Source organism: Dyadobacter sp. CY326 (assembly GCF_021390515.1).
In the GTDB taxonomy this organism is placed as follows: Bacteria; Bacteroidota; Bacteroidia; order Cytophagales; family Spirosomataceae; genus Dyadobacter.
On the sequence record NZ_JAJUXI010000010.1, the window covers coordinates 173,014 to 230,684 of the forward strand.

At 44.6% G+C, this 57,671-nt stretch carries 52 protein-coding genes and 1 pseudogene (2 of these 53 only partly in view); 29 read left to right on the forward strand and 24 right to left on the reverse strand.

Going from position 1 to position 57,671, the window contains the following annotated elements:
* From LZG73_RS20260 to LZG73_RS20285, 6 genes are all read left to right on the forward strand, one after another.
* Positions 1 to 1,681, forward strand: partial view of a TonB-dependent receptor gene (locus tag LZG73_RS20260; RefSeq protein ID WP_233854031.1) — the 3' portion only. It extends 689 nt beyond the left edge of the window; only the last 1,681 of its 2,370 coding nucleotides appear in the window; the start codon falls outside the window, past its left edge; it ends in the stop codon at positions 1,679 to 1,681.
* Positions 1,682 to 1,718: 37 nt separating this feature from the next.
* Positions 1,719 to 2,657 (forward strand): DUF4249 domain-containing protein, encoded by a 939-nt coding sequence (locus tag LZG73_RS20265; RefSeq protein WP_233854033.1) that lies wholly within the window; start codon positions 1,719 to 1,721, stop codon positions 2,655 to 2,657.
* 83 nt (positions 2,658 to 2,740) lie between these two features.
* Positions 2,741 to 3,862 carry a P1 family peptidase gene (locus LZG73_RS20270; protein WP_233854034.1) on the forward strand — a complete coding sequence of 374 codons (1,122 nt, stop codon included), beginning with the start codon at positions 2,741 to 2,743 and terminating at the stop codon, positions 3,860 to 3,862.
* 149 nt (positions 3,863 to 4,011) lie between these two features.
* The gene (locus tag LZG73_RS20275) at positions 4,012 to 4,413 is read left to right on the forward strand and encodes a hypothetical protein (protein WP_233854035.1); all 402 of its coding nucleotides are present in this window, start codon (positions 4,012 to 4,014) and stop codon (positions 4,411 to 4,413) included.
* 168 nt (positions 4,414 to 4,581) lie between these two features.
* Positions 4,582 to 7,560, forward strand: coding sequence for a protein translocase subunit SecDF (gene secDF, locus LZG73_RS20280; RefSeq protein WP_233854036.1), 2,979 nt, complete (start codon positions 4,582 to 4,584; stop codon positions 7,558 to 7,560).
* Between the two features lie 126 nt (positions 7,561 to 7,686).
* Entirely contained in the window at positions 7,687 to 9,144 is a 1,458-nt protein-coding gene (locus LZG73_RS20285) for an amino acid permease (protein ID WP_233854037.1), read from the forward strand.
* 76 nt (positions 9,145 to 9,220) lie between these two features.
* On the opposite strand, the gene lhgO is transcribed toward LZG73_RS20285, so the two are convergent.
* The 5 genes from lhgO to recQ all read right to left on the reverse strand — a co-directional run bounded on the left by lhgO (position 9,221) and on the right by recQ (position 16,503).
* A complete protein-coding gene (gene lhgO / locus LZG73_RS20290) occupies positions 9,221 to 10,420 on the reverse strand; it encodes an L-2-hydroxyglutarate oxidase (protein ID WP_233854039.1) in 1,200 nt (399 codons plus the stop codon).
* A 30-nt stretch (positions 10,421 to 10,450) separates the two neighbouring features.
* Complete coding sequence (locus LZG73_RS20295) at positions 10,451 to 11,644, reverse strand: anhydro-N-acetylmuramic acid kinase (RefSeq protein ID WP_233854041.1); 1,194 nt, start codon at positions 11,642 to 11,644, stop codon at positions 10,451 to 10,453.
* A 99-nt stretch (positions 11,645 to 11,743) separates the two neighbouring features.
* Positions 11,744 to 12,835: a regulatory iron-sulfur-containing complex subunit RicT gene (locus LZG73_RS20300; RefSeq protein WP_233854043.1), complete on the reverse strand. Its 1,092-nt coding sequence runs from the start codon at positions 12,833 to 12,835 to the stop codon at positions 11,744 to 11,746.
* A 116-nt stretch (positions 12,836 to 12,951) separates the two neighbouring features.
* A complete protein-coding gene (gene purD / locus LZG73_RS20305; protein WP_233854046.1) occupies positions 12,952 to 14,241 on the reverse strand; it encodes a phosphoribosylamine--glycine ligase in 1,290 nt (429 codons plus the stop codon).
* A gap of 48 nt (positions 14,242 to 14,289) precedes the next feature.
* The gene (gene recQ, locus LZG73_RS20310; RefSeq protein WP_233854048.1) at positions 14,290 to 16,503 is read right to left on the reverse strand and encodes a DNA helicase RecQ; all 2,214 of its coding nucleotides are present in this window, start codon (positions 16,501 to 16,503) and stop codon (positions 14,290 to 14,292) included.
* 91 nt (positions 16,504 to 16,594) lie between these two features.
* On the opposite strand from recQ, the gene LZG73_RS20315 reads away from it, so the two are divergent.
* Complete coding sequence (locus tag LZG73_RS20315; RefSeq protein WP_233854050.1) at positions 16,595 to 17,569, forward strand: SIS domain-containing protein; 975 nt, start codon at positions 16,595 to 16,597, stop codon at positions 17,567 to 17,569.
* A gap of 119 nt (positions 17,570 to 17,688) precedes the next feature.
* Here the strand turns inward: LZG73_RS20315 and LZG73_RS20320 are convergent, their stop codons facing one another.
* From LZG73_RS20320 to rpmG, 6 genes and pseudogenes are all read right to left on the reverse strand, one after another.
* Positions 17,689 to 18,165, reverse strand: coding sequence for a DUF4293 domain-containing protein (locus LZG73_RS20320; protein WP_233854052.1), 477 nt, complete (start codon positions 18,163 to 18,165; stop codon positions 17,689 to 17,691).
* 71 nt (positions 18,166 to 18,236) lie between these two features.
* Positions 18,237 to 19,547, reverse strand: coding sequence for a 30S ribosomal protein S12 methylthiotransferase RimO (gene rimO, locus LZG73_RS20325; RefSeq protein ID WP_233854055.1), 1,311 nt, complete (start codon positions 19,545 to 19,547; stop codon positions 18,237 to 18,239).
* Positions 19,548 to 19,592: 45 nt separating this feature from the next.
* Positions 19,593 to 19,823: pseudogene (locus tag LZG73_RS25700) on the reverse strand (type II toxin-antitoxin system RelE/ParE family toxin); the annotation flags it as partial.
* A gap of 276 nt (positions 19,824 to 20,099) precedes the next feature.
* Positions 20,100 to 21,062, reverse strand: a complete 963-nt coding sequence (gene ftsY / locus LZG73_RS20330) for a signal recognition particle-docking protein FtsY (protein ID WP_233854061.1) — start codon at positions 21,060 to 21,062, stop codon at positions 20,100 to 20,102.
* 110 nt (positions 21,063 to 21,172) lie between these two features.
* Positions 21,173 to 21,325: a DUF4295 domain-containing protein gene (locus tag LZG73_RS20335; RefSeq protein WP_015813059.1), complete on the reverse strand. Its 153-nt coding sequence runs from the start codon at positions 21,323 to 21,325 to the stop codon at positions 21,173 to 21,175.
* 28 nt (positions 21,326 to 21,353) lie between these two features.
* The gene (gene rpmG, locus LZG73_RS20340) at positions 21,354 to 21,536 is read right to left on the reverse strand and encodes a 50S ribosomal protein L33 (RefSeq protein WP_026632037.1); all 183 of its coding nucleotides are present in this window, start codon (positions 21,534 to 21,536) and stop codon (positions 21,354 to 21,356) included.
* Between the two features lie 273 nt (positions 21,537 to 21,809).
* Between rpmG and LZG73_RS20345 the strand changes: the two genes are divergently transcribed.
* The 3 genes from LZG73_RS20345 to LZG73_RS20355 all read left to right on the forward strand — a co-directional run bounded on the left by LZG73_RS20345 (position 21,810) and on the right by LZG73_RS20355 (position 25,156).
* Positions 21,810 to 22,397: a hypothetical protein gene (locus LZG73_RS20345; RefSeq protein WP_233854062.1), complete on the forward strand. Its 588-nt coding sequence runs from the start codon at positions 21,810 to 21,812 to the stop codon at positions 22,395 to 22,397.
* A gap of 88 nt (positions 22,398 to 22,485) precedes the next feature.
* Complete coding sequence (gene gatB / locus LZG73_RS20350) at positions 22,486 to 23,982, forward strand: Asp-tRNA(Asn)/Glu-tRNA(Gln) amidotransferase subunit GatB (protein ID WP_233854063.1); 1,497 nt, start codon at positions 22,486 to 22,488, stop codon at positions 23,980 to 23,982.
* Between the two features lie 19 nt (positions 23,983 to 24,001).
* The gene (locus LZG73_RS20355; protein WP_233854068.1) at positions 24,002 to 25,156 is read left to right on the forward strand and encodes a peroxiredoxin; all 1,155 of its coding nucleotides are present in this window, start codon (positions 24,002 to 24,004) and stop codon (positions 25,154 to 25,156) included.
* Positions 25,157 to 25,206: 50 nt separating this feature from the next.
* On the opposite strand, the gene LZG73_RS20360 is transcribed toward LZG73_RS20355, so the two are convergent.
* Complete coding sequence (locus LZG73_RS20360) at positions 25,207 to 26,088, reverse strand: NAD-dependent dehydratase (protein ID WP_233854070.1); 882 nt, start codon at positions 26,086 to 26,088, stop codon at positions 25,207 to 25,209.
* Between the two features lie 15 nt (positions 26,089 to 26,103).
* On the opposite strand from LZG73_RS20360, the gene LZG73_RS20365 reads away from it, so the two are divergent.
* Together LZG73_RS20365 and LZG73_RS20370 are read left to right on the forward strand one after the other, a co-directional pair.
* Positions 26,104 to 27,105 (forward strand): gliding motility protein, encoded by a 1,002-nt coding sequence (locus LZG73_RS20365; protein ID WP_233854071.1) that lies wholly within the window; start codon positions 26,104 to 26,106, stop codon positions 27,103 to 27,105.
* Between the two features lie 48 nt (positions 27,106 to 27,153).
* Positions 27,154 to 28,239: a complex I subunit 1 family protein gene (locus tag LZG73_RS20370; RefSeq protein ID WP_233854225.1), complete on the forward strand. Its 1,086-nt coding sequence runs from the start codon at positions 27,154 to 27,156 to the stop codon at positions 28,237 to 28,239.
* 6 nt (positions 28,240 to 28,245) lie between these two features.
* Here LZG73_RS20370 and LZG73_RS20375 read toward each other — a convergent pair whose 3' ends face one another.
* The 3 genes from LZG73_RS20375 to LZG73_RS20385 are packed head-to-tail and all read right to left on the reverse strand — an operon-like array spanning position 28,246 to position 30,599.
* Positions 28,246 to 28,698 (reverse strand): DUF3299 domain-containing protein, encoded by a 453-nt coding sequence (locus tag LZG73_RS20375; protein WP_233854072.1) that lies wholly within the window; start codon positions 28,696 to 28,698, stop codon positions 28,246 to 28,248.
* Positions 28,699 to 28,755: 57 nt separating this feature from the next.
* Positions 28,756 to 29,949, reverse strand: coding sequence for an FtsX-like permease family protein (locus LZG73_RS20380; protein ID WP_233854073.1), 1,194 nt, complete (start codon positions 29,947 to 29,949; stop codon positions 28,756 to 28,758).
* A 23-nt stretch (positions 29,950 to 29,972) separates the two neighbouring features.
* Positions 29,973 to 30,599 (reverse strand): ABC transporter ATP-binding protein, encoded by a 627-nt coding sequence (locus LZG73_RS20385; protein WP_233854074.1) that lies wholly within the window; start codon positions 30,597 to 30,599, stop codon positions 29,973 to 29,975.
* Between the two features lie 243 nt (positions 30,600 to 30,842).
* On the opposite strand from LZG73_RS20385, the gene LZG73_RS20390 reads away from it, so the two are divergent.
* The 4 genes from LZG73_RS20390 (at position 30,843) to LZG73_RS20405 (ending at position 34,026) form a co-directional block, all read left to right on the forward strand.
* Positions 30,843 to 31,853, forward strand: a complete 1,011-nt coding sequence (locus tag LZG73_RS20390; protein WP_233854075.1) for a DUF6089 family protein — start codon at positions 30,843 to 30,845, stop codon at positions 31,851 to 31,853.
* Between the two features lie 61 nt (positions 31,854 to 31,914).
* Positions 31,915 to 32,568 carry a DUF6089 family protein gene (locus LZG73_RS20395; protein ID WP_233854076.1) on the forward strand — a complete coding sequence of 218 codons (654 nt, stop codon included), beginning with the start codon at positions 31,915 to 31,917 and terminating at the stop codon, positions 32,566 to 32,568.
* Between the two features lie 4 nt (positions 32,569 to 32,572).
* A complete protein-coding gene (locus tag LZG73_RS20400) occupies positions 32,573 to 33,112 on the forward strand; it encodes a DUF2911 domain-containing protein (protein WP_233854077.1) in 540 nt (179 codons plus the stop codon).
* Between the two features lie 23 nt (positions 33,113 to 33,135).
* Entirely contained in the window at positions 33,136 to 34,026 is an 891-nt protein-coding gene (locus tag LZG73_RS20405; RefSeq protein ID WP_233854078.1) for a trypsin-like peptidase domain-containing protein, read from the forward strand.
* A gap of 1 nt (position 34,027) precedes the next feature.
* Here the strand turns inward: LZG73_RS20405 and LZG73_RS20410 are convergent, their stop codons facing one another.
* Positions 34,028 to 34,723, reverse strand: a complete 696-nt coding sequence (locus LZG73_RS20410; protein WP_233854079.1) for a YjjG family noncanonical pyrimidine nucleotidase — start codon at positions 34,721 to 34,723, stop codon at positions 34,028 to 34,030.
* A gap of 381 nt (positions 34,724 to 35,104) precedes the next feature.
* Between LZG73_RS20410 and LZG73_RS20415 the strand changes: the two genes are divergently transcribed.
* The 4 genes from LZG73_RS20415 to LZG73_RS20430 all read left to right on the forward strand — a co-directional run bounded on the left by LZG73_RS20415 (position 35,105) and on the right by LZG73_RS20430 (position 37,591).
* Positions 35,105 to 35,704 (forward strand): RNA polymerase sigma factor, encoded by a 600-nt coding sequence (locus LZG73_RS20415; protein WP_138368148.1) that lies wholly within the window; start codon positions 35,105 to 35,107, stop codon positions 35,702 to 35,704.
* Positions 35,679 to 35,927 (forward strand): hypothetical protein, encoded by a 249-nt coding sequence (locus tag LZG73_RS20420; protein ID WP_233854080.1) that lies wholly within the window; start codon positions 35,679 to 35,681, stop codon positions 35,925 to 35,927. Before LZG73_RS20415 ends, LZG73_RS20420 begins: the two co-directional genes overlap by 26 nt.
* A 61-nt stretch (positions 35,928 to 35,988) precedes the next feature.
* Positions 35,989 to 36,651, forward strand: a complete 663-nt coding sequence (gene nth / locus LZG73_RS20425; RefSeq protein ID WP_233854081.1) for an endonuclease III — start codon at positions 35,989 to 35,991, stop codon at positions 36,649 to 36,651.
* A 76-nt stretch (positions 36,652 to 36,727) separates the two neighbouring features.
* Entirely contained in the window at positions 36,728 to 37,591 is an 864-nt protein-coding gene (locus LZG73_RS20430) for an FKBP-type peptidyl-prolyl cis-trans isomerase (RefSeq protein ID WP_233854082.1), read from the forward strand.
* A gap of 57 nt (positions 37,592 to 37,648) precedes the next feature.
* On the opposite strand, the gene LZG73_RS20435 is transcribed toward LZG73_RS20430, so the two are convergent.
* The 4 genes from LZG73_RS20435 to LZG73_RS20450 are packed head-to-tail and all read right to left on the reverse strand — an operon-like array spanning position 37,649 to position 42,402.
* The gene (locus LZG73_RS20435) at positions 37,649 to 38,776 is read right to left on the reverse strand and encodes a DegT/DnrJ/EryC1/StrS aminotransferase family protein (RefSeq protein ID WP_233854087.1); all 1,128 of its coding nucleotides are present in this window, start codon (positions 38,774 to 38,776) and stop codon (positions 37,649 to 37,651) included.
* Positions 38,769 to 39,371 (reverse strand): acetyltransferase, encoded by a 603-nt coding sequence (locus tag LZG73_RS20440; protein WP_233854088.1) that lies wholly within the window; start codon positions 39,369 to 39,371, stop codon positions 38,769 to 38,771. The genes LZG73_RS20435 and LZG73_RS20440 overlap by 8 nt, the downstream gene beginning before the upstream one ends.
* Positions 39,372 to 39,398: 27 nt before the next feature.
* Positions 39,399 to 40,064, reverse strand: a complete 666-nt coding sequence (locus LZG73_RS20445) for a sugar transferase (RefSeq protein WP_233854089.1) — start codon at positions 40,062 to 40,064, stop codon at positions 39,399 to 39,401.
* Positions 39,994 to 42,402, reverse strand: coding sequence for a thiamine pyrophosphate-dependent enzyme (locus LZG73_RS20450; RefSeq protein ID WP_233854090.1), 2,409 nt, complete (start codon positions 42,400 to 42,402; stop codon positions 39,994 to 39,996). Before LZG73_RS20450 ends, LZG73_RS20445 begins: the two co-directional genes overlap by 71 nt.
* Before the next feature lie 208 nt (positions 42,403 to 42,610).
* On the opposite strand from LZG73_RS20450, the gene LZG73_RS20455 reads away from it, so the two are divergent.
* Positions 42,611 to 43,006 (forward strand): DUF1573 domain-containing protein, encoded by a 396-nt coding sequence (locus tag LZG73_RS20455; protein WP_233854091.1) that lies wholly within the window; start codon positions 42,611 to 42,613, stop codon positions 43,004 to 43,006.
* A gap of 74 nt (positions 43,007 to 43,080) precedes the next feature.
* On the opposite strand, the gene LZG73_RS20460 is transcribed toward LZG73_RS20455, so the two are convergent.
* Entirely contained in the window at positions 43,081 to 45,978 is a 2,898-nt protein-coding gene (locus tag LZG73_RS20460; RefSeq protein WP_233854092.1) for a putative LPS assembly protein LptD, read from the reverse strand.
* Positions 45,979 to 46,053: 75 nt separating this feature from the next.
* Here LZG73_RS20460 and LZG73_RS20465 point away from each other — a divergent pair, with 75 nt between their 5' ends.
* The 4 genes from LZG73_RS20465 (at position 46,054) to LZG73_RS20480 (ending at position 50,585) form a co-directional block, all read left to right on the forward strand.
* Complete coding sequence (locus tag LZG73_RS20465; protein WP_233854094.1) at positions 46,054 to 46,848, forward strand: N-acetylmuramoyl-L-alanine amidase; 795 nt, start codon at positions 46,054 to 46,056, stop codon at positions 46,846 to 46,848.
* A gap of 145 nt (positions 46,849 to 46,993) precedes the next feature.
* Positions 46,994 to 47,959, forward strand: coding sequence for an MlaD family protein (locus LZG73_RS20470; RefSeq protein WP_233854096.1), 966 nt, complete (start codon positions 46,994 to 46,996; stop codon positions 47,957 to 47,959).
* A gap of 113 nt (positions 47,960 to 48,072) precedes the next feature.
* Entirely contained in the window at positions 48,073 to 49,686 is a 1,614-nt protein-coding gene (locus tag LZG73_RS20475; protein WP_233854226.1) for an acyl-CoA carboxylase subunit beta, read from the forward strand.
* Positions 49,687 to 49,706: 20 nt separating this feature from the next.
* The gene (locus tag LZG73_RS20480) at positions 49,707 to 50,585 is read left to right on the forward strand and encodes an NAD(P)-dependent oxidoreductase (protein ID WP_233854098.1); all 879 of its coding nucleotides are present in this window, start codon (positions 49,707 to 49,709) and stop codon (positions 50,583 to 50,585) included.
* Between the two features lie 50 nt (positions 50,586 to 50,635).
* Here LZG73_RS20480 and LZG73_RS20485 read toward each other — a convergent pair whose 3' ends face one another.
* Positions 50,636 to 50,926 (reverse strand): hypothetical protein, encoded by a 291-nt coding sequence (locus LZG73_RS20485; RefSeq protein ID WP_233854100.1) that lies wholly within the window; start codon positions 50,924 to 50,926, stop codon positions 50,636 to 50,638.
* 96 nt (positions 50,927 to 51,022) lie between these two features.
* Between LZG73_RS20485 and LZG73_RS20490 the strand changes: the two genes are divergently transcribed.
* The 3 genes from LZG73_RS20490 (at position 51,023) to LZG73_RS20500 (ending at position 53,582) form a co-directional block, all read left to right on the forward strand.
* Complete coding sequence (locus tag LZG73_RS20490; protein WP_233854102.1) at positions 51,023 to 52,957, forward strand: SGNH/GDSL hydrolase family protein; 1,935 nt, start codon at positions 51,023 to 51,025, stop codon at positions 52,955 to 52,957.
* Positions 52,958 to 53,019: 62 nt separating this feature from the next.
* On the forward strand, positions 53,020 to 53,283 hold the full coding sequence (locus LZG73_RS20495; protein ID WP_233854103.1) for a DUF4160 domain-containing protein: 264 nt from the start codon (positions 53,020 to 53,022) through the stop codon (positions 53,281 to 53,283).
* Positions 53,283 to 53,582 (forward strand): hypothetical protein, encoded by a 300-nt coding sequence (locus LZG73_RS20500; RefSeq protein WP_233854105.1) that lies wholly within the window; start codon positions 53,283 to 53,285, stop codon positions 53,580 to 53,582. Before LZG73_RS20495 ends, LZG73_RS20500 begins: the two co-directional genes overlap by 1 nt.
* Here the strand turns inward: LZG73_RS20500 and LZG73_RS20505 are convergent, their stop codons facing one another.
* Both LZG73_RS20505 and proC read right to left on the reverse strand, forming a co-directional pair.
* Entirely contained in the window at positions 53,583 to 54,491 is a 909-nt protein-coding gene (locus LZG73_RS20505) for a DUF1338 domain-containing protein (protein ID WP_233854107.1), read from the reverse strand.
* A 218-nt stretch (positions 54,492 to 54,709) separates the two neighbouring features.
* Complete coding sequence (gene proC, locus LZG73_RS20510; RefSeq protein ID WP_233854116.1) at positions 54,710 to 55,516, reverse strand: pyrroline-5-carboxylate reductase; 807 nt, start codon at positions 55,514 to 55,516, stop codon at positions 54,710 to 54,712.
* A 311-nt stretch (positions 55,517 to 55,827) separates the two neighbouring features.
* On the opposite strand from proC, the gene LZG73_RS20515 reads away from it, so the two are divergent.
* Positions 55,828 to 57,671, forward strand: the 5' portion of a protein-coding gene (locus tag LZG73_RS20515; RefSeq protein WP_233854117.1) for a DUF2126 domain-containing protein. 1,585 nt of this gene lie beyond the right edge of the window; only the first 1,844 of its 3,429 coding nucleotides appear in the window; it begins with the start codon at positions 55,828 to 55,830; its stop codon lies off the right edge, out of view.

The window sequence follows — 57,671 nt, forward strand, 5'->3', positions numbered from 1 at the left end:
GATGAAAGAAGGAAACTCCAAAAAACGTGAAATCAACGGCGGGTTGGGCACAATCTTCTCGCGATTAACTTACGAACAGCCATTTGCAAAAGGAAAAGGGTCATTCATCGTCGCGGGACGTCGTTCTTACATTGACGTTTTGGCAAAGCCATTCCTCAATTCAGACCTGAAAGATTCCAAGTTCTATTTCTACGATCTTACCGCCAAAGTGAATTACAAAATCGGTGAAAAAGACACATTCTTTGCTTCCGGTTATTTTGGTAAAGACGTTTTTGGAGGTGGAGATTTTGGTTTTGGATGGGGCAATGCAACGGCCACAGCACGCTGGAACCACGTTTTCTCAAACAAATTGTTCATGAACCTGACCGGTTATTACAGCAATTATGATTACACGTTAGGTCAAAATCAAAACAAACCGGACGCAAAGGATAAATTTGACTGGAAATCGAAGATCATCAGCACGAGCATTAAGCCCGATTTTACCTTTTATATTACACCCAATAATCAGCTGACTTTCGGCGGACAGTATATTTATTATGATACGCGTCCCGGCAAAGCCATCGCAGTTTCGGAAGGTGAAAACACGGATATCAGCCTGGAACCGCGCTATGCAGATGAGTCGGCTTTGTACATTGGTAACGAGCAAAAATTCTCCGACCGCATTTCATTGCAATATGGCATTCGATATTCTTATTTCAGAAATCTCGGGCCGGGCACGGAGTATGATTACATAGAAATAGAAAAAGGACAGCGGAAATTTCCTGTGCTTCCCGGCAAGCAATATAAAAAAGGCGATGTAATCCAAAGTTATGGTAACTGGGAACCGCGTGCTTCTTTAAATATTGGCTTATCATCAACAGCTTCTATTAAAGCAAGTTACAATCGCACTGCGCAATATTTGCACCTTTTGTCCAACACCGCTGCAAGTTCACCATTGGACGTCTGGACTTTGAGTTCCGGAAATATCGCTCCTGAAAAAGCAGATCAGGTTGCATTGGGCTGGTTCCAGAATTTCAAGGATAACACTTATGAGGCGTCTGTAGAAGTCTATTACAAAAAGCTCTACAATCAGATCGATTACGTGCCGGGTTCTGATCTGCTGTTGAACGAATATGTGGCGGGCGACTTGCTTTTTGGCAAAGGCCGCGCTTATGGAGCTGAATTTTATTTGAAAAAGAATAAAGGGAAGCTTACGGGCTGGATCAGTTACACATTGGCCAGGACAGAGCGTCTGATTGAGACGGTCAACAATGACGATTGGTTTCCTGCAAGATTTGACAAGCCGCATAACTTCACTTCCGTGGCGATTTATGAAATGGGGAAAAGGTTGTCGCTTTCAGCCAACTTCACCATCACTTCCGGAACGCCTGCAACCTTCCCGACCAACCGTTACGAATGGGGCGGATGGCCAATTGGCAACAACATTAACAGCGTCAGAAACAACAACCGCATTCCAGCCTATCACCGTCTGGACCTTGCTGCAACATTGAAATCGAAAAGAAAGCTGTTCAATGTGGGTCAGGGCGAGTGGGTGTTCTCCGTATACAATGTCTATAACCGCAGAAATCCGTTCTCTGTCTACACCCGCGCCAACGAAGACACGCCGCTGAAAACAGAAGCCGTTCGTTATTCGGTGATAGGAAGCTTAATTCCTGCGATCACATATAACTTCAAGTTTTAATTAGCCAACCAAATCAATTGGTAAGATTATAATCGACATGAAAAATATCCTTAATACATTCATTATTAATAAAGTAGCCTTTGTTCCTTTGCTATTTGCGTCGTTTTTTCTCCTGGCAGGATGCGAAGATGTGATTGACCTGGAAACCGAAACGGGACCAGAACAACTTGTAGTTGATGGCTGGATCACCAACGAAGCAGGTCCGCAAACCATCAAACTAAATTGGTCTGCCAGCTATTTTAACAACGGCCCCGCCAAGCCCGTTTTAGGAGCGGAAGTTACGGTAACCGATGACAAAGGCAAGGTTTACGAGTTCAAGGATCTGGCTGGAAATGGTCAATATATTTGGGGAAAAACCAATGCAGACACATTGGGCCATATCGGACGCACATATTCGTTGAAAATCAAAAATCAGGCGGACATTTACACGGCAAAAAGTGAATTAAAGCGCGTTCCGACCGTAGATTCAATTGTTTACCGAAAAGAAAAACTCCCTTTCAAACCTGATAAAGGGCCTCAGGAAGGTTATGTAGCGCAATTTTACGCGCGAGATTTTGTTGGCGAAGGTGACACTTACTGGATTAAGCCTTTAATTAATGGTAAGCCTGCAATTGACAAAGCGGTGAACATTTCCATTGCTTATGACGCAGCTTTTGGTTCAGGCGCGCCATCGGACGGGTTAATTTTCATTTTGCCAATCCGTGAGTCGCTGACAACCGATTCGCTTTATTCGGCAGGAGCTTCGGTGGGTGTTGAGCTGCATAGCATTACGAATGAGACATTTGAGTTTTTGAAACAAATCAGAGAGCAGGCTGGAAACGGGGGGCTGTTTGCCGTGCCGATCACAAACATTAAATCCAATGTCGTTAATGCCGATCCGAAAGGAATAAAAGCATTGGGACTTTTTGGCGCTTCTGCCGTAAGCCGGAAACAAACGATCATTGATCCCGAAAAAGCCCGTCCGGACGAAGATTAATGTTACTCATAACCATGCTGATCCACTGGAAATCCCGTTTTCCAGTGGATTTTTGTTATATTTATTGTTTACAAATCCTCGCTATGAAACAGCCTGTCCTCATCCTCTTTTGCCTTTTCTCATTAACCGTGTCGGCGCAAAAGCGGCCGCGTGAGTTAGGGATAAAAATAGGCATCTTACCAACCGGCGAGTTCAATGCCATTACGGACGTGGCCGGCGTAAAAGTAGGACAGGTTACGCTGTCAGAAGGAGCGGATATCCGCACGGGCGTCACTGCAATAATCCCGCATGACGGAAATCTGTTTCAACAGAAGGTCCCGGCAGCGATTTACATTGGAAATGGTTTTGGCAAACTTACCGGTTACTCGCAGGTGGAGGAGCTTGGAACAATCGAAACGCCCATCCTGCTTACAAACACGCTCAGCGTTCCCACGGTTGCAGATGCGATCATTGATTGGACATTGGGACAAATGGGCAACGAAAATGTAAGGTCGCTTAATCCAGTCGTTGGTGAAACCAATGATGGTTTTCTAAATGACATTCGTGGGCGGCATGTGCGAAAGGAACATGTTTTGAATGCATTAGCCCAAGCGGAAAGCGGCCCTGTGGCGGAAGGGAATGTTGGGGCAGGCACGGGAACAGTTTGTTTTAATTGGAAAGGCGGCATTGGGACAGCATCAAGAAAGTTGCCTGCGAAATTGGGCGGATATACAGTCGGCGTTTTGGTGCAAACAAATTTTGGCGGCGTGCTGAAAGTCAATGGCGTGCCGGTGGGAGAGGAGTTGGGCAAATTTGCGTTCAAAGAATCCCTGGACAAAACTTCGGATGGCTCCTGTATGATGGTTTTGGCCACAGATGCGCCATTGGATGCGCGAAATCTAAAACGCCTTGCAAAACGCGTGATCATGGGCTTGGCGCAAACTGGCGGCATTGCTTCGAATGGAAGCGGCGATTATGTTATCGCATTTTCAACCGCCAACCGTGTGATGCACGAAGCTGCCGAACCAACATTTACTGCCACTTACTTACACAATGATGTAATCTCACCGCTTTTCCTTGCAGCCATTGAGTCCACAGAAGAGGCCATAATCAATTCACTTTTTATGGCAACCACGAGCGAAGGCACGCAAGGCCATAAGGTCGACGAACTTCCGAAAGAACAAGTGCTTCAAATCATGAGAAAATACGGGAGGTTAAAAGAGTAATCGCGTGAATCGGCCGCTTAATCCCTTTTTGTAACCTTTTAAACGTATACGTCTTGAAAGTCTCCTGGAAAGGTTTTCTTATCGCTTTGAAAAAATAGCTTGCGATTGTAATTTTTTAGATTAAAATTTGCGGTTTATATAGAACCTGAATGCCGACAGTGAGAGCGCAAAGAGTTATTAATCAGACAATGAGCTTCATGCTTGCCATCATGCTTTTGATGGCTGCCGGAATGCGTTCATGGTCTGATCAATCGGATTTCGCTCAAAAACAGGTTGCACACGCAAAAGCGGTTGGGAAAGATTTTACTAAAAAGAATGCTTCCCAATCAACGGAGCAAAGCCAGGCAAAAGTAAGTGCATTGTCCCTGGACGCAGTTATTACGCCTGCCTTATCATTTGATTTTTCTCATTACTTCTATTTTTTACCGCAGCCGATCTGGCATTTTGTTGTCAAAGAGTCGGTTGTTTCGGTTGTTTTCAAGGAATCGGTCTTCCCGTTTTCCTATTTCCATAGGATCTTTGGCCGGTTTATAGTCACTAACGCTCCTTAAAGCTCTTTTTCAAGGCAGTTCTTCGCTGTCTCGATCTGATATGTGCGCATTAGTGCACTGCAACCGCTTTTTATTCGCGAAGTCAGATCGTCTTTCAGGATTATCTTTTACGGGGTTAATCTCCACCATCTTTTCTCATAAGTAAATTCAATTTTTTTAATAACAATAATGGCTAATAAGAACGGAATTATTGGGCTGACCATCGTGATCGCCCTGATTAGCGTCTATTATCTCTCTTTTACTTTTGTTTCAAGGAACATTAAAAGCAAGGCGGTTGCTTATGCAACTGACTCAAAAGGAGAAATAGATGTAGCAAAGAAACAACGCTATATCGACTCATTATGGCGTGAAGATGTCTATTTGGGACACACATTGCAAGAAGTAACCGAGCGCGAATTAAACCTTGGCCTTGACCTTCAAGGCGGGATGCACGTGGTAATGGAAGTTGCTCCGGGTGATATCTTGAAAGGAATGGCTGGCGGAAACGCGCGCAGCGTCGCTTTTCAAAATGCATTGAAAAAAGCGGGAGAAGATAAAACAGTAAGCAACAGCACTTTTGTCAATCGCTTTGCGGCTGCATATAAAGAAGCTGCTCCTAATTCGAGTTTGGCAGCACTTTTTGCAACAAGCTCGAACAGAGGTAAGATCAGCAGCAGTTCATCCGATGGGGATGTGATCAAAATGCTTAACACTGAGGTAAATAGTTCCATTGATCGTGCATTCCAGATCACTCAGGCGCGTATTGACAAATTTGGCGTAACAAACCCCAACATTCAGCGCTTGCCAGGCCAAAACCGTATTTTGGTTGAGCTTCCAGGCGTTGACAACCCTGAGCGTGTGCGTCGTTTGCTTTCTGGTGCCGCAAAACTTGAATTTTCTGAGGTTTATTTGACCAACGAACTCGCTTCCGGATTGGACGGGTTGGGAAAATATCTTGCTAAACAGGAAGAAATTAAAAAAGCAACTTCAAAACCAACAGCAACCACTGCTGCGGCTTCAACGGATACAACGAAGAAAACAGACGGTGGCCTTGCTGCTCAGCTGGCACAAAAATCGGCTGATTCAACTGCAACGGATTCGTCAGCAATTGCTGCTCAAAGCGCTGCATTAACCAACTTGTTCGTCCCAATGCCGCAAGGATTGGGTGTTTTCCTGAAAGACACTGCACGCGCAAGCGAAATTTTGCGCCGCCCCGAAGTGAAAGCATTGTTCCCAGCTGACCTCGTTTTCATGTGGGACCGCAAAGGAACGGAAGGCGTTAATAACCAATTGATCTTGCCATTGTATTTTATCAAAAAACAAAATGGCGAGCCAGCAATGGAAGGTGACGTGATCGTTGATGCAACACACGATTATGATGAACGTGGCCGTCCGGAAGTTACAATGCGTATGAACGGAGAAGGTGCTCGCAAATGGCGTTCATTGACTGCTCGCAGCGTTGGCCGTCCGGTTGCAATTATCATTGACAACCTGGTTTACACGGCTCCGACAGTGCAAGGAGAAATTCCAAATGGTAACTCTAGCATTACTGGAAGCTTTACAGTGGACGAGACAAAAGATATGTCCAATGTCTTGAAAGCCGGTAAATTGCCTGCTCCAACACACATCGTTGAGGAAGCAGTCGTGGGATCTTCACTAGGTGCTGAGGCGATTAATGATGGACTTATTTCATCAGCGGTTGGTTTGCTGATCGTGCTCATTTTCATGTTCGCATATTATAGCAAAGCGGGCTGGATCGCAGATATGGCGTTGTTGATCAATTTATTCTTCCTCTTGGGAATTATGGCTTCGCTGGGTGCGGTGCTTACGCTTTCGGGTATTGCGGGTATCGTGTTATCCATTGGTATGGCCGTGGATGCGAACGTGCTTATTTATGAAGGCATCAAGGTCGAGCTCGAAGCGGGTAAACCTTTTGCACAGGCTGTAAGAGACGGTTTTAAACATTCGCTTACCGCCATTATTGACTCCAACGTAACGACACTGTTGACGGGGATCATTCTTTATACATTGGGAACCGGACTTGTGCTTGGGTTTGCAACAACGCTGGTTCTTGGTTTGCTTACCTCGCTGTTCTGCGCGATTTTCATCACGCGGTTGTTTCTTGAGCAACAGATTAAGAGAGGAAAAGTCCTTCATTTTTATTCGGGCTTGACCAAAAACTGGTTTAAAGACAATGACTTTGATTTCGTTTCGCAGCGCCGTCGTTTTTATATTATTTCTGCTATCATCATTGCAATCGGGATCGGATCATTCATTTTCAAAGGGTTCGGTTTAGGCATCGACTTTAAAGGTGGCCGTACTTATGTAGTTCGTTTTCAAGAATCTGTTGATGCAGATAATTTGAGAACCATTATGGATGAAGAACTGGGCTCAACTACGGAGGTGAAAACTTTCGGTGGACAGGATCAGGTGAAAATCACAACGGCATATCTGATCGAAGAAACGACTCCGGACGCGGATCAAAAGGCTGAAACGAAAATTTTGGCGGGTATTAAGAAGATTCCAAACAATCCGGCTTCAATTGTTAGCTCTAATAAAGTAGGGCCTACAATGGCAAATGACACGCTTTGGTCGGCTGTTTATGCGATTCTACTAGCACTGGCTGCCAACTTTGTGTACATCTTTATCCGTTTCAAAAGACTTGCTTTCAGTTATGGAGCGGTTGTGTCACTTGGACATGACGTGATCATCATCCTGGCTATTTTCTCATTGTTTAACGGATGGTTACCATGGTCATTGGATATCGACCAGGCTTTTATTGGTGCAATCCTTACAATGATCGGTTATTCAATGAATGATACAGTTGTAATTTATGACCGTATCAGGGATTATTTGAAAGATGATAAAGCACGCGGACAAAGCTTGCCAACAGTAATCAACAACGCATTGAATAGTACATTGAGCCGTACAGCTGTGACGGGTATCTCAGTAATCCTTGTTTTGATTGTTTTGATGATCTTCGGAGGAGCTGTAATTCGCGGATTTACATTCTGTATGCTTCTTGGGGTTATCGTCGGAACATATTCGTCTCTGTTTGTAGCGGCCCCTATTGTGGTTGACTTACTGCAGCGAGAAAAGCTGAAAGAACCTGCGCTTGCTGTGGCAGAAACAACTACACCAATAGTAGGCAAAAAGATTAAAGCATAGGGATTTAGGAGAATAAAAAGGGGTCAAGTTTCGTACTTTTCCCCTTTTTATTTTGTCTATATCTCCAAATGGCAAATTTTCTTTTTAGTTTTATACGATGTTATTATAACTACAACAAACGCGTTTATGGCAAATCAATTATGGGTCAAAAAGCCTATTGACAAATTATTACTTGAATCAACGGGGGAGGGAAACCAATTAAAGCGTTCACTTAGTTCAACCAGTTTGGTTGCTTTGGGAATAGGCGCGATTATTGGAGCCGGTCTTTTCTCACTTACCGGAATTGCTGCTGCTGAACATTCCGGACCAGCAGTTACCATTTCATTTATACTTGCAGCTTTGGGTTGTGGCTTTGCCGGCCTTTGTTACGCTGAGTTTGCTTCCATGATTCCCATTGCAGGAAGCGCTTACACTTACTCCTATGCCACAATGGGAGAGTTTGTTGCCTGGATCATCGGTTGGGACCTTGTGTTGGAATATGCATTGGGAGCGGCAACCGTTTCCGTAAGCTGGTCACGTTATCTGCTTGAATTTTTAAGCAAATTTGACATTCATCTTCCTACCCAACTCGTTTGTTCGCCTTTTGAAGTTGTGAAATTGAGCAATGGAACGGTTATCGACAACGGAATCATCAATTTGCCTGCCATATTCATTGTGTGCATGCTTTCGCTGCTTCTGATCAGAGGAACGCAAGGTTCTGCTTTTTTGAACAACTTCCTGGTTGTTTTGAAAGTAGCAGTTGTATTGATTTTCATTGCGCTGGGTTGGAGCCATATCGACCCACAGAATTATGTTCCTTACATCCCTGAAAACACAGGGAATTATGAAAACTTCGGCTGGACAGGAATCGCGACGGGTGCTGCGGTTGTATTCTTTGCATTCATCGGTTTTGACGCGGTTTCAACAGCAGCTCAGGAAGCCAAAAATCCACAAAAAGGAATGCCAATCGGGATCTTGGGATCATTGGTCGTTTGTACAATCTTGTATGTGCTTTTTGCACACGTAATGACTGGTTTGGTAAAATATACTGAATTCGCAAATGATGCCAAGCCAGCTGCAACGGCTTTTGCCAAAACAGGTTATGATTCGCTCCAAACTGCATTGATCATTGCAATTCTTGCGGGTTACACTTCGGTAATGCTTGTGATGCTCTTAGGCCAAAGCCGTGTGTTCTATTCGATGAGCAGAGACGGACTTTTGCCGAAATTTTTCAGCGACGTGCATCCTAAATTTGCTACGCCATGGAAAACAAATCTATTCTTCATGGGCTTTGTAAGCATTTTTGCCGGACTTGTTCCAGTGAGTGATTTGGGGCATATGGTGAGCATCGGGACACTTTTTGCATTCTGCCTTGTATGCGTGGGCGTATGGATGCTTCGCGTGAAAAGACCTGATCTGCAACGCTCTTTCCGCACACCATTGGTTCCGTTCGTGCCAATTATGGGAATCGTAGTTTGTCTTTATTTAATGTATTCCCTGCCGGTTGAAAGCTGGTATCGACTTGCGATCTGGCTTGCAATCGGACTGGCAGTTTACTTCGGTTACGGTAAGAAAAACAGTAAAATTGGAAGAGAAGGCGCATAAAATAACGCACTTCGAAATCATAGTAAAGGCCCTGCTTTCTCATCGAGAGCAGGGCCTTTTTTAATGTCAATCCAAACTATATTCTTGCTAAAACCCTTTCAGAAACGGTCTGCCCAATGGACAATGAGGATGTTGCTGCTGGCGAAGGCGCATTGCAGACATTGATTGCATTCTTGTTTTCGATAATTGAGAAATCGTCCAGCAATCCGCCGTCGTAATCGCAGGCTTGCGCCCTAACTCCTGCTCCGCCTGGGATCAGATCGTCGCTTTGGATTTCAGGAATCAGGCCTTGCAATGCTTTTGTAAATGCAGCTTTTGAGAATGATCGGTAATATTCACCCATGCCCGTTTTCCAATATTTCAAAGCCACTTTTCTGAATCCCGGCCATGCAAGCGACTCCATTAGTTCAGGAAAATTGAAATCCAGTTTGTCGTAACCCTCACGGCGGAACGCAAACACAGCATTAGGTCCGGCTTCCACGCCGCCTTCGATCATACGCGTAAAATGCACGCCCAGGAACGGGAAATTCGGATCTGGAACGGGGTAAATCAGGTTTTTGACCAGATAATGTTTTTCAGGCTTAATCTTATAATATTCGCCGCGAAATGGAATGATTCTCACCTTAATGTCATCGGGCTGAGTCAATTGCGCAACCTTATCAGAATACAAACCTGCACAGTTGACAATCAGTTTCGTTTCAAATATTTTACCCGAAGCCGACACGACTTCGGAATGCGTGTTGCGATTTTTAATGTCAATGACCTTCTCTCCAAAACGTATTTCCCCATCAAGCTTTTGCAGACATTCGGCATATTTCTCCGAAACAGCTTTATAATCAATAATCCCTGTATAAGGCACCCAAATCCCTTCCAAACCCTTCACATGCGGCTCGATCTCACGTATTTCGGCTTGCGAGATCATTCTGTTTTTTACCAGACCATGCTGGATTCCACGTTCAAAAAGGCTTCTAAGCAGAGGCTTTTGTTCTTCACTTGTTGCGACCACGATTTTCCCGCACAAGTCATAATGAACGCCTTCCCGATTGCAAAAGTCGATCAGCATTTGATATCCGCGAATGCAGTTTGTGGCTTTCAGGCTGCCCGGTTTGTAATAAAGTCCGGAATGAATCACGCCGCTGTTGTGGCCAGTCTGATGTTTGGCAACCTCATTTTCTTTTTCCAGAAGCAAGAGTTTCAATGCGGGTTTCTGCTCCTTAATTCTGAGCGCCGTGGCCAGGCCGACTATGCCTCCGCCAATAATCGTAATGTCGTACATGATCTCTTAATTACTTTATATATGCTCCGGTTAGCCAGGAAATGAAATTTTCCCCATTGAAACACCCGGAACGCCTTCTTTTTCTCCGAAATGCATTTCTTGACCCGCAACAGCTTCATTGGCTAAAACAGCAAATAAAACGGCCTCTTTCGCGTCACCGGAAATCCCGAGCTCATCTATTTTCATAACCGGACGACTCAATGCTTCCGAAATGCCCTTCACCAAAGTCGGATTATGCGCGCCGCCGCCGCTTGTATAAATAGAATAAGAAGCGTCGGGAACCATAATGCTCTTGATGGCGTCCGCAATCGTTTCCGCGCTGAGCTGGGTCAATGTCGCGATGATGTCGTTTCTTGAAAGCGAAACAAGCCTGCATTGTTGAATGGCTGATTCGACATAATCAAAATTGAAAACTTCGGGTCCGGTCGTTTTAGGAAAAGGTGCTTTGAAGAATGGAAACGATTTTAATGCCTGTAATAATGTTTCATTCACTGTCCCGCTGGCCGCAATTGCGCCTTTGTCGTCGTAAGGTTTGTGAAAAAAGCGCTTTGTGTAAGCATCCAGAAGCGTGTTTCCCGGCCCTGTGTCAGTTGTGAAAATCGCGTTCGTATCAAGGTTTCCGGGTAAAAAAGTGAAATTAGCAATGCCACCCATATTCAATAAGACCCGGTTTTCGCCCTTTTTGGAAAACAAAAAATGATCACCGTAAACCGCCAGTGGAGCACCTTCGCCGCCTGCTGCAATGTGCTTTTGTCTGAAATCGCTTAGCGTTGTAATCCCCGTTGTCATGGCAATGTGATCGCCGTCGCCAATCTGCAATGTTGCATTAGGAAAGCCCGGAATTTTGTGTTGCTTTTTTGGAGCGTGAAAAACGGTTTGTCCGTGGCTTGCAATCAAATCAATGTATTCTGGAGAAATGTCCCAGGCCTGCAAACTTTCCAGAATCATTTTGCCGTGCGTTGATCCAATGTAGGGATTGAGCAAACAAAGCTGCTGAAAGTCGATCTGCCTTTTGGCAAATATTTGCAGAATTTCGTTTCGGAAATCGTCCGTGTAGGGAACGGTTGTAAAATATTCCAGATCAAGGACGGTCTCGGTTCCGCTGCCTTCAATCTGACAAACCGCAATATCCAATCCGTCGAGTGACGTTCCTGACATGAGACCAATGATGCGGCGGGACTTCTTGCCTGACAGCTCGTAGAGGTGCTCGATATGCTTTTTCATAGGGCGGGATACGTAAAAAAGGAAGTCAAGCGCTAAACTTAGTGCCTTATCGGCAACGCCTAGTCTTGACTTCCTTCCAGTTTAATAATTTATTAGATTTTAATCAGTTTTCTGGGGCGAAGAAGCCTGCGGTTTATTGGCATTGTTCTTGTTTTTCCCAGATCTGCTTTTTTTCTTTTTCTTCTTCTTTTGCTCCTCGCTGTATTTTTTATCGAGGTTTTCGAGGTCGCTGTTGATTTTTCCAGGAGCTCTGTCAAGTGATTTTTCGGCCTGAGGCGTCAGAATTTCAAGTGACTCGGGAATGATGTCTTTCTTGTTCAGTTCCATGATTTCCATCACTTTACTAATCGCCACCGGATACCAGTTTGTGTCCTTATCGAAACCAAACCACATGATCTTCTTGAAAATATCCGTTTTTTGCAAAAACGCATTTCCCTTTTTGGTCTTCAACGGCGCATCCACAGTCGGAATGTCCCGCAAAGCGTCAATGTAAGTTTCGAGCTCGTAATTCAAGCAGCATTTTAAGCGACCGCATTGCCCGGAAAGCTTTGCTGGATTCAGCGAAAGGTTTTGGTAACGCGCTGCTGCGGTTGAAATGTTCTTGAAATCAGTCAGCCAGGTTGAGCAGCACAATTCACGGCCGCAAGAGCCAAGTCCGCCCAAACGGCTCGCTTCCTGACGCAGGCTAATTTGCCGCATTTCAATCCTAACCTTGAATTCCGAAGCCAGTGACTTAATCAGCTCGCGGAAATCGACGCGTTCTTCCGAAGAATAATAAAACGTCGTCTTGGTGTTATCAGACTGAAATTCGACGTCAGAAAGCTTCATATTGAGCTTCATCTCACGAATGATCTCGCGCGTCCGGTAAAGCGTTGGCATTTCCCGTGCCATTGCCTGCGTGTGCTTATCGAGATCTTTCTCTGTTGCAATGCGGTAAAGCACATGCATGTCATCATTGATAACCACTCCTTTACGCTTCATTTGCAGCCTTACGAGCTCGCCTTGTAAAGAAACAGTCCCGATATGCTGGCCAGAAGCCATTTCACACACCACATAGTCGCCGGTGATAAATTCCAGCTGATTTATATTTCTAAAATATTCTTTTCTTCCTCCTTTAAATTTGACTTCTACGACATCAAAACGCTGGCTAACAGGCACATCCATGTGGCTCAACCAATCGTAGACATTCATTTTATTACACCCGCCTGTTCCGCAGGTGCCACTACTTCCGCATCCGGAGACAGCCGATCCATTAGAACCGCATCCCCCGGATGAACATGATCCACATCCCATAATTACTCATATCTTCAATCGTTATAACGTATTAAATCCACACCGATATCGTGTCTGAAATACTTCCCTTCGAACTGCACAGCCTGGGCTGCACGCTGCGATTTATGAACCGCATTTTCGAGGGAATTGGCGAGGCCAGTAAGTGCCATCACCCTTCCTCCATTCGTCACGACTTCGGTGTTTCCATTAAAAGTAGTTCCTGCGTGGTATAAAAACACATCTTCTACTTTTTGGCTGCCGGAAATTACCTTTCCTTTTTCATAATCTCCTGGATAACCTCCTGACACAACCACGGTCGTCACGGCCACCTGCGGGGAAATTTGCAAATCAAAATCATTCAAAGTCCCCTTCGCCGTCGAGGCCATGAGCATAGCAAAATCTGACTGTATTCTCGGAATGACAACTTCTGTCTCCGGATCGCCCATTCTTACATTGTACTCGATCACAAAGGGCTCGCCTTTAATGTTCATCAAGCCAATGAAAATGAAACCTACATATTTGATTCCTTCACTTTTTAAGCCGTTTAAAGTAGGCTTAACCACTTTCTCATCCACTTTTTTCAAAAAATTGGCATCAGCAAATGCAACTGGCGACACAGCACCCATTCCGCCTGTATTGAGCCCTGTGTCGTTTTCGCCGATGCGTTTGTAATCCTTTGCTTCGGGCAAAATTTTATAATGCTCTCCATCAGAAAGAACAAAAACGGATAATTCTATCCCTTTCAGGAATTGCTCAACCACAACTTTGTTCCCAGCATCGCCGAATTTGTGATCCACAAGCATTTCTCTGAAAGCTGTTTCTGCTTCTGAATGCTTCTCAGCGATGATTACGCCTTTTCCGGCAGCAAGACCATCTGCTTTTAAAACAATGGGAAGCGGCAAAGTTTCCAGATATTCCGCGCCGATTTCCAGTGTTTCAATTGTAAAGGTTCTGGAAGATGCAGTAGGGATTCCGTATTTCTGCATGAATTGTTTCGAAAAATCCTTGCTTCCTTCCAGTTGCGCGCCTGCTTTATTGGGCCCGATTACTTTAATTTTTGATAAATCTTCTCTTGATTCAAAATAATCAACAATCCCATTCACCAACGGCTCTTCCGGGCCAACGATGACCAATTCAATATTATTTGCCAAAACCGCACCGGCAATGGCATCAAAATCATTATAAGATATAGAGAGGTTCGTTGCAACACCCGCAGTTCCTGCATTGCCAGGCGCTACAAATAAGGTATCACAAAGAGGGCTTTGGGCTATTTTCCAGGCAAAGGCATGCTCTCTTCCGCCTGATCCCAATATAAGTATGTTCATAAATGGTAAATTGGTTCACTAACACTGATAACAAGTTTTTCCGGAATGTTAATTCGCGAGTTCGGATAAAAACTTGATTCGCATAAGCCGCAATTCTTCTTCACTGATCTCGTCATTGGCAAACTCACCTAACGCAGCGGCTATATTATCCGTTTCAGCAGTCATGAAATAATCATAAATGTCTTGCTGCCTTTCCCGGTCAATAACCTGATTGATATAATAATCCAGGTTGAGCTTTGTGCCTGAGTAACAGATATGTTCAACTTCTTCGATAACATCGGCAAGCGCCAGATCCTTCACTTCTGCAATTTCATCCAGACTAACCTTGCGGTCAACTTGCTGAATGATAAATATTTTGATTTTAGACTTATTAACTGTTGACTTTATTACAACGTCTTTGGCCGTTTCTATCTCATTTTCCTCAACATAACGCGTGATCAGGTCAATGAACTGGCGGCCGAATTTCTGCACCTTTCCCATCCCGACGCCATTGATCTGCGCCATTTCCTGCTGGGTTGTGGGATAAGTCGTTGCCATTTCTTCCAAAGACGGGTCCTGGAAAACAACATAAGGAGGCAGGTTTTTCTCTTTCGCGACCTTTTTACGAAGCGCTTTGAGCATTCCCAAAAGTGCTTCATCATAAGCGTGCGCGCTTCCGCCTCCGGTTGCCGCATCCTTATCATCATCCTCCGGCTTAATCTCCTCTTGGTCAAAGTTATGATCCTTGTGGAGCGTCACTGGGTAAGGATCATTCAGGAAATTTGCGCCTTTATCTCCTAATCTGATTACGCCGTAATTTTCAATGTCTTTTTCCAAATAATTGAAAATCACAAGCTGGCGAATGGTCGAAACCCAGTAATCGCGCGACTCGTTCAGTTCCAATCCTTTGCCATAAACATCAAGCTGGTCGTGTTCGTAACTTTTTACATATTGATTTTCCGAAGCCGTCAGGACGTCCGCAATGTGATCGGCATCGAATCGTTGCTCGGTGAGCTGAACTGCTCTTAAAACGAGAATTACGCCGTCCTGAACCTTTGTTTTTTCTGTTGGCTTAATGCAGTTGTCGCAAAATCCACAATCTTTTTCAAGATATTCTCCGAAATAGCTTAACAATTGACGGCGGCGGCAAACGCCCAATGTAGAATAGGCCACCATTTCGTTCAGCAAATGGCGCGCGTTGTCGCGTTCGGTGACCGTTTTATCTTTATTGAATTTTTCCAGCTTCTGAATGTCTTCATAACTGTAAAACATGAGGCAATTTCCTTCCAGTCCATCTCTTCCCGCGCGCCCCGTTTCCTGATAATAACCTTCCAGCGACTTGGGAACATCATAATGGATCACAAATCGCACGTCCGGCTTATCGATTCCCATTCCAAAAGCAATAGTTGCCACAATGACATCCGCCTCTTCATTCAGGAATGCATCCTGATTAGCCATGCGCGTGTTGCTGTCCAATCCCGCATGATACGGTAATGCACGAACGTCATTGACGGTAAGCAGTTCCGCAACTTCCTCAACCGTTTTTCTGCTCAGGCAATACACAATTCCCGACTTGCCTTTATTGTTGCGAACGTAGCGGATCAGCTGCTTTTTCACATCCTTTTTGGGACGGATTTCGTAGTAAAGGTTTTTTCTGTTGAATGAAGATTTAAACGTTTCCGCTTCCTCCATTTGCAGGTTTTTGCGAATGTCCTGCTGCACTTTTGGCGTGGCAGTGGCCGTAAGCGCGATAATAGGAAGCTTGCCTATATTTTCAATGATGCCGTAAATGCGGCGATATTCCGGGCGGAAATCGTGGCCCCATTCGGAGATACAATGTGCCTCATCAATGGCTACGAACGATATTTTGACCTTTTTTAGGAAGTCTAGGTTGTCTTCTTTTGTTAGTGATTCGGGCGCAATGTAAAGCAATTTCAGACTTCCGTCCAATGCATCGCTTTTCACCCGGTTCATTTCCGATTTGGTAAGCGTAGAATTGAGAAACTGAGCATTGATGCCAAAAGCAGTCAATTGATCAACCTGATTTTTCATTAATGCAATAAGCGGCGATATAACGATCGTCAGACCATCGCTGACAAGAGCAGGCAGTTGATAGCAAAGCGATTTTCCCGCTCCGGTGGGCATAATCACAAAAGTATTTTTACCAAGAAGGATGTTTTGAATGATAACTTCTTGCTCACCCCGGAACTGACTGTACCCAAATATTTCTTTTAGCCTATCTTTTAACGTGTCTAAAACGACTGCATCAACATTCTTTACCATACTCTGTTAACAAAATGGTTATCTCAAACTTCTATATCTTTGCTTTTGAAATTAAAAATCCCATTGGTTCCAATAAAACTGTGTTTCAGATTTGAAATTAATAAAAAATATTCAGTCAATAGCAAAAGAAGTATTACGGCAAGAGGCAGAAGCATTGCATAATCTGATCGGATTGATTGATGAAAAATTTGAAAACTGCGTATATGCCATTATCAATTGTGGAGGACGGGTTGTTGTGTCGGGAGTGGGCAAAAGCGCCATTGTCGGGCAGAAAATAGTTGCAACATTAAACTCCACCGGAACGCCTGCACTCTTCATGCATGCTGCCGACGCCATTCACGGAGATCTGGGCATGATCCAGGACAATGATGTGGTCGTCGTGATCTCCCGAAGCGGCGATACGGCTGAAATTAAAGTGCTCGTTCCGCTTTTAAAAAGAATTGGCGTGACCATGATTGCGATGGTCAGCAACAAGGACTCTTATCTGGCCAAAAATGCGGATCACATTCTGCACGCTTTCGCTCCCGAAGAGGCTGACCCATTGAATCTTGCGCCAACCACGAGCACGTCTGTGACCATGGCGCTGGGCGACGCGCTGGCAATTTGTTTGTTGGAAGCAAGAGGTTTTACGCATGATGATTTTGCCAAATTCCATCCGGGAGGTGCTTTGGGCAAAAGGCTTTATCTCAAAATATGCGACATTTATCCGCACAACGCATTGCCGGTTGTTAGGGAACATGCTGGTTTGCAGGAAATTATATTAGAAATGACTTCCAAAAGGTTGGGAGCAACTGCCGTCAACAATGCTGATGGCAAAATGGCAGGAATCATCACGGACGGCGATTTGCGGCGCATGCTCAAACAGTTTGATGGAAATGCGATTTTGGATTTGAAAGCGCAGGACATCATGACAAAGTCGCCCATCTCAGTTTCGCCAGATGAATATGCTGTTAAAGCTCTGGAACTCATGCAATCGCGCAGCATTACGCAGGTCGTGGTTGTGGAAGAGGATCAAATACTAGGCTTCGTCCACTTGCACGATTTGTTGAGGGAAGGGTTGGTGTAGTGCCGCAAGCTTTGAGCTTGTCAGCCTGATTAACCTGTTTTGTCAGCCTGAGCGAAGTCGAAGGCGCGCTACTGGCTTGGTAACGTGCCTTCGACTCCGCTCAGGCTGACAGGCGAATGTTACCTAAACCGCTTCGATTGCTGCACTTCGCGTTCATCTTTCCGGATAAAACGATTGGCAAAAACATTGGCCAACATTGCACCAACCAGGCCATAGAAGCCAATTTCATACGTTCCGGGCAGGTTTGGGTCAAAAAGCTTGGCAGTTTTGTAGAATGTGAAATAGATCACAAGTCCCATGATGATGGTCATCAAAATGGAATTAACCGCGCAAAGCGCTGACTGCAAAACCCTGTTTTTATATTGTAAAATGGCATAAGCAGCAACTGCGGCGACTAATATTGCCAAAATGATCAAGTAATAAACCGGCTGAACATTGGATTGAACTGCGGTAACCTGGTGCGTCAATTTGATTGCGGTCAAATCAGCCTTTTCTTCACCGGCTGCTGAAACTTTTGTCCAGATCGGAAAGGCAAGAAAAATGCCCATTCCAATGATTGTCAGGGCTAGAAAAATGGTTTGAATGCGTTGTAACATATTTTCGAATGATGTGCTTTTTCTGAATAAGCCGCAAATGTAGTAAAGACAAAATGAGCCAGAAAGCGTTATCAGGAAATAACCGATCCGTATAAGTCAAATTCCTCGGCCGAAGTAATGTTAACCTGCGCAAAATCGCCCAACCGAACATATTGACTGGCTGGTACAAGCACTTCATTATCAACCTCTGGCGAGTCAAACTCAGTGCGTCCGATAAAATGCCCGCCTTCTTTACGGTCAAAAAGCACCTTATAAGTATTTCCGATCTTCTGCTGGTTCAATTCATAAGAAATGCCTTGTTGCAACTCCATAATGGCATCTGCGCGCTCTTGCTTAATCTCGGCAGGAATGTTATCCGGCATGGTGTAAGAATGCGTGTTGTCTTCATGAGAATATTGAAATGCACCCAGGCGATCAAAGCGCATTTTTTCAACAAAATCGTAAGTTTCATCGAACAATGCTTCCGTTTCGCCGGGATGTCCAACGATCAAAGTGGTCCTCAATGTAATGTCGGGCACTTTTGCACGGATTGTTTCAATTAATGCTTCTGTTTTTTCGCGCGTAATGCCGCGGCGCATTGATTTGAGAATTTCCGTCGAGCCCGTTTGCAGTGGCATGTCCAGATATTTGCAAATATTGCTGCGCTCATTCATAATATCCAGAATGTCCATTGGAAATCCGGCTGGATAAGCATATTGCAACCTGATCCACTCAATGCCTTCCACATCGGAAAGCTGTGCAAGCAGGTCAGATAAATTTCTTTTTTTATAAATATCAAGACCGTAATAAGTCAGATCCTGGGCGATTAAGATCAATTCTTTTGTGCCTCGTTTTGCCAGGGATTTTGCTTCCTTCACCAACTCTTCGATGGATCGAGAAACGTGACCACCGCGCATAATAGGGATCGCGCAGAAACTGCAAGGACGATCGCAACCTTCCGCGATTTTCAGGTAAGCGTAATGTGTAGGCGTGGTGAGCAAGCGTTCGCCGACGAGCTCGTGCTTGTAATCTGCTTTGAGTGTTTTGAGGAGTCGGGGCAGCTCATTTGTGCCAAACCATGCATCAACAGTTGGGATTTCTACGGAGAGTTCGTCTTTGTATCTGTGTGACAAACAGCCTGTAACATAAACTTTATCCACCATTCCTGCTGCCTTCGCATCCGCGTAGCGCAGGATCGTGTTAATAGATTCTTCCTTTGCATTATCAATAAATCCGCAAGTGTTAATGACAACAATCTGCGAATCATCTTTTTTCGACTCATGCGCAACGGCGAATCCATTTCCTTTGAGCTGCGTGTAAAGCACTTCTGAATCCACCAGGTTTTTAGAACAACCCAGCGTAACAATATTGACTTTATTCTTAACTATTCCTTTGGTTTTCATTGATAGGAGCTATCCGCGGCTGGCTTTTAGCTTTAAGTAAACTAACTATGTAGATTTGATTTTAATCTTACGAACAGATTTTATATTCGAAATGCTTCGACTCGAATGAATGATGTTTAAAACCTCGATCCGTAATGGTGTAACCTTATAAATGATCAAATAGCTCCCGCACCGAATATTTCTATACTTTTTGGACTTTGTTACAAGCTGCCTGCCCTCGGGATGATGAAAATAATTTGTGGAGAGGCCTGCTATACTAGCGTAGATTTCATCGACAAATAATGAAGCAGAACGTAGGAGAAAGTCTCAATTCCGTAAACAAATATCTCTTCTAAACTTAATAATGCTTCCTGACTTATGACTACTTCGCGTATTTCGACTTCCACTTAACGATGATTTGGGTTGTTTCCTGCATGCTGAAAAATGGGCCCTTTTCCGCATCCCGAATCATATTTTTGAACTCATCGTTAGTCAAGGGTGCCCCGGAGATTACAAGGTTCTGTTTGGATATTTTTGTCTTGCCCATGATCAAAGATAAAAAATGTAAGATGCTCAGCCAATTTTCTTAAACAAAGAATCAACAAACTCACTCCTGTCAAAAACTTGCAGGTCGTCCATCTTTTCGCCTACACCAATGTATTTCACCGGGATTTTAAATTCGTCGGAGATTCCGATAACAACGCCGCCTTTCGCTGTTCCATCCAGTTTGGTGATGGCTAGTGCGGTTATTTCGGTGACTTTTGTAAATTCTCTTGCCTGAATTACCGCATTTTGCCCTGTGCTGCCATCAAGAACTAACAAAACTTCATGTGGTGAATCCGGGATGATCTTCTGCATGACGCGTTTGATCTTCGAAAGCTCGTTCATCAGGTTCACTTTTGTGTGCAAACGTCCGGCTGTGTCGATAATGATCACATCGGCGCCTGTTTCCATTCCTTTTTTCAATGCATCATAAGCCACGGCGGAAGGGTCCGTGTTCATCCCATGGTCGATGACCGGAACGTCAACGCGTTTTCCCCAGAGTTTGAGCTGTTCCACTGCCGCAGCACGGAATGTATCGGCCGCGCCTAGCACAACTTTATGGCCTCTTTGATGAAATTGGTGCGCCAGTTTTCCGATTGTTGTCGTTTTTCCAACACCATTCACACCCACAACCATGATCACGAAAGGTTTTGGAAGATGATCCGTTTCAAAGCTGTCCTTGATATCAATGGATTTATTCTCCGTCAGCAATGCTGCAATTTCCTCCCGAAGAATGCCGTCCAGTTCAGCTGTGGTCGCATATTTATCTCGCGCAACCCGCTCTTCAATGCGTTTAATGACCTTAACCGTCGTTTCGACACCCACATCCGAGCTTACAAGAATGTCTTCCAGTTCATCCAGAACATCTTCATCAATGGTGGTTTTGCCAACGATAGCACGGGAAAGTTTGCCAAAGAAACTGTCTTTGGTTTTTTCCAGGCCTTTATCCAATGTTTCTTTTTTCTCTTTTGAAAAAAAACCAAATAAGCTCATAACGGTGGGAATGTGGTAAGGTCTTAAATCGTGTAAGTGCGTTCAAAAATAAAACAAAAAAAGTCCCAAAAGGGACTTTTCAAAAAACTCGATATCGAAACCTGAACAACTTAGTTTTTCAGGGCGCCTTGAACACCGTCCAAAGGAACGATTTCTTCTTTGAACGTGTAAGCTCCGGTTTTTGGAGACTTAACGGCCTTAATGACCTTAGCGAATGCTTTTCCGCCTTCTTTTTTCAGGGTAGCAACTACTTTCTTTGCCATGTCTGTATATCTTTTAAAGTTAAAAAACTTATTTAATTTCTTTGTGGACTGTATAGCGTCTCAGGAATGAATTGAATTTTTTCAATTCCATACGGCCAGGCGTATTTTTCCGATTTTTTGTAGTCACATAACGTGACATTCCAGGAACACCACTATCTTTTTGTTCTGTGCATTCCAATATAACCTGTACTCTATTACCTTTCTTAGCCATTGCTTTACATCGTTTTTACAAATAGGACTGCAAAAGTAATAACATTTAGTTTTATACACAATGCTGCTTTTGAAAATTAGTATATTTTTTGAAAAAATTTATTCCTATCCTGCGTTATTAAGATATTGGAGGACAAAGAAATAAGTTATGCTTATAAACTGATCGCTACCAATTTCTGTCTTAAATTTGAAGGAAATGTAGCACAAACTTACTTTCTTCGTGTGCATTTATTTGCGAATGCTTAATCTGGCGGAAATTCTTAATTTAAAAACAATGACTCTTAAAAAAAGTACCCCACTGGCGCTTATAGCACTGGCGGTTTCGTTCTTCATCGGTTGTTCTTCGGAGGAAGACAAGCAGAAATATGATCAATATTACGGATCTGGAAGCAAATCAAGAGAGGAAACTGCACTTGTAGATCTGGAAAACGAAAGAAAAAATCAGCCTGCGCCTGTGCAAGCAGCGGCGGCTCCTGCGGCAGAAACTCCTGCACCAGCAGCGGGCGATTCAGCAAAACCTGCCGCTGATGCAGCACCATCCACTGGGTCAGCATCTACCGAGGCGGCTCCTGCGGCCGCGGCACCTGTTGCAGCAGCGGCTCCCAAACGCAAACCTGTGCCGGCTGACGTTTCTGCATTGCTTAATAAACATGCTTGTCTTGCTTGCCATCAGCCATATGACAAGGTGATCGGACCGGCTTATGCAGATGTTGCCAAGAAAAAATACACACCGGAACAAATCGTAGAATTGGTTCATGCGCCAAAACCTGAACATTGGCCTGGCTATCCTCCAATGGCACCTATGGCTCACGTTCCAAAAGGCGATATCGTCGTGATTGCCAACTGGATCAACTCCTTATAATAGTAAGCCGACATTTTTAGAAAATACGGGCCGTTCATGCTATGGACGGCCCGTATTCGTATCTTCGCGAAAGCATTTGTAATTTAATATGACTCAAAACGCACTGCATCCTTCTGACGTCACGGATGAACTTTTGGCCACTTACGAAACCGTAATCGGGCTGGAAGTGCACTGTCAGCTTTTAACGGAATCAAAGCTTTTTGCCCAGGACCGCAACCTTTTCGGGGCGGAACCCAACACCAATATCGGCCCGCTGACGCTTGCGTTGCCGGGAACATTGCCTAAGATTAACAAAAAAGCAGTCGAATATGCGATCCGGTTGGGACTGGCGTGTGGCTGTTCAATAAGTCAGAGAACCATTTTTGACAGGAAAAATTATTTTTATCCCGATCTGCCAAAAGGTTACCAGATTTCTCAGGACAAAAAACCCATTTGCGGGAATGGTGGCGTGACCATAACCACAAAGAATGAAGTGGGGAAAATGACTGAAAAGTTTATTCGCTTTCACCATATACATTTAGAAGAGGACGCAGGAAAATCGGTGCATGATGGCAGTGTAACGGAAACACTTTTGGATTATAACCGTGCTGGAACGCCACTGGTGGAAATGGTGTCCGAGCCAGATTTGCGTTCTGCCGAAGAAACGGGTGCTTTCGTAACCGAAATACGCCGCCTGGTTCGCTATTTGAACATTAGCGATGGCAACATGGAAGAAGGGTCATTGCGATGCGATGTCAATGTTTCTATTCGGAAAAGGGGCGAAAGCAAGCTGGGAACGAAGGTTGAGGTCAAAAATATGAATTCGATCCGGAACATGATGCGCGCCATTAGTTTTGAAGAAAAGCGGCAAGTCGCCATGTTGGAAAGCGATCAGGAAATACAGCAGGAAACACGCATGTTCGACGTCGAAACAGGACAAACTTACGGCATGCGCGTGAAGGAGACGATGAATGATTATCGCTATTTCCCCGATCCGGATCTCAGCCCGGTCGTTGTTTCGGACGAATGGCTTGAAGGCATAAGATCCTCAATGCCAGCATTGCCTCACGAGTTGCGGGAGAAATTCACCAATCAATATGGAATTCCTGCATATGACGCGATGGTGCTAACCGACACGAGAGAAATCGCAGCTTATTTTGAAGCAGTTTGTGCCAAAACGCCCGCGTACAAAACAGCATCCAACTGGCTGATGGGTCCGGTTAAGTCATATTTGAATGATCATGAAGGAAATATCGAGCACTTTCCGATTAGTCCGGAGCGCCTAGGGGCTTTGATTGATTTGGTGGAGTCGGACACCGTGAGCAATTCGGTAGCCACTCAAAAAATTTTTCCAGTGCTTTTGGCAGAGCCGGAACGTGCGCCGGAGGAGATTGCCTCGGCAAATAACTGGCTGCAAAACAGCAATACAAATGAGCTTGAATCGTTGGTAGATGAGGTAATTAACGCAATGCCAGACAAGGTGGCCGCTTTCAAAAAAGGAAAGAAAGGTTTATTGGGACTGTTCGTTGGCGAGGTTATGAAAAAATCAAATAACACCGCCGATCCCAAACTTGTTAGTCAATTATTAACTTCAAAATTGGGATAACAAAACCTAATAAAGCATTATGAGAGGAATTGTCAGACAGCGCATTTTTATATTAAGCATTGCATTACTAAGCATGCAAGTCCATGCACAGCAGCTTTCGCCGAAGGAATTTTCGGTTAATGGTAAAGTCAAAAATGGCGCGAAGGGCGAAAAAGTAACGCTATTACGCGCAACAGCCGGCGGATCATCATTAAAGCTTGATTCTACACAACTGGCAGCCGATGGCTCTTTTGCATTGAAAGGCGTTGAAAACGACCGGGGAAGTTTTTTTGCACTCAATATAGCTGACCGTCAAAAGGTTACCTTGCTTGTAGAAGGCGGTGAAACATTCAATGTTGTTGCTGACGGAACGGCAAGGGACGAAAAGGGAAATGGCGGAAATGCAGAGATTAAGGGCTCTAAAAACATGGACTATTATGCGCAAATAGACCAGCTTATGCGCGCTTTTGCAGGAAAGGTGACGGTTTGGAATGAGGAATATGCCAAAGCCGAAGAAAAGAAAGACGCTAAGAAAATCCAGGAAGTGCAGGAAAACTTTGCCAAAGCTGACAAGGAACGCTTGGATGTGATTAAGAAGCTTTTACCTGAAATGGGCACATCATTGGTGGCGCTTTTCACTGCTAATAATTTCTTGAATCCGGACACGGATCTTGAAATTTTGAAAAAGTTGGCTGACGACTACGCGAAAGTTGAACCGACACCAACATTGGCCAAAGGATTTATTGGTCAGGTTAAAAGAGTTGCAGGCGTTTCGGTAGGACAGCAAGCGCCTGATTTTACATTAAACAGCCCCGAGGGAAAGCCGGTTACGCTTTCTTCTTTGCGCGGAAAATTTGTGCTGATCGATTTCTGGGCTTCGTGGTGCGGTCCTTGCCGCATGGAAAATCCAAATGTTGTGAGAATGTATGACAAGTTCAAAGACAAGGGATTTGACATTTATGGCGTGTCACTTGACGATAATGAGAAGGCTTGGAAAACAGCAATCGAACGCGATAAATTGAAATGGCTGCACGGCTCGGAGTTGAAAAAATGGAATTCGGGCGTTGCGCAGAGTTATGGAGTTAATGCCATTCCAGCCACGTTCTTGATTGATAAAGAAGGAAAGATAATTGCGAAAAACTTACGCGGACCAGCATTGGAAACCAAACTTACCGAGTTGCTGGGCGCACAATGACAATAGATTAGAAGTAGTTAAAAATCCGCAGGATCTGTCTTGCGGATTTTTTATGCATCAGAGTCTTCCAAGCTGTAATAAAATTGCAAAGGATCAGGAAATTTGAACGCGTAATCATAATGTTGCGCAAATTTTTCAGCCGAAATGATCTTATAATCGGGTTTGGAATCCGGCTCGGCGAATGTGGGCGTTTCCCAGCCAAATTGCGCGCAGGAAGCCTCGTAAATCTCCCTTCTCGTGGTGTGAATGGGCGCGACAATGTTGAAAGTTTGATTTGAAATACCACTTTTTATAATCGTCAGAATGATGGCCACGGCGTCGTCACGGTGAATGTAATTAACAGGAATTGAGCCGGTTGTCATATTCTTTTGTCCCTTCACATATTTTCCGGGAATGCGGTTGTAACCCATCAGACCCCCCAATCGCAAGATGGAAACATTCCGCTCGGGCCGCAATGTCTGGATGAGATTTTCGGCTTCGACCATATCCGGCGAAGCGGATTGTTCAGGTGTTGTGACATCATCTTCGGTCATAATTCTGTTTAATTCAGGATAAATGCCAGTGGAACTGATAAAGATCAGATCCCGAACGGGAGACTTTTTTATTTCCCTGACCACAGCTTCTATCTGTTGCTGATAAAAGCCAGGCTCGTTCTTCGACAGTCGGGGAGGGAGTGAAATGATGAGTGTATCTGTATTGAAAAAGGATTCCAAGTCCGTTGCCGTATTTTCAAATTCTGGCTTTAATTGCAGCAAAAAGCCCTGAATTCCTTTTTCAGTGAACTTCTTAATCTTGTCTGCGGACGTCGTGCTTCCTTTGACATGCGATGAAATATGTTGTTCAAGCAGACGTTGAGCTAGTTGAAATCCCAGCCAGCCGCAACCCAGAATGCTTATCCGATTTTTTTCTAATTTTGAGTCCTTATCCATCATTTTAGTTGCTTAGCAATGAGAATTCTGCTGTTTTTCTGTGTTGTATCCATGTTATTCTCAGCTTGTAACACCGACAAGCGACTGGAGGTGGACACGAGCACCGAGACTGTTAATGTTGTTTCCGAAAACCTTGATCAGGAATTGCTGGCTTGCAAATCGGTCGGTGACGTCAGTGTTTTTCTTAACAAGCGTCCGCATTTGCTGCAAATATATTTCGCCGAGTCCCAGACGGATGCAAATCAACTTGCCGCCCATTTATTCAGCATAATTCAAAATCCTGATTTCCAAGCATTCAATAGTCAGCTGGACAGCCTGATCGGCGATCGCAAAACAACGATTTTAAATCCATTGGGCGAAGCTTTTAAACAAATCAAATATCATTTTCCTGCATTTAAAATCCCGAAAGTCCAGTTCATCAGCACCGGATTTACAGGAAACGATTTATACATTTCCGATTCCCTGATCATCATTGGTCTGGATTATTTTGGCGGACCTGACGCAAGATTCCGTCCAGATGTGTTTGATTATCAATTGCGTAGATATCAAAAGGATTACATTGTGCCATCCATTGTATTTTTCGAGTCCAATCAATTCAACAAAATGGACCCGACTGATAATTCGCTGCTTGCCGATATGGTGGGCTATGGAAAAGGTTATGCATTTGTAAAGCAAGTGATGCCGAACACACCCGATAATCTCATTTTGGGTTATTCGCCAGACAACCTGCGGAGAACTTATGCGAGCCAGCGCGACATTTGGGCTTACTTTGTGTCGGCGAAGTTGTTGTATGAAAAAGTGGAGTTGAGGAAGAAGAAATTTATCGAAGAAAGGCCGTTTACAACTGAAATCGGACCAAAAGTGCCGGGTGCTATTGCCCGCTGGCTGGGTTGGCGGATCGTGAACCGCTTTCGAGCCGAAAACCCGGGCATAACCCTTGCGGAATTGATGGAAACAGACAATGCGCCGAGGATTTTGCAGGATTCGGGATATAACGGTGAGCCCGACGAAGAGGAGTAAGTTTTTTGCTTACTTTTGCGGCTGTCACCAGATCCGAAAAAGCCGTTGATCCCCTTTACACTCATTATTTTTCTTCTTCTCGTCCCTGGTTTTGTGGTGATCGGCGTCTATCTGGAACGCAAGGTTTCCGCATTTATTCAGGATCGGATGGGGCCGATGGAAGTTGGGAAATGGGGATTATTGCAGCTTTTCGCTGACTTGCTGAAACTGCTGCAAAAAGAAGATATTGTTCCAAAAGCAGCCGATCGGAAGCTTTTTCTCATTGCTCCGTTTGTCATTTTCGTTTCTGTTTTCGCTGGTTTTGCAGTTGTTCCGCTGGCTCCTGATTTAGCTGGTTCGGGCGCGTCGGTTGGCGTTTTCTTTTTGCTTACAATCGTCTCGGTTGATGTCATTGGCTTGTTGATGGCAGGCTGGGGGTCTAACAATAAGTTTGCCTTATTCGGCGCGATGCGTGCCGTTGCGCAGATTATTTCCTACGAAATTCCGTTGGGTTTGTCAATTTTATGCGTGGTTATGCTGACGCAAACGCTTGATTTGCAAATCATTAGTTATCAGCAAGGAATCTATGCCAATGAGCCCGTTTATCTCTTCGGCATGCGCAGTCTCGGCGTCGACGTGACGCACATTGGAGGGTTTTTGTCATGGAATGTGGTCAGAAATCCATTCTTGCTTCTGGCTTATGTCATTTTTTTCATCGCCTCACTGGCAGAATGCAACCGCGCACCATTCGATTTGCCGGAAGGTGAATCCGAGCTTGTTGCGGGCTTTCACACGGAATATTCTGGAATGCGCTGGGCATTGTTTATGCTTTCAGAATATGGCATGATGCTGCTCGTCTGCCTATTAGGCGCCATTTTGTTTTTGGGAGGCTGGAACACGCCGTTTCCTAACATTGGGCCCGTCAGACTGGCGGACTGGACGAGCGGAGAACCGGGAACCTGGTTTGGTTATCTGACGGGATTTTTCTGGTTGTTCGGCAAGGCAATGTTCGGAATTCTGATTCAAATGTGGGCGCGCTGGACGCTGCCGCGTTTGCGCGTAGACCAGCTTATGTATTTGGGATGGAAAGTTTTGACACCAGTCGGACTGGTGCTTTTCTTTATTTCGGGCGTTTGGAGGCTGATTGGAATTTAAAATCGCTTACTCAGCGATTTCTGCGCCGTCCAAAATATAATTCATTTGATAAATGTCGTCGGCATTCAGTTTTAATGTGCCAACAAATGTCAAACGCTCATCCGTCTTAAACTTTCGACCATCTTTCTTTTTGAAATTCAATGTCATAACCGTCTCAGGACCAGCACCTCCGCAGAAAAAGCACGCACTGAACGGAAATGCTGAAAGCACATATAAATTGGCGTCCAGATCCACCGGAAGAATATAACCCGTAATCGTAACCTGCTGATTTTTCAACTTCTGAACACTCGGACCGAAAGTTGGATGCAGCATATAAATGGATTCTTCGGCATACCACTTCTTTTTGAAAGTCACGTCCCGCAACACTTCCCAGGTCACTTTAACAGGATTTGAAGCGGGTGTAAAAGCCAACAAAGAGGTTAAGCAAAAAAGCAATATTATGATTCTTAGGGATTTCATCAGCGCTTGATTTGTCTTGGTTAGGATTTAACTAAGTTAACAAATTTATAAAGAATATCATTCTTCTGCCAGGGTCCGGGAGATATTCAAGCGGTAAATGCCGAGCGAAGGCAATGCGGACGCGAGGAAGCCAATAAACAGTGCTGCAAAAAACAAATAGATTTCCTGTGGTAAAATGGTGAATTTCCGTAGTGAATAATGAAAATCCTGCTCTGCCGCTCTTGAAAATAACCACAACCCGACGCGGCTGGCAATGATGCCCGCGAAAAAGCCAATCACGGCGAGCATCAGTCCTTCCAATAACAACATCAGAAAAAGCCGCGAGCGCGTCGCTCCCATGGAAAGCATTAGCGCCATCTCATATTTCCGCTCTTTTAAGGAATTGTATAGCGAGACAAAAACACTGACTCCGGCAATGGTGATGATAATCAAAGCCAGCGTCCGGAGCGTTTCGATGCCGACGCCGAGCAAAGTAAACAGCCGATTGATTTCAATGCTGGGCAATGCCGCCTGCATGGAAGTGTTCGCATTGATCTGACGCGGGATTGTAAGCAGCCCCATCGGATTTCGGAACTGGATCAATGCGCTCGTAACCTGTTTTTCGTCCGATTCTTCGTGCGCACCATGCTCTTCCGCATGTTCATGCACGTCCCAAACGCTCGATAATCGTGTGATAATCAGCTGGTCCACGACTGAACCGCTCGGCTCGAAAATGCCTGTGACTTTGTATTTTTTCTCCTTATGCGTATCGCCGTCAGCATCAAGTCCGTGCGAGCTGGCAAATGTGTCGCCGATTTTCAATTGTGATTGCGCTGCGACTTTGCTGCCAATTGCAACTTCCATCGAAGCATTGTAAAGCTTTCCCTGCGCAAGTTTGGCCTGGAAATGTTCCGTATATTTTGGGGTTGTCCCCACAATCCTGAAACCCTGATAACTGTCTCCCATAGAAAGCGGAATGACTGTTTTTACAAATGGATTTTTACGCAATGCGTCCACTTCAGAGAGCGGAACATTGCCCGTAGGCGCATCGATTTGGTAAATGCTCGACAAAATCAATTGCAACGGACTTCCCTTGGCGCCAACGACCATGTCAATGCCGCGAATGTTTCGGCGAAACTGCTCGTCCAATTGTTTGTTAAGCAACAGAAGCAGCGAAATCATGCCAATGCCGAGCGTTAAGAGCAATGCACTCAGAAAACTATTCAGCTTTTTCTCTTTCAGATTAGCCAGACTTATTTTAAAAACATTCATGCTGCGTGAATTAGGGCAGTTATTTATAAAAAAACCTGGTTAGAAAACTCGTCTTTCAAACGCTGATCATGCGTCACCACGATCAAACTTGCACCAATGGAGGCGGACTGTTCCTTTAAAAGCGTGATGACTTTTTGCGTATTGGTATCGTCCAGGTTGGAAGTCGGCTCGTCTGCCAGGATTACATTCGGATCATTCATGAGTGATCGCGCAATGCTTACGCGCTGTTGCTCGCCCTGGCTCAATTGAGAAGTTTTTTTGTTCAAATGTTCTGCAAAACTGAGCTTTTCTGCCAATAATCGTGCCTTTTGCTTGTTTTGAGGCTGATCTGCCAAATAATTTGAAAGTAAAATATTGTCCATAACGGACAGCGAGCTTACGAAATGCGGTTTTTGATAAATAATGCCAATGTTCTTCGCCCGCACCTTTGTTGCTTCCTCAGCCGAAAGGTTGCCGACGGACTTTTGCGCAATCATGATGTCGCCGGAAGTGGGTTTCAGCAGCAATGCGAGCAAATGCAGCAGGGTGGTTTTGCCCTTTCCGGATTGGCCTAATATCAGCAGCGTTTCTTTATCCTTGCATTGAATGTCCGGGAAGCTAAACGTTTTTTTAGCGGAGTAAGCGAATCGAAGATTGGTGCTTGAAATCATTTAAGAAGGCTTTTTTCCATTCACAATGATAATGAAGTTTTGTTTTCTTTCCAGCCAAAAAGCGGGTTAATGCATTGTGTAGACTTAATTCGCGCACCTTCGCTTGCCTAAAAACCTGACAAACTATAACATCATTAAAAAGCTTTATCCTTACAAATAAATCATTGCTAAATACGTTGAAATGGTGTTACACCCTGAATAAAACCAACAACTGTTCTATTTTTGCAAAAAATTGATCTTAAAATGCGTAGAAAATCTAAATTGAAGAAAGTATCCGGAGCGTTGGTAATGATCATGATTTGTGGGCTTTTGTTACTGAACCGGGACGCCCAGGCGCAAAGCAGGGGGATTTTTGTTCCGTATTCTACGGCAGGCTTCGGAATCGGGACTTCGAGTTATTTTGGAGATTTCGCACCTTACAGAAGACCAATTGCTTCAACATTCAAAATGATGCGTTGGAGCATCGGCGGAAACTATACACGCCATTTCACACCACGCCTGGCAGCGAGAGCAAGTTTTATTTACGCCAGAATTGCGGGTGATGATTACATTATGAACAGGAGTTCGAAGCTTGAATCAAACATTTTTTACGCCAGAAACTTACACTTTCGCAATGATTTGAAGGAATTCTCTGTGCAAGGAATTTTCAAATTAACGCCTGATAACCGCAGTTATGACCGCAGGCCGCAGTTTGGCACTTACTTGTTTGCCGGGATTGCTTTAACCGCGCACAATCCCAAAGCACTGGATTCATTGAATGGTGAATGGATCAAATTGCAACCATTAGGAACTGAGGGTCAGGGAAATGAAGGTTATGCCAAACCATATTCATTGGTTCAATTCGCGATTCCAGTCGGAATAGGCGTTCGTTATAAAATCAATTCCAAATTAGACATTTCGGCTGAGCTGGGTTTCCGCAAAACATTTACGGATTATCTGGATGATGCGCATGGAGATTACGCTGACCCTGCTTTGTTTGCTGATAATCCAACCGCACTGGCGCTTAACAATCGCACAAGAGAGCAATTTGCAGTGAGAAAAGGAGCAGACAGAACAGAATCATTGAAAAAATTCCTGGTTGTAAACTATAATCTGGAAACCAATGATCCTTTGGCAGCACTGCCCACGACCGGTTTCGGAGCACCGGGAACGGACCGCGGAAACAGCCCTACTTACACGGATAATTATTTGTTTGGTATGATCCATATCAATTACATGTTGCCGTCGCAGATTAAATGTCCTCCATTAAGATAATTGAAGTATTCCATTGATGTCATCTTCGAATGTATTGAATGTCAAATACTTGCTGCTTAATATGGCAGTGAGTATTTGTTTTTTTATGGCAACTGCGGTTTCCGTCAAAGCGCAAAAAATCGAGATTGGCGCCGGGCTAGGTGCGCTTAATTACAAAGGAGATATCTCACCATCGCTCAGGTTGCGGTTTTTCAAGCCGGCTGGAAGCGTTTTTTTTCGCTATAACCCCAATCAGACGCTGTCATTACGCGCTGAATTCATGGGCGGCGTTATTGGTGCCGATGACAAGCACAGCAAAGATCCTTTTCAACAAGCTAGAAATATGTCCTTCACTTCGCGCATTTTTGAAGGGAATGCTGTGGCAGAATATAATTTCCTTAATTTTCAGGACCGACGATTTGCCGTGAACTGGAGTCCCTATGTATTTGGCGGCATTGGTTATGCAAAATTTAATCCAAGCCCTCAGACAGCTGCTTACAAAACAAGCACATTTGTGCTGCCTTATGGTGTCGGGATCAAATATCAGGTGCGGCGTCCCTGGAATATTGGAATAGAATATGGTGCGCGGAAAACATATTCGGATTATCTTGATAATTTGGGGGGCGATCCCGTTAACACGGATAAATTACAGCAAGGTGACCCGTCGTTGAAAGATAATTATTATTATTTACGACTGTCGGTAACCTATACTTTTTACAAAATCGTTTGCCCCTGATTATATGAAAAGAATTCTCCTCATTGGCGTTGCATTGCTTGCGATTGGATTAGTTGGGTTTTTTGGTGTCAGAAAATATACGAAGTCTTTTAGTCCTGAGGCGGTTGCCGAAACCAATGTTAACGGCGTGAGCGTCAAGGTTACGTACAGCAAGCCAAGTAAAAAGGGGAGGTTGCTTTTTGGCAGAGAACAAGATAAAGCACTGCTGCCTTATGGCAAAGTTTGGCGCACCGGGGCCAATGAAGCAACATTAATAGAACTTGGAAGCGGACTTTCCATTGGTGGAAAGCCAGTTAAGGCAGGCACTTATTCGCTCTATTCCGTGCCTGGACAAAGCACTTGGAAAATCATCCTGAACTCCGAAGTAGGCCAATGGGGGACGGAGTATAATGATGGCAAAGACATTCTCAATGTTGACGTCCCAATCCGCATCAGACCCAAAGTGCAGGAATTATTTGACATTTACTTCGAAGAAATATCCGGCGGGGTAAATATGATCCTGAGCTGGGACCAAACAGAAGCACTGGTCCCAATCACCAAATAAACGTCTGCCTGCATTCCCCTTTTATGTTTGTCGAAGCAATTGAAAAAGTAGATCAGTTTACGCGTCCCATCCATTTTATTCTCCGTTATTACACTGGCAGCGACATCGTGCCGGGAACAGCAACATTGTTTTTTGTCAATGAAAATGGCTTCGCCATAACTTGTCGCCACGTTGCCCAGCAGATTTATTATGCGAGTTCCATCTATGAAAATTACCTGAAATTCAAAAGTGAGTTAAGGCAGTTTGAAAAAGATCCGGGCGCTGAAATGCAGCGGCAATTTTTAGAGTCGAAATACAAGATCAACGGCGACAATCCAATTCGGATTCTTTATAACTTCATCAATTGTGTCACGGCTTACAAAGGCCTGGCGATTCATTTACATCCGAGCCAGGATTTGGCGATCATTCAGTTTCGTGATTTTGAAAGCAAGCAATATCAAGGTTATGCGCGCTTTTTAAAAGATTCGAGAAGTGTAAAGCAAGGAAGATATTTATGCAGATTGGGTTATCCGTTTCCTGAATTCACCAATTATCAATTTAACAAAAATACGGGCGACATTGAATGGTTGAAGACCGGGCGCATTAACACGCCAAGCTTCCCAATTGACGGAATCGTCACCAGGCACATTGGCGAAAGCAGCGGTGTGGTAGGCATTGAAATGAGCACGCCCGGGCTCAGAGGACAAAGCGGCGGACCGCTTTTCGATCCTAACGGCACGATTTACGGCTTACAAAGCTCCACGCGGCATTTACATCTTGGGTTCGATCAGGTCAACCGGGAAGTGATCACGGAAGGGCACCGTAAAAGAGTGTCCAATTATCCTTTCCTGAATGTAGGACAATGCGTTCACGTGGATGTGATCAAGCAATTTCTCCGCGAAAAGAATGTAACGTTTTACGAAGCCGAGGCATAGGCTACAATATCAGCATCAATTCTTCCAGTCGCCGGATATCGTAAGTTGGACTTTCATCAAAGCGAAGGCCGGCAGGATTGTAGTAAACGGTGTCGATTCCAAATTGCTTCGCGCCCATAATGTCCGCAATCCAGTTATCGCCAATCATAATGCTCTCAGAAGGAACTGCGCGCGCTCTTTCGAGCGCATAGGCAAATATTTTTGGATCCGGCTTTTTGGCATTCGCAGTTTCAAAAGTGATAATATTTTCAAAGAAGTGACCGATTTCCGAGCTGGCTATCTTTTTGGCCTGAATCTCATTGAAGCCGTTGGTGATAATGTGCATCGCATATCCAGCCGAATTGGCATAGTTCAGCAAGTCCATCGCTCCTTCAAGCAAATGTTTTTTACTGGGCAGTGTTCGTAAGTAAGTTTCGCCGATCTCCGTGTGGTTGGGTGGCAATGCCGCGCCAAGTTCTTCAAACACCAATTTAAACCGGTTCTCACGTATATAGGTATGGTGCAGTTTTCCCCGGTCAAATGCGTCCCAAAGCTGGGTATTAATCCTCAAAAAAGACTGAATAAATGCGTCTAATGATGAAACGCCATACTGGATCAATGTTAGTGTATGAAAAATCTCTTCCAAAGATTCAGATGAATTTTTCTCAAAATCCCAGAGTGTATGGTCCAGATCAAAGAAAAGATGCTTGTATTTCATATCTGGTAAAAATTCAAGTTTTATTAGAAAAGTGAAATTATAATATTATTCCAGAAAAAACAGAAATAAAAAATTCGAAGTGATCCAAACCTTATCGCCGGCACGTATGTCATTCGATAAGTTCAATTTATTATTACAAAAGCAATAGCAGCAACGTATATCAGTGGAATATTCCTAAAAAGATGGGCGTATTGTTAACAGTTGTTAATAAAATTTATTTTACAAAAAAAAGAAACCCAAAGATTTGCAATTTATTTTTCAAATCCATTTCTTTGATATGTATAATTCAAAATACAGATAAGACAGTTCATTATTTCACTATACAGAAAGGAGAAACAATATCGACGAACCGCTCTACGTTAACTAAATCGAATAGTAAAAATGGAGAAAGTCCAAGTTAGCGACAGTGAGTTGGTAACATTGTATGTCCGCGGTAATGAAAAAGCATTTGAAAAGCTGGTTCAGCGCCACAAATCAAGAATATACACCACTATTTATCTAATTGTCAAAGACCAGTATGTAGCCGAGGATTTATTACAGGATACATTTATTAAGGCCGTTGACACGATAAAAGGTGGTAGATATAATGATGAAGGCAAGTTTTTGCCATGGATTATACGTATCGCACACAATCTCGCCATTGATTATTTCAGACGCGATAAACGCTACCCCAATGTAGTATTTGAAGATGGAAGCAGTGTTTTCAATACGCTGGATTTTTCGGAGGATTCCGTTGAGTCAATCCAGATTCGTCAGGAAACACATGAGCAACTGCGGGAGATGATCCAGCGGTTACCTGATGTTCAGAAGCAAGTCTTGATCATGCGCCACTATGAGGACATGAGCTTTCAGGAAATTGCCGATGCAACAGGAGTGAGTATTAATACGGCATTGGGCAGGATGCGTTACGCGTTGATAAACTTGCGTAAGCAATTCAACCAACGTGCCCCACAATATGACAAAAACTTTTACCTACGATGATGTTGTAAGGTATTTATATGCCGAAACAACAGAGATTGAAAATGACCTGATTGTTGAGGCCCTAGCGCTTGACAGTGATTTGATGAACTTTTATCTGGATTCTCTTGATATTCAAGGCCAGATGGACAAAATCGTTCGGACTCCTTCGGATCAGTCGGTTTTGAAAGTGTTCAGATATTCTCAACAGTTTTCATCAAAAAGACCCACCGCTCTTTCTTTTTAAGAGGTGGGTCTTTTTATTAAATCTGTAACCGGCCGTATGCATTTACGGTCAGGATTTCTTTATGCTTAGAAAAGACCGATTCAAGTTTTTCCTTGATTATTTTACGATAAATTTTCCCGAGCCTGAAACTGAACTGCATTACGGCAATCCTTACGAATTGCTTGTCGCAGTTATATTATCGGCACAATGCACAGATAAGCGGATCAATATGGTCACTCCGGCCCTATTTGAGCGCTTTCCCGACCCTGAGTCATTAGCCGCTTCCAATGTTGATGAGGTTTTTACTTACATCCGGTCTGTTTCCTATCCCAATAACAAAGCCAAACATTTGGTCGGAATGGGGAGAATGCTTGTAACGGAATTCAACTCCGAAGTTCCCGCCGCTGTTGATGAGCTGCAAAAGCTGCCCGGCGTTGGTCGTAAAACGGCTAATGTGATCGCCTCTGTTGTTTTTAATCAGCCAACGCTCGCAGTTGATACGCACGTTTTCCGGGTTTCAAGGCGGATAGGACTTGTTCCAATGACAGCCACAACGCCGCTGGCTGTTGAAAAGGGATTAATGAAATATTTGCCCACAGATCTTGTCTACAAAGCACATCACTGGCTAATCCTCCACGGACGATACATTTGCCTGGCCAGAAGTCCCAAATGTATGGAATGCCCACTCTCTCCATGTTGTAAATACTTCGAAAAAAACGTAAAGATGGCGCTTTTCAATTCTTGATTGCAACCTTTTTACGCCCTGTCGAGTCTCTGTTAAAAGTATAATTCCCATTAATTTTAAAGCACGAAGGAAAGAAATGAAGCGTATTAATTTATCATTGGTCATCGTATTTGCCCTGCTGATTGGATTGTCGGGTTGCATGGATTCGGACAATCCGGACGATACCCAAAAAATCAAAGAAAATGAAGTTGCCATTGAGAACTATCTTAAAACAGACAGTCTCGGCTCAAAAGCCATTAAAGACAGTTCCGGATTGTATTACATTATCCGCACTGCCAATCCAAATGGCCAACTTGCAAGAAGAGGTGACGCAGCGACCATTAAATACACCGGTTATCTGCTTGACGGCACCAAAGTTATTTCGTCAACAGTTGACACCAAAACTACATTTACATTTCCGGTTGAGGGATATCAATATTGGGGCGGCATTGAACGCGGGATTTTCCTTATGAAAACAGGTGAAAAAGCGACTTTGTTTTTGCCGTTTTACCTGGCTTCGGGTGCTGTTGACAGGGTTAACATTCCCGCTTATTCGCCAATCCGTCTGGAAGTTGAGTTTTTGAAAACACGCAGTGAGCCTCAGCAAATTGATGATTACATTGCCGCAAAAGGTTATACAAAAGTGGAAAGAACAGTGGATAATCTGGTCATTATCAGAACCAGCACACCAGCTGTTACAGGAGACACCCTCGGTGTAGGCAAATCAGTCAAAGTGAAATACGTTGGCAAGTTTCTGGATGATACGAAATTTGGTGAAGGCACAATGGACGTTACGACGGGAACCAGCAACAACATCAAAGGATTTGACCGCGCGATTCGCAAGATGCGTAAAACGGAGAAGGCGATTGTCATTTTTCCTTCTGACTTAGGTTACGGAAAAACAGGGAATAACGCGATCCTGCCTTATACACCGCTTCAATTCGAAATCGAAGTTCAGTAAATCTTATAATATCAGTTAAGTATGGAATGTCCGCGGGCTTTGTTCGCGGACATTTTTTTATGCAAAATGCTTTGTAATAATATCCGTAACGCGTTGAAGATCATCTTGTGAAAGACTGGAACCGGATGGCAGGCACAGCCCCGTTTGAAACAATTCCTCTGCAATGCGGCCTCCGAAGTAAGGAGCATTGCTGAAAACAGGCTGTAAATGCATGGGTTTCCAGATCCGGCGGGATTCAATGTTGTTATCGGCGAGTTGAATGCGAATTGACTCTGCCGAAACGCCCGACCGCTTGCTATCCAATGTAAAAGCCGTTAACCAGCGATTGGATAGACAATTGACCGGTTCTTCCTGAAATTTCAGGCCTATTAAGTTTTCCAGCGCGTTTTTGTAAAATTCAAAATTCGCCCTTCGCTGTGCAACGCGGTCAGCTATGACTTCCATTTGCCCCAATCCGATTCCTGCACAAATGTTACTAAGGCCATAATTGAAGCCAATCTGCGAATGCTGATAATAAGGCGCATTGTCGCGTGACTGCGAAGCCAGGAACTTGGCTTTGCTTACTAATTCAGGATCGTCGGATAACAGCATGCCGCCTGCTGATGTGGTGATAATTTTATTTCCGTTGAACGAAAAAATGCTCATTGTGCCAAAGGAGCCAATCTTTTGCCCGTTATATTCAGATCCCAATGCTTCCGCCGCGTCTTCAATGAATGGAATTTCATAGTGGTCACATATGGTTAAAATTTCACTTAGCTGCGCAGGCATGCCATACAAGTGTACACCAATCACTGCCTTAGGCTTTTTACCTTTTTTGATATAATATAAAATTGCTTTCGTTAATGCTTCTGGGCAAATGTTCCAGGTGGATGCTTCGCTGTCCACGAAAACGGGAGTCGCACCTTGATAAACAATGGGATTGGCGCTGGCAGCAAATGTCAGTGATTGGCAAATAACAATGTCGCCTTTCGTTACCTGCAAGGCAAGCAAGGCAAGATGCAATGCTGCCGTTCCGGACGACACAGCGGCCGCATGACCTCGACTAACATAATGTTTCACTTTCGCCTCAAATGCGTCCCCATTCGGGCCGACTGGCGCAATCCAGTTTGTGAAAAAAGCTTCCTCAATAAATTTCATTTCAGCACCGCCCATATGCGGGGGTGACAGCCAGATTTTATCATTCATAGTGTGTTAATTTTATGATGCGTGCAGGATTTCCGTAAGCAATCGCGCCGTCGGGAATGTTTTTGGTAACGACGCTTCCGGCTCCGATCACGCAATTTTTGCCAATAATAAGATTTGGAATGATCACACTTCCTGCGCCCACGAGCGTGCATGCACCAATGCTGACGCCTCCGCAAATGATTGCTCCGGGTGCGATATGCGCGAAATCGGCAATGATGCAATCGTGTTCAACGATGGCTCCTGTATTTACAATCACATGGCGGCCAATGATGGCGTCGGATTGAATGATAGCGCCGTGCAAAATAACGGTGCCCGGTCCGTAGAAAGCTTTTTTGTCAATGAGCGCAGCAGGATGAATGGCATTCCCGAAATGATGGCTTATCTGCTTGGAAACGGCTTTTCTGGCTAAATTATCTCCGATAGCAATGATCAGCTGCTCATCAATATCCGCATTGTGGTTATAGGCTAATATGCCTATTTCAAGCAATAATCGTTTTTTTGGGTCATCGTCGAAAATCTTCTTGATGCTTTTTCCGCAATCTTTTAGTGTGCTTGTAATCACTTTGGCGTGGCCGCCGGCTCCGTAAATCAGCATGAATTCAGTGTGTTATTTTTTGTAAAATCAACCTTTAAACCGCTCAAATTCAGACGGTGAGCGCGCGTCTTTTTGTTTTAAAACATTGATGAATGTCAAAAGCATAATTTTCATATCAAGCTTGAAAGACCGGTTTTCTACATACCAAATGTCAAGCTCGAACTTTCTTTCCCAAGTTATCGCAATACGCCCCTTGACCTGCGCCCAGCCTGTTATGCCCGGCAAAACGGCGTGCCTAATTTGCTGACTTGCATTGTATAAACCGAGATATTCGGGGAGCAATGGGCGCGGCCCTACAAAGCTCATGTCGCCTTTTAAAACATTCCAAAGTTGTGGGATTTCGTCAAGTGAAGATTTTCGGAGCAGCTTTGCAATGCGGGTTGCACGATGTAATGTCTTATTTCCCTGTTCAATGTCAGACAATGTGCGAAATTTAACCAACACAAAAATCTGCTCATTAAGCCCCGGACGAGCCTGGAAAAAGAAAACATTGCCTTTGTTTTCCAACCAAAGGATAACAATAATTAAAATAAAAAGCGGCGACAGGATGATTAGTCCGGCCGCCGCTAAAAATATGTCTAAAATTCTTTTTCCTATTTTAAAGTAAACAACATTACACGCGTCAGAAAATCTCCGGATAACGCTCCGGATTTGCTTCCCGCATGATTCGATATGCTGTTTCAAAAACATCATCTGCATTTGGTTTGGAAAAATAATCGCCGTCTGAGCCATAAGGCGGGCGGTGATCTTTTGCTGAAATCGTCGCCGGAGCGGAATCGAGCCAGCGGTAAACATTTTGCTTTTCCACAACCTGCTGCATCATATACGCAGAGGCGCTTCCAGGCAAATCTTCATCCGCAAAAATCACCCGGTTCGTCTTCTTAACCGACTCGCCGATGACGCCATGGATGTCAAAAGGCAACAATGTCTGCACATCGATCACCTCCGCTTCGATCCCCGATTTCTGTAATTGCGCAGCGGCTTCCATTACTATACGGCACATGGAGCCATAGGTCACAATGGTAATGTCATTTCCCTCACGAATTATTTCAGGTTCGCCCAAAGGCAGGCAGATTTCGCCGATATTGTCTGGAAGAATTTCTTTTTGACGGTAAGAATTAAGCGGCTCTACAACTAAAGCCGGGTCGTCGCCTTTAATTAATGTGTTGTAAAATCCAGCGGCTTGCACAAAATTTCGTGGCACAATAACGTGTATTCCGCGAAGGCTGCTAAGCATTGTTCCCATTGGAGAACCTGAATGCCAAATGCCTTCGAGCCTGTGCCCGCGCGTGCGAATGATCAATGGCGCTTTTTGACCGCCAGCCGTCCGGTAACGCAATGTGGCGAGGTCGTCGGTCAATGTCGCCAAGGCATAATAGATGTAATCAAAATATTGGATTTCAACGATTGGGCGCAAACCACGCATGGCCATGCCGATCCCTTGACCAACAATGGTCGCTTCGCGAATGCCCGTGTCTGTAATGCGGGACTCACCAAACTTTTCCTGCAAACCCGCAAGTCCTTGATTTACATCGCCAATGAAGCCTACATCTTCGCCCAATGTAACCGCGCGCGGATCTCTTTCGAAAAAAGCATTGAAAAATGCCCTGATCACTTCGCGGCCATCGACAACCGGACTGTCATCGGAATATTGCGGTTTTACAGGCTGAACGTTTAATGGAGAATCGGCAGACTCGCTGTATAAATTGGAACTGAATCGGGCAGCATTTTCCGACAAGCTGTTCTTTAAAGATGCCCTAAGTGCTGCTTTAAAGGGATTTTCTTCACTTCCCAACACGCGCAAAGCCTTTCGAATGCTGGAAACCATATCCCGCCTAACCGGCAGATAAGTTTTTGAAAGTTCCAGGATAATATTGCTCAGCTCATCAGAAGAGGCGCTGGAACGCATGGTGTCCTGTAAAAGCTGGATCGTTTCCAGATATTCTTTGTCAAGATCTTTGCGGTAAGCCTGCCAAGCCTGGTTGCGCGCATTGCTCGCCGTTTCTTTGGCTTCAATTTCTATCTGTTCAAGCTCCTCGTCCGTTGCATAGCCGTTTTGCAAAATCCAGTTTCTGAAAAGAATGTTGCAGTCGCGCTCGTTTTCCCATTTCAGACGCTGCTTGGATTTGTATCTCTCGTGAGAACCCGAAGTCGAATGTCCTTGTGGCTGCGTGAGCTCCGTAACATGCACCAGCACGGGAATCTGCTCTTCCCTGCACAACTTCGCAGCACGTTGATAAATCTCGATCATGCCGGGATAATCCCAGCCCTTAACCGTAAATATTTCCAATCCTGGCTCTTCCTCGTTACGCTGTAAACCAGCAAGCGCCTTGGAAATACTCGACTTTGTAGTCTGATATTCAATGGGAACCGAAATGCCATAGCCGTCGTCCCAAACGGATGTTAGCAAGGGAATTTGTAAAACACCGGCCGCATTCATGGCTTCCAGAAACATACCCTGCGAAGTGGAAGCATCGCCAATGGTGGCAAAAACAATCTCATTTCCCTGACGCGTGAAGTTGGTCAGATGTTGAAGCTCTTTGTTATTTCTGAATAATTTGGAGGCATAAGCAAGGCCCAATGCCCTCGGAATTTGTCCGGCAGTTGAAGAAATATCACAAACCGAATTGTATATTTTGGTCTGATCGAGCCATTGCCCGTTTTCATCAAGCCAGCGCGTAGAAAAGTGGCCGTTCATTGATCTCCCGCCTGTGCTCGGCTCATGTTCGAGATCAGCGTGGGCGTACATTTGTGCAAAAAACTGTTGCCAGGTGACATTGCCCAGCGCCGCTTCTATCGTCTGGTCACGGTAATATCCCGAGCGGAAATCGCCCATCTTAAATGCTCTTGACAATGCAATCTGAGCCACTTCCTTACCATCTCCGAAAATGCCAAATTTAGACCGCCCGCCCATTGTATCCTTCCTCCCCAGCAGACTCACCTGACGACTTTCGCACGCAAGCCGATAGTCCTTGGTGATGCTTTCTTTACTCAATACACCTGAACCGGTTAAACTATCATTTTGAAGCATAAGCAAAATTTACTTGGAATAAATCCGTAGTTAAATTACGTTTTTTTGAATGCATGCCAAAATTATGCAGGAAAATAATAACATCGCTGTGGCACGTATAACTTTTGGCAGCATTGTTAATATTGGTTAATGATTATTAATTTTAAGTTTTAAAACTTAATCTTGTTTGGTAGTTATTTTTTTCACCACTAAATGTCTGGTTACTATTATGAAAGTATTTTTTTCGGCGCTGGTTTTATTGGTAGGCCTCACCACTGTTAGTTTCGCGCAAAAAGGTGTTTTAAAATTTAAAGAAGAAACACACAAATTTGGCAAAGTTCCACAAGGCACTCCTGTTACGCACGAATTTGTGTTTACCAATACAGGCAGTGATCCTGTGGTGCTTTCCAATGTAACTGTATCGTGCGGATGTACAACGCCGGTTTGGTCAAAAGATCCTGTTCTTCCAGGTAAAACGGGTTCTGTAAAAGCAACATTCAATGCAGCAGCGGCAGGTCCTTTTAATAAGCCTGTAACTGTTTTCAGCAACACTGAAGGAGGTTCAATCACTTTATACCTGAACGGTGAAGTGGTTCCGAAAGCAGCAGCAAAATCTTCCAAATAATCTAATCAGATTGTTGGTTAAAATGGCTGTTCTGACACAGGGCGGCCATTTTTTATGCCCAAAACTGAAATAAATTAATAAGCAGACCGGTCGTAGAATGAGCGGCGTCGCGTTACTTTCAAATCCTGCAAAATGGCCGATTTTACTTTCAATGTGAAGCTGTAATTGCTCACACGCGAAGCACTGCCAGCAAACGGCGTCCAGCTGAAACTCATGTCCCAGCAATGCAGATCGCGGTAAAGGGTCAACGAGGTGATTGTTGGCTGAAGAGCAGTGAAGTCAAATCCTGTGTTAACGCTCATTTTAAAATTTTTGGACAAACTCAGATCGCCCGTAAGCTGCACTGCCTGAATAAGTTGAGCCTTGGACAGGCCAGGTTTTGTTAAGCCAAAGTTATAGTTCAGCGACACATTCCAGGGAATGTTGAAATCGACATAAAGCTCCGGGTTCTGTGCAATAAACTCGCGCTGCTCCTCTGTTACGGTTGAAGCTCCGTTGGTGGCGGGCGTTGTTGTTTTGGATTTATCAGAGCTTTTTGGAGCGAAGCTGGTCCCGACGGTGAAGCCCAGGTTTTGAAGATTTGCCAAGCCCTGACCTTGTGTAATGGAATATTTATTGATCTTCCTTCCAACCTGATTGGTCATGATATTTGGGTTCGCCTCGTAGGCATAAGGGTCCAAATTCATGTTAAAGTTCAGGTTCAGGTTTTTGCCAATCCGGGCATTCGCATTAACCGTAATGTTCGATAAATTAAGCGAATCGGCCAGCAAATTGTAGTTTCCGCCCACACTCAGGTTGTCCAGCAATGACACTTTTTCAAATTGGGTTGCAGCCGTGTCGCTCTTTGTTTTCAATTTCATTTCAAACGAGTTGTTTAAGCTGAATGAAATCACACTGGAAGCCCGCCCGTTGCTAACTCCAGTGCCAACTCCCCGAAATCTGGAAAGCGAATATTCCCTGTCAACATTGCCGTTTTCAATTAATACTTTTTGGTAAAAGCCAAATGCATCACCTGTAAAGTCTGGTGTATAAGTGAATGATAATGAAGGAATAACCGTGTGACGGATCGCTTCCAGGCGCTTTCCTTTTACAAAAAATGTTCCGTAAAAACGGGTGTTAACGCCCGCTCCGAAATTGTATGAATATTCGGTTCCTGCCTGTTTCAATGTATCAATGCGCACCTTATTTTCTATGACAGTATATCTGTATTGTTTGGTAAAAACTTCGCCTTGTAATGACAAACTTGGCGTAACATTGATAAATCGTAAAACCTTGAAGTTAGGAAGTGAAATCGGCAAGCTGTATCGGCCAGTAAATTGCGCGTCTTTCAGCATTTCTGGCAAATTATCAAGATTGAATGCAACAACTTTCGTGGTCAGGCGGGTGGTGTCGATGGCGTTGCTGATGGAAAAACCAAGAGAAGCTGAGGCGGTGTCAATGGGCGTCAGCGAGTTTGTTAATGCATAATTTCCGCTAAAATCAAGTCCAAGGCGGAAACTTTCATACCAACGTCCTCTGCCGCCCTTCAATGCAAATGGTGCAATTTGATTAACGCCAAAGCTAAAATCTGTTGAGACGTTTGTTTTTCCGTTCTTTCTTCTTCCTAATGAATCTGCTGGATCAATCTGTCCAAAGTTTTGGTTCACGCGCAAGCTTCCTGCTGCACGCATAAACTGCCCAAATGTGCGGTTATACTGAACAGACGAGCTGGCCACATTGGAAATGTATTTTTGCGTTTCAAATTCCTGCAACTGGTTATAGCTGTTACTCTGCACATTAACATTGGCAGAAAACTGCGAATTGCCTCTTGGCCGCGGCGCATGTGACCACACGACACTGAAATCATTGGTTATCCCACGACCGAGGCGCTTATCAATTTCATCAGCGGATTTGTTGCGATTAAAGCGCAATGCAAGATTTCCATTGTATTGATAACGTCTTATATAAGTGGAGGCAAGACCCAACCCCCAGCTTCCGGTGGAATAAATCTGCCCAGTCAGGGAAGCATTCACAAACTCGCTGATCGCAAAGTAATAACCGCCTTCTCTTAGATAGAAACCGCGGCCATTAGGCTCTTCTCCATAAGTCGGGAAGAGAATTCCGGAGGTTCCATTCTCTTTCTTTTTTGGAAAAGGGAAAAAACCGAAAGGCAATGCAATGGGCAAGGGCACGTCACTGATCACAAGGTTGAAAGGGCCGGAAATGACCTGTTTTTTATTAACCATTTTGATCTTCGGCGCATTGATATAATAGTGCGGATGCGTGAGATTACAGGTTGTGTACATGGAATGACGAATGTAAAAATTCCCTTCCGCGTCTTTTTTTACCTTTTCGCCACGGATGTTTCCGTCTCCTTCCTGCGTGATAATCCCTTGAATTAAAGCCTTTTTAGACTTGAAATTATAGCGGATTTCCTTCGTGTTATACGTTTCAGGCCCGTCCTGAAAAACCGGGTCTCCGACTGTTTTCTTGGAAGTTGAATCGGGAGTTCCAATTGCGTAAACCTCGTTTGTGACCCAGTTGAGACGGATGTAATTGGCTTTCAGGTTAATAGTGCCGTAAGTGACTTCCGCATTTCCATACAAATGCACCTGTTTGAGCACGGCGTCCATAATTGTGGAATCCTCGGCCGTATATTGCACCGTGTTTTGAAGATCATCCGGGTTGGATAATGTGTCCGTTGCTGTTGAATCTGCTGTTAATCCTCTGTTAGTGAGTGAAGTATCGCCAGGCGCAGTTGCCCCGTTGACGGACGCAGCATTTTTTCCGGCGCCAGTTGTGTCGGCACCAGTTTGTTTTTTTACAGCAAGGAGAGAGTCCGCTGATTGCTTGGCAGAAGTTGTAACGTTCGGCTTACCCTGATTTTTTCCGGACCTCTTTACGCGTTGCTGAACACAGGCGACTGTGCTGAAAATGAGAAACGCTGCCACTACTGACGATATAATAATCGCCTTTCTTTTCAGTTCTAACAAATAGCGTATTTTTGCATAACGAATTTCAAAATTAGCAGAGAAACCTCTAACGAGTAACGCCCTAATTAAAAAATAATGTTAAAAGTTCTTAAATTAGTAATTGTTGCAAGCACCCTTTTTGCAAGTCTCGCTTTTGTATTCAGCAATGACCCCGCACCGGCAAAAGCTAGTAAAGTCAATACTGTTGTCATCGATGCCGGCCATGGAGGCAAAGATCCCGGAACCCGCGGCCGCGTTACCAAAGAAAAAGACGTTGCATTGGCCGTTGCATTGGAACTGGGGCGAAGGATCAAAGAAGAGACACCGGAAGTAAAAGTACTATATACACGGTCTACGGACGTATTTATTGAGCTTGGCGAGCGCTCTGCATTTGCAAATCGGAACAATGCTGACCTTTTTATCTCGGTCCACTGCAATGCCACACCCAATTCCAGATCAGTAAGAGGAACGGAGTCATTCGTAATGGGTTTGCACAAGACACAAGGAAACCTCGACGTTGCGAGACGTGAGAACTCGGTTATCTTGCAGGAAACGAACTATAAGCAAAAATATAAAGGTTTTGACCCCAATTCTCCGCTGGCGCACATCATGCTGGCTAATTACCAAAGTGCATTCATTTCAAGCAGCTTGCGCCTGGCAGATCTGATCGAAAAGAAATTCCAATCCGTCTCCGACCGTGACAGTCGTGGTGTAAAACAGGCTGGATTTCTTGTGCTCTGGCGCTGCGCAATGCCAAGCGTTTTGATTGAAACCGGCTTTTTATCTACCCCGGATGAAGAGGAATATTTAGGCTCCGAAGATGGCCAGAAAGAAGTTGCCGAGTCAATTCACCAGGCATTTATGGCCTACAAAAAAGATATGGACCGCTAAGTAAGGCGACTTTGGCATGTTTTGAATTGTCAAAACAATTTTGGATACTTTGGTGTTAATGCTGGAAACCGGTTACACTTTACCGATTGAAAGAAGTTTATCATTGAAGCCTGTGGCCCGATTGTCCAGGCAAATTTATTAGTCCATGAAAGTATCAAAAGAAGCAAAAGTTGGAATCATGGCAGTTTTCGCCATTGTAATGTTGTATTTCGGCTTTCACATTCTCAAAGGCTCCGACGTTTTTTCCAGAACCCATAAATATTACGTCGTCTATGACAACATTGACGGGCTGACGGCATCTAATCCTGTCTTACTCAATGGCTTGAATGTAGGCAGAGTGCAGGAAATCAAATTATTGCAAAATCAGAAAAATCAGTTGCTTGTAACCATTGACGTGCAAAAAAGCGTCATCATCCCCACAGGCACAGCGGCAATATTGGCCGACGGCGGACTGCTGGGCGGCAAAGTAATTAACCTTTCCGTAGGCGCGGGCGCTCCTTTGCAAGAAGGCGACACATTGATTTCGAGAAAAGAGGCTGGAATCTCCGCTGTTTTACAAGAACAGGCTTTGCCTCTCGTTAACCACGCCGATTCGCTAATTAAAAACCTCGACGTTGTGGTCATGGGATTCAAGGAAACGGGCTTGATATTGAACCAGGTTTTGAAAAATTACAACCAAACCGGCTCTAACTTACAAGGTTTGCTGAATGAAAATCGCAGCAATTTGGTCGCATTAACCTCGAATTTGAACAAACTTTCCACTTCTCTGGTCGAAACTGAAAAAGAATTGAAACCGCTTCTTGCGAAAACAGGCACATTAGCCGACTCGCTAAACGCATTGCGGCTTGGAGAAACCGTTCAGAATGCGAATAAAACGATCGGAGAGTTGCACACGCTTTTGGCGAGTGTGGAATCGGGCCAAGGAACGGCGGGGAAATTAATTAAAGATGAGACGCTTTATAACAACATTGACCGCACAGTTGTGAGTTTGAACAAGCTCCTGACCAATCTTCGCGAGCATCCTAAACGTTACATTAACATTTCGGTTTTTGGTAAAAAAGACAAGGGACCATCCGAATCACCGCTCGACACTACGACGGTTATCAAGTAAATCTTTGCATTCTGAAATAAAATTGAAGTCGTTTGCTTACGGGTAAACGACTTTTTATTTTTGGAAATAAACCTGACCTTACGCAGGCCACGCATTACATTACTTCATCAAACATGACAAGCCAGAACAGCCTCCCTGAATTGATCCAAGTTCTTAACGAAAAATACGAGCAAGTCAAACTTGGCGGCGGTCCGAAAAAAATCGAAGCGCAACACAAAAAAGGAAAGCTCACGGCCCGCGAGCGCATTGATTATCTGATTGATACAAATTCCTATTTTCTCGAAATCGGTGCTTTCACAGCCGATGGAATGTATGCCGACGAAGGCGGCTGTCCCTCGGGCGGCGTCGTTGCCGGGATCGGTTATGTTTCGGGAAAGCAATGTATGATCGTCGCCAATGACGCGACGGTGAAGGCAGGCGCATGGTTTCCCATTGCCACAAAAAAAAATCTCCGTGCGCAGGAAATTGCCATGGAAAATCGGCTGCCGGTCATTTATCTGGTCGACAGCGCAGGCGTTTTTTTGCCGATGCAAGCAGAAGTTTTTGCGGATAAGGAGCATTTTGGGAGGATTTTCAGGAACAATGCGCAAATGTCCGCCATGGGAATCGTGCAGATTTCTGCGATTATGGGCAGTTGCGTTGCTGGCGGGGCCTATCTGCCAATCATGTCCGACGAAGCGTTTATCGTGGAAGGAACGGGTTCCGTCTATTTGGCTGGCCCTTTTTTGGTGAAATCTTCGATTGGTGAAGAGGTGGATTCGGAATCACTCGGAGGCGCTTCCATGCATTGTGAAATTTCAGGCGTGACGGACAACAAGTTTCCGGATGATAAATCCTGCCTGGATGCCATTAAAAGGCACATTGACAAAATTGGAAGGCCCGCTTCCGCAGGTTTTGATAAAAAAACCCCCATTCTGCCAAAAAGAAATGCACGGGAAATTTACACAATTCTCCCAACTGACCGACTCAAACCTTACGACATGCGCCAGATCCTGGAATGCATTGTGGACGACTCGGAGTTGGATGAATACAAGCCGGATTACGGAAAAACATTGATTTGCGCTTACGCCCGTGTCGATGGCTGGGCAGTCGGAATTGTTGCTAACCAGCGTAAAATGGTTAAGTCAGGCAAAGGTGAAATGCAGATGGGCGGCGTCATTTACGGTGAATCAGCCGATAAAGCGGCTCGTTTTATTATGAATTGCAATCAGAAAAAAATTCCGCTGGTATTTTTTCACGATGTGACCGGGTTTATGGTCGGAAGTCGCGCGGAGCAAGGCGGGATCATTAAAGATGGGGCTAAAATGGTGAATGCAGTCGCGAATTCAGTGGTTCCAAAGTTTACATTTATTGTGGGAAACTCCTATGGTGCAGGCAATTACGCCATGTGCGGGAAAGCATATGATCCAAGGCTGATATTCGCCTGGCCAACGGCACAAATGGCTGTTATGAGCGGGGCAACGGCTGCAAAAACGCTTTTGCAAGTGCAAACAGCCACATTAAAGGCGAAAGGTGAGACGATCACACCCGAAGCGGAAAAGGCGTTGCTTAAAGAGATTACAGATCGTTATAATCAGGAATTATCACCCTACTACGCTGCGGCACGACTTTGGGTTGACGGCATTATTGATCCGGTTGAAACCCGGAATATCATTTCTATTGGCATTGCAGCCGCAGATCAGGCTCCCATTGAGAAGCCTTTTAATGTGGGTGTAATGCAGGTTTAATTTACTAAACGTTAATTTTTATGTCTGAAAAAATAGCATTTCTGGGGCTCGGAAATCTGGGAACGCCCATTGCGGAAAGATTAATCAAAGCGGGTCATGAGCTCACAGTCTGGAACCGCACAACTTCCAAAGCTGATCCGTTGGTGAAGCTCGGCGCGAAAGTTGTCGAAAATGCAATCGATGCCATTGAGGATGGAGGAATTGTGATTTCCGTGTTGGCGGATGACGCGGCGGTGGAAGAAATATTTTCAATGGAGTTGGTTGAAAAAATGGGAAAAGGTGGCATTCACATTTCGATGAGCACCATATCGCCCGAGACGTCGCGTCAACTTTCACAAATACACGATTGGTATGAAGAAACTTATGTGGCTGCACCGATCTTCGCGAGACCCGAAGCGGTTGTTGCCGGTGTTGGAAACATTGCTATATCAGGCAAAACGGCGGCAAAGGACGTTGCAAAGCCAATTTTACAGGGTTTTGTAAAAGGCATTTATGATTTTGGGGAAGATCCGGGAGCAGCCAATGTGGTCAAACTGGCGGGAAATTTCATGATTGCCGCAAGTTTGGAGATGATGGGAGAGGCTTTTACAATGGCCGAGAAGAACGGAATTTCGCGTCAAAGTATTTTTGAAATGCTAACGCAGACCATTTTTGCAGCACCGATTTTTCAAAATTATGGAAAACTCGTGGCCAGCAATGTTTACGAACCGGTTGCATTCCGTTTGCCTTTGGGATTGAAAGACATTAACCTCACGCTGCAAGCGGCTGCGAATGTTAATGTGCCAATGCCGATGGCGGACCTTGTTCGAAACAGATTTATTTCCGCACTTGCAAAAGGGCGCCAGGAAATGGATTGGGCGGCTTTGGCAAAAGGCCCTTCCGACGATGCGGGATTATAAGACACAAAAAAAGGCTGCATTTGCAGCCTTTTCATTCGTTAGTGAGCACCTTAGTTGTTCTCACTAAATTCAAGTAACATCTCATCAGTTATATTATTCTTCTCTCTGAAATCGGCAACAGTTTCAGTGAAAGTGGTGTGAAGCTCTTCCACTTGTTGCAGATTTTTGTAAACTCCATCGTAAATCTCATTGAGCGATTTATCCAGGTTTTCCACATTCACATTCATGTTTTCCGTTTCGATCTGACCTATCTTTTTGATCACTGCAGTCTCACTGTTCTTTAAATCTTCGATTTCACGGAGAATTTTCTCCATGGTCTTAAACTTTTCGATCTTATCCATAAGTCTCTTGATATAGTTTCAAGCTTAACTGTAAAATATCATACCAACCGGATCAATGTTACCGGTAAATCCACGTCCGGAAATCCTTTATCAAAAATGAGCGTAAGAAGCGTAATGTTGATATGGTTTGCCGTTTTTCTGCTTTACGGGCCGTTTTTGAAAGCCCAGCCTGCCGAAAAAGTGACTTCCTGGAAAGGATTTGATAAGGTCGAATTCAAGTTTGAAGACCGTGATGCATGGTTTGTACAACCGAAAAAAGCCATCGCCGGCAACCCGTGGGTGTGGCGCGCACATTTCCCAACTTGGCACACCGAAATGGACAGCATTTTGCTTTCCCGCGGCTTCCACGTTGCATATGTCAACACCAATGACATGTTTGCGCATTCCAAAGCCATGCAAGTTTGGGACAGTTTTTATGATTATTTGGTAAATCAAAAACAGCTCGCGCCTAAGGTTGCGCTCGAAGGCGTGAGTCGGGGCGGGCTATATGTGTATGGCTGGGCAAAGCGCAATCCGGACAAGGTTAGCTGCATTTATGCCGAAGCGCCTGTTTGTGATCCTAAAAGCTGGCCTGGCGGCAAGGGAAAAGGGCTTGGATCGGAAAAGGATTGGGCGGCCTGGTTGAAACTTTTCAATCTTTCAGAAGAGGAAGCCGCAAAGTTTATAGACATTCCTGTTAATGATCTGGCCGGTTTGGCGTCTTTCAAAGTTCCGATTATACACGTCATCAGCCTGAAAGACAAGCATGTGCCAGCTGAGGAAAACAGCGATTTATTGGTAAAAAACTACATGCAACTCGGCGGGCCAATCAGCGTTTACCCCATGACGCGCGGAAAGCAGGAAATGGACGGACATCATTTCCCAATCGAAAACCCCGAATTTTTCGCCAACTTCATTGAACAGCACAGCGTCCCTGTCCGGAAGCCACTGCCACATTCACCTTACATTCAGCTGAATAGCGGTTTAGGGAATGCTTTTGACAAATTCAGAAGCGAAAAAAAGGGAACGGTTGCATTCCTCGGCGGGTCCATTACGCACAATCCGGGCTGGCGAGACAAAACGGCGCAATATTTAGAAGAGCACTTTCCGGAAACCGAATTCACATTCATTGCAGCGGGAATTCCTTCGCTCGGCAGCACGCCGCACGCGTTTCGTTTCGAGCGCGATGTGCTTGCCAAAGGCACGCCGGACTTGCTTTTTCTCGAAGCCGCTGTGAATGATCGGGGCAATGGTTTTAGTGAAAGAGCGCAGATCCGGGGTTTGGAAGGCATTATCAGGCATTTCTATGCAACAAATCCAAAAGGCAATGTTGTTCTCATGGCCTTCGCCGAACCAGCCAAGAATGCAGATTACGAACAGGGAAAAGTGCCAGTCGAAGTTGCTGTGCAGGAGCGCGTTGCCAAACATTACGGCGCTGCTTACATCAATCTGGCCAAGGAAGTTTACGACCGGATCAAGGCGAATGAGTTTTCGTGGGAGTATGATTTCAAAGACCTGCATCCTTCTCCATATGGTCAGGAAGTCTATTTTCAAACCATAAAGGAATTGATCAAAATGGACACCACGGCGGCGACATTAACATTGCCAGCTCCATTGGACAAATTCTCCTATGAAAAAGGAAGTTACCACGCAGTTTCTGAGGCGAGAAGTCTGAAAGGATTTACGTTAATTCCCGATTGGAAGCCAAAGGACAATGTGCCCACGCGGCCAGGCTTTGTCAATGTTCCAATGCTCGTGGGAGAAGAAGTAAATGCATCATTACACTTCGAATTTAAGGGGAGAGGCGTTGGGATAGCGATCATTTCGGGTCCAGACGCGGGCAAAATCACTTACGCAATTGATGGTAAAAAGTTGCAATCAATGGATCTTTTCACGCAATGGAGCAACCAATTGCATTTGCCCTGGTATTTAATGCTCGGCGACGAGTTATTCCCCGGCCAGCACAAACTCCACCTCACCATCGCCGCCGACAAAAATGAAAAAAGCACCGGCAACGCCTGTCGGATTGTTTATTTTTTAGTGAATGAATGATTATATAAATTTGGAAACGCGTTTAGGCGCTTTTTAAATTTCACACACTAAATTTCGAACCGATGCCAGAGATTTCTCGTTTTTTTGGAATAGTCATTTATATGTATTTCAAAGATCATCTGCCGCCACACTTTCATGCAGAATATGGGGATCAAGAAGCCCAATTTTCTATTGAAACCGGAAACATTATAGTTGGCGATCTGCCAAGGAAGCAGATCAGGTTAATTCAGGCTTGGGTTGAATTACATAGAGAGGACTTAGTAATCAATTATCAGGAATCACAGAAGGATAACGGCCAGTTTCGTAAAATCAAACCTTTGCAGTAATGAATCCGCGGGTGAAAAAGATATTATCAATTGAACCGTTCGTTATCAAAGCGCTTTGGAGTGATGATAAGGTCAGGACGATTGATTTTGGTCTTTTCCTTTCTGAATATTTTCAAAAGGAACAAAGTCTATATCACAAAATATTGGATAAGAATCGCTTTTTGGAGGCGAAGACAGATGGCAGGACGATTTACTGGGACGATTTGGTTGAGATAATTGACTATGACGGAAAGTCCATTCCCGCGCCGCTGGATTTTTGCCCGGACGTTTTGTTTCAACAATCCTCACTTGCTGAATAATCACTTCAACGTCTGCGTTGTGTAAGTGCTTTCGAAAATTTTGTCGGCGTTTGAGGCTTCGAAACCGTCGCGGCGGTGTTTTCTGGCAATTTTGGCTGGCGGGAGGTTGATGAAGTGAGGAAGCACTTTCCGTTCCGCAAATTCAACATATGAGCCGGAGATTTCTAAAACTTCGTTCGAAGCAAATTCCGCATTAATCATTTGCGCGACGGTTGCACTTTGCAGCAAGCCGCCATCCGGACTAATCTTTATTTTTCCTCCCGAAGTATTCAGCCTGATCCCATTCTTTTCCAAAAAATCATTGAACAAAGCGACTGTGTTATAACCTTCTGGCAAGTTGTGCACGCTGATAGTGAAGTGATTGAGATAATATCTATTGTAAATTACCCAAGCCGCATATTCACTTTCTGATAGCAGCGCTTTGTAATCAGCGGCAGTCGGTGTGCGCCATAACGGACGGTGCAAGAATGCATCCACTTGTTCACCATTATCCAAATCCAGTGAATCGACTGGATCGCTCACCATTTCATCCGTATAACTTCGGATAATGCGCTGACTTTCTTCTGATAAATCGTTCACCCGAAGTTCACTGACGAAAATGCGCGGATCTGTTTCACGCGGCGGACTATACCACCACGCATCAAGCTTTTTGCCTTCAAAAAAATAGTGATCCCGTTTTTGATAACCATAATCCAGAAATATCTTTTCAAACGACTGGATGCCCAGGTTCGGAACGCCCATTGTTCTGAATGCAATGTGATCATTTTCAATGTTATCGGCACTCGTTACGATGTCATTTGACACCATCGCATTCAATATCACACCAACATCGGGAACACGCTCTTTGTAGCGCCGCATTAATCCGTCCAAAACAATGTCTAATGTTGCAAGTTTGTTTGAATTGCTCATAACGAATGAATTTAATGTCCAAAACTTCCCCACGCGGCAGGCGCTGGCGCGAAGCTCCGCTTCGTGCCCAATATTCCAAGGCCTCCGGCCGACCAAAGTGAACAAAAGTCAGTCATCGTGCTCGGAAAATAGAATCATACTCTTAAAATAGCATCGTGATCGACGGCCAGAGGCCTTACAATAAAAATCACGAAGCGAAGCTTCGCGCTATCTCCGCGTTAGCCTCCTTTTGATAGTTCTGCGGAACGTTTCTGAGCAGCGATAATGCCGTTTTTTAATGTTTCATCCAATTGTCCGGCTTCAAATTGCCTCAATGCTGCTTCTGTTGTTCCGCCTTTTGATGCAACGGCTTTGATCAATTCATCCAGGGATTTGTCTGCCGTATTGATCAAATGAAACGAACCTAGCATTGTTTGCTTGACCAACAATGCTGCCACAGACTCCTCAAAACCCATTTGCTTGCCAGCTTCGATCATCGCTTTCACCACATAGAAAAAATAAGCAGGCCCGCTTCCGCTCAATGCAGTTACCGCATTTAATTGCTCCTCATTCTCCAAAAACACCGAACGACCGGTTGCATTAATCAGGTTTTCGATTTTCCTTAACTGATTAATATCGACTTCCGGCGAAGCAGAATAAGCCGTAATGCCCATTCCAAGCATTGCAGGCGTGTTTGGCATGGCCCGGATCACTGCTTTGTGGTCAAGCGCATTTTGTATAATATCGATCGTAACGCCCGCCATGATTGACAAAATCACCTGATTTGGCTTCACAACTTCTCGCAATGCGTGCGAAACCGAAGTGAAATCCTGCGGCTTTACGGACAAGATAATCAGGTCATATTCACTGATCTGCGGCCCGATGACGCCGGTAATGATGCCCGGCTGAAACGCATTCAGACTTTCCATGCGGTCTTCGCTTTTTTCAACAAGTAAAAAATCTTCTTTTTTTACAAGGTCAAATTTCAGGAAAGCGCGCGCAAAGGCCATTCCCATATTGCCGCAGCCGATAATTGCAATTTTCATTTGAAGGATAAGTAATTGTCTCGTAAGCTTTAAACGAATTACGTAACTTTTATACAATTATCGACCTCGTTAAAACAAATTGTAAAATTTCGGCTGGAATGAATTGTGATAGCGACATGTTTGAAAACATATGCCGTTATTGCGTGACTCAAATCAGCGGATTCCGAAATTACGACCGCATTAAAAATTATGTTTTGCCTAAGTGATTTTTGGCAGGCATATATTTTGAAAAATTGATATTATACATTTTTTTACGGCCAAGGAATTTCTTGGTAACCAAATTAACCGACGACTATTGTAATACTTCAATTATGGCTATAAAAGTTGCTATTTCTCATAAAACAAAATACAGGTTTGACAGGAGTGTTTCGCTTTCACCACATATTTTCCGACTTCGTCCTGCGCCGCATTCCAGAACTGCCATTGAAGGTTACTCACTGAAAATCTCCCCCGAAAACCATTTTATAAACTGGCAGCAAGATCCCTTTGGCAACTACCAGGCACGGGTTGTATTTCCAGAAAAAACGACCGAGTTGAGCGTGGAAGTGGAGGTTATTGCCAAAATGCAGGTCATCAATCCCTTTGATTTTTTTGTAGAAGAATACGCAGAAATGTATCCGTTTTCGTACGAGCAAACATTGAAAAAAGAGCTTGGCCCATATCTCGAACCGAGAGAAGCAAGTCCGGCCTTGATGGAATGGGTTGAAAAAGCGAAGGTTAACCAGGACATTAAGATTGTAGACTTCCTGGTTCACCTTAACCAGCAGATTTACAATGCAATACATTACAACATCCGCATGGAGGTGGGCGTGCAGACATGCGAAGAAACACTAAACATTAAAAGCGGTTCCTGCAGGGATTCTGCCTGGCTGCTTGTCCAGATTTTGAGACATTTGGGCATTGCTTCCCGTTTTGTATCGGGTTATCTGGTGCAGCTTACTTCGGATATTAAGTCGCTGGACGGCCCGTCGGGCCCGGAAGAGGATTTCACAGATTTACACGCCTGGACAGAGGCTTATGTGCCCGGTGCAGGCTGGATTGGCCTGGACCCAACGTCAGGACTGTTTGCCAGCGAAGGACACATTCCGCTTTGCTGCACGCCTGATTACGCAAGCGCAGCGCCGGTTTCAGGCGCGACGGACATTTGCGAAGTGACATTTGAATTTGATAACAGAGTGTTCCGCATTCATGAAGATCCGCGGGTCACAAAGCCTTACACAGAAGAGCAATGGGCGGCCGTGATGCAGGTTGGTCACGATGTGGAAAAGGATTTGCAGGAAGGCGATGTGCGCCTAACGATGGGCGGCGAGCCAACATTCATTTCCATCGACGATTTTGAGTCACCGGAATGGAACACTGCTGCGGATGGGCCATTGAAAAGACAACTGGCCTATGATCTGGCATTAAGGCTCAAAAAACGCTTTGCACACGGCGGTTTACTGCATTTTGGACAAGGCAAATGGTATCCCGGCGAGCCGTTTCCGAGATGGCAATACGCACTTTATTGGAGGAATGACGGCGTTCCAATGTGGCGCAATGATGATTTGGTGACCAAAGAAGGCCAGACGAAATACTCTTTCCGTGAAGCAGAGCTTTTTACAACAGAGCTTACAAAATATCTTGGTTTAGATATCAACAACATTACGCCAGCCTACGAAGACCCGATTTATTGGGCAATGGAGGAGGGAAAATTGCCGGTTAATGTGGACCCATTGAAGGTTAATCTTAAAGATTCCATCGAACGGCGGACATTGGCCAAATTATTAGAAAAAGGCCTTAATAATCCCGCAGGATTTGTTTTACCAATAAAATGGAATGAAAAAGGAAAGCATTGGTCGAGTTCTGCCTGGCAGTTCAAGCGCGAACATTGTTTTCTTGTTCCCGGAAATTCAGCAATCGGTTTCCGCTTGCCATTAAAATCGCTTCCCGAAGTGGCAAAATCGCACCGCGAGCAGCCTGTTGAACGCAGTCCTTTTGAGGATTTGCCGCCATTGATTGATTATAAATCGGTTGTGGAATCGCGTTATGGCTCGGTTGCACCGCCTTATGAGCTTCCGGTGAATGCTATTTTTGAGGAAGAAGAGGACGATGACAAAAAGGTAAAAACGCAAAAAGAAGAGGAAGACAAATTGCTGTTTGAGCTTCCGATCATTAA

Bases quoted from the DNA above. Each gene is read 5' to 3' on its own strand.
- LZG73_RS20265 (WP_233854033.1), top strand. From the start codon at position 1,719: ATGAAAAATATCCTTAATACATTCATTATTAATAAAGTAGCCTTTGTT.
- LZG73_RS20270 (WP_233854034.1), top strand. From the start codon at position 2,741: ATGAAACAGCCTGTCCTCATCCTCTTTTGCCTTTTCTCATTAACCGTG.
- LZG73_RS20275 (WP_233854035.1), top strand. From the start codon at position 4,012: ATGCCGACAGTGAGAGCGCAAAGAGTTATTAATCAGACAATGAGCTTC.
- secDF (WP_233854036.1), top strand. From the start codon at position 4,582: ATGGCTAATAAGAACGGAATTATTGGGCTGACCATCGTGATCGCCCTG.
- LZG73_RS20285 (WP_233854037.1), top strand. From the start codon at position 7,687: ATGGCAAATCAATTATGGGTCAAAAAGCCTATTGACAAATTATTACTT.
- lhgO (WP_233854039.1), bottom strand. From the start codon at position 10,420: ATGTACGACATTACGATTATTGGCGGAGGCATAGTCGGCCTGGCCACG.
- LZG73_RS20295 (WP_233854041.1), bottom strand. From the start codon at position 11,644: ATGAAAAAGCATATCGAGCACCTCTACGAGCTGTCAGGCAAGAAGTCC.
- LZG73_RS20300 (WP_233854043.1), bottom strand. From the start codon at position 12,835: ATGAATGTCTACGATTGGTTGAGCCACATGGATGTGCCTGTTAGCCAG.
- purD (WP_233854046.1), bottom strand. From the start codon at position 14,241: ATGAACATACTTATATTGGGATCAGGCGGAAGAGAGCATGCCTTTGCC.
- recQ (WP_233854048.1), bottom strand. From the start codon at position 16,503: ATGGTAAAGAATGTTGATGCAGTCGTTTTAGACACGTTAAAAGATAGG.
- LZG73_RS20320 (WP_233854052.1), bottom strand. From the start codon at position 18,165: ATGTTACAACGCATTCAAACCATTTTTCTAGCCCTGACAATCATTGGA.
- rimO (WP_233854055.1), bottom strand. From the start codon at position 19,547: ATGAAAACCAAAGGAATAGTTAAGAATAAAGTCAATATTGTTACGCTG.
- ftsY (WP_233854061.1), bottom strand. From the start codon at position 21,062: ATGAGCTTATTTGGTTTTTTTTCAAAAGAGAAAAAAGAAACATTGGAT.
- LZG73_RS20335 (WP_015813059.1), bottom strand. From the start codon at position 21,325: ATGGCAAAGAAAGTAGTTGCTACCCTGAAAAAAGAAGGCGGAAAAGCA.
- rpmG (WP_026632037.1), bottom strand. From the start codon at position 21,536: ATGGCTAAGAAAGGTAATAGAGTACAGGTTATATTGGAATGCACAGAA.
- LZG73_RS20345 (WP_233854062.1), top strand. From the start codon at position 21,810: ATGACTCTTAAAAAAAGTACCCCACTGGCGCTTATAGCACTGGCGGTT.
- gatB (WP_233854063.1), top strand. From the start codon at position 22,486: ATGACTCAAAACGCACTGCATCCTTCTGACGTCACGGATGAACTTTTG.
- LZG73_RS20355 (WP_233854068.1), top strand. From the start codon at position 24,002: ATGAGAGGAATTGTCAGACAGCGCATTTTTATATTAAGCATTGCATTA.
- LZG73_RS20360 (WP_233854070.1), bottom strand. From the start codon at position 26,088: ATGATGGATAAGGACTCAAAATTAGAAAAAAATCGGATAAGCATTCTG.
- LZG73_RS20365 (WP_233854071.1), top strand. From the start codon at position 26,104: ATGAGAATTCTGCTGTTTTTCTGTGTTGTATCCATGTTATTCTCAGCT.
- LZG73_RS20375 (WP_233854072.1), bottom strand. From the start codon at position 28,698: ATGAAATCCCTAAGAATCATAATATTGCTTTTTTGCTTAACCTCTTTG.
- LZG73_RS20380 (WP_233854073.1), bottom strand. From the start codon at position 29,949: ATGAATGTTTTTAAAATAAGTCTGGCTAATCTGAAAGAGAAAAAGCTG.
- LZG73_RS20385 (WP_233854074.1), bottom strand. From the start codon at position 30,599: ATGATTTCAAGCACCAATCTTCGATTCGCTTACTCCGCTAAAAAAACG.
- LZG73_RS20390 (WP_233854075.1), top strand. From the start codon at position 30,843: ATGCGTAGAAAATCTAAATTGAAGAAAGTATCCGGAGCGTTGGTAATG.
- LZG73_RS20395 (WP_233854076.1), top strand. From the start codon at position 31,915: ATGGCAGTGAGTATTTGTTTTTTTATGGCAACTGCGGTTTCCGTCAAA.
- LZG73_RS20400 (WP_233854077.1), top strand. From the start codon at position 32,573: ATGAAAAGAATTCTCCTCATTGGCGTTGCATTGCTTGCGATTGGATTA.
- LZG73_RS20405 (WP_233854078.1), top strand. From the start codon at position 33,136: ATGTTTGTCGAAGCAATTGAAAAAGTAGATCAGTTTACGCGTCCCATC.
- LZG73_RS20410 (WP_233854079.1), bottom strand. From the start codon at position 34,723: ATGAAATACAAGCATCTTTTCTTTGATCTGGACCATACACTCTGGGAT.
- LZG73_RS20415 (WP_138368148.1), top strand. From the start codon at position 35,105: ATGGAGAAAGTCCAAGTTAGCGACAGTGAGTTGGTAACATTGTATGTC.
- LZG73_RS20420 (WP_233854080.1), top strand. From the start codon at position 35,679: ATGACAAAAACTTTTACCTACGATGATGTTGTAAGGTATTTATATGCC.
- nth (WP_233854081.1), top strand. From the start codon at position 35,989: ATGCTTAGAAAAGACCGATTCAAGTTTTTCCTTGATTATTTTACGATA.
- LZG73_RS20430 (WP_233854082.1), top strand. From the start codon at position 36,728: ATGAAGCGTATTAATTTATCATTGGTCATCGTATTTGCCCTGCTGATT.
- LZG73_RS20435 (WP_233854087.1), bottom strand. From the start codon at position 38,776: ATGAATGATAAAATCTGGCTGTCACCCCCGCATATGGGCGGTGCTGAA.
- LZG73_RS20440 (WP_233854088.1), bottom strand. From the start codon at position 39,371: ATGCTGATTTACGGAGCCGGCGGCCACGCCAAAGTGATTACAAGCACA.
- LZG73_RS20445 (WP_233854089.1), bottom strand. From the start codon at position 40,064: ATGATGTTTTTGAAACAGCATATCGAATCATGCGGGAAGCAAATCCGG.
- LZG73_RS20450 (WP_233854090.1), bottom strand. From the start codon at position 42,402: ATGCTTCAAAATGATAGTTTAACCGGTTCAGGTGTATTGAGTAAAGAA.
- LZG73_RS20455 (WP_233854091.1), top strand. From the start codon at position 42,611: ATGAAAGTATTTTTTTCGGCGCTGGTTTTATTGGTAGGCCTCACCACT.
- LZG73_RS20465 (WP_233854094.1), top strand. From the start codon at position 46,054: ATGTTAAAAGTTCTTAAATTAGTAATTGTTGCAAGCACCCTTTTTGCA.
- LZG73_RS20470 (WP_233854096.1), top strand. From the start codon at position 46,994: ATGAAAGTATCAAAAGAAGCAAAAGTTGGAATCATGGCAGTTTTCGCC.
- LZG73_RS20475 (WP_233854226.1), top strand. From the start codon at position 48,073: ATGACAAGCCAGAACAGCCTCCCTGAATTGATCCAAGTTCTTAACGAA.
- LZG73_RS20480 (WP_233854098.1), top strand. From the start codon at position 49,707: ATGTCTGAAAAAATAGCATTTCTGGGGCTCGGAAATCTGGGAACGCCC.
- LZG73_RS20485 (WP_233854100.1), bottom strand. From the start codon at position 50,926: ATGGATAAGATCGAAAAGTTTAAGACCATGGAGAAAATTCTCCGTGAA.
- LZG73_RS20490 (WP_233854102.1), top strand. From the start codon at position 51,023: ATGAGCGTAAGAAGCGTAATGTTGATATGGTTTGCCGTTTTTCTGCTT.
- LZG73_RS20495 (WP_233854103.1), top strand. From the start codon at position 53,020: ATGCCAGAGATTTCTCGTTTTTTTGGAATAGTCATTTATATGTATTTC.
- LZG73_RS20500 (WP_233854105.1), top strand. From the start codon at position 53,283: ATGAATCCGCGGGTGAAAAAGATATTATCAATTGAACCGTTCGTTATC.
- LZG73_RS20505 (WP_233854107.1), bottom strand. From the start codon at position 54,491: ATGAGCAATTCAAACAAACTTGCAACATTAGACATTGTTTTGGACGGA.
- proC (WP_233854116.1), bottom strand. From the start codon at position 55,516: ATGAAAATTGCAATTATCGGCTGCGGCAATATGGGAATGGCCTTTGCG.